We start from the raw sequence: 48,654 nt of genomic DNA on the forward strand, positions 1-48,654 counted from the left end.
ACAGCGCGAGCCGAAGATCCACTCAGGAGCGCACTTTGCTACTGAGTTAGCTGAGGCCGTGCCCGCGGAAAGCGAAGTATTCTGCCGAAGCGGTGCACTAGCACTCATAAAAAAATGAGTTACGTCGGATTTCATATCAACTCTGTCATTAAAAATCCAACAATGTTTTAGGAACTGGCGTGCTTTATTGAATTCTACATAGAAAAACAACCTTCCAATTCGGAAGGTTGTTAATTTTTTCATTATTTCTTTTCATCATCGGTTGTGCTTGATGTGTCATCATCTTGTTGGTCTTTTTCTTCAGCCTTTGATTGAATATTAACTCTTACATCATTCTTCTCTGTAGTCGAAGAATCAGAGTCAGTTTCAACTTCAGACTTAGGTTCATTACCATCCTGTTCAGATACAACCGGATCTGGCATTTTACCATCTTCAAAGAGTCCTTTGATCTGACCAGCATCAAGTGTTTCAACTTCTAATAATGTTTTAGCTATTAACTCAAGCTTATCTTGATTTTCAGTAAGGATTTGCTTCGCTCGTTCATAGCACTGATTAATGAAGTTTTGCATTTCCTGGTCAATCTCATATGCAATTCGATCACTATAGTTCTGCTCATTTTGCATATCTCTACCAAGAAATACTTGACCGCCAGAGCTACCAAATTGTATTGGTCCAATTTTTTCACTCATACCATATTCCGTAATCATTTTGCGAGCAATCCCTGTTGCACGTTGGAAATCGTTATGTGCACCAGTACTTACTTCACCAAAGATGATTTCTTCCGCAACTCGACCACCGAGTAACCCTGTGATCTTATCAAATAGCTCTGGTTTTGTCATGAAGTAACGATCTTCTTTTGGAAGCATTACAGCATAACCACCAGCTTGCCCTCTTGGTACAATCGTTACCTTATGCACCATATCGGCATCATCTAACACCATTCCAATAATGGTGTGACCACTTTCGTGATAAGCAACAATATTTCTTTCTTTTTTCGAAATGACCCTGCTCTTCTTCGCAGGACCTGCGATGACGCGGTCAATCGCTTCATCCACATCTACCATTTCAATTTTTGTTTTATTTCCACGAGCTGCAACTAACGCCGCTTCGTTTAGTAAATTCTCAAGATCGGCACCAGAAAATCCTGGTGTACGCATTGCAATTGTTTTTAATTCAACATCATCAGCCAACGGCTTGTTTCTAGCATGTACTTTAAGTACGTCTTCACGACCACGTAAGTCTGGACGATCAACCGTAATTTGACGATCAAAACGACCTGGACGTAATAAAGCTGGGTCTAAGATATCTGGTCTGTTTGTAGCAGCGATGATAATAATACCTTCGTTCTCACCAAAACCATCCATCTCAACTAGTAATTGGTTTAGTGTTTGTTCACGTTCATCGTGTCCACCACCAACACCAGCACCACGCTGTCTACCAACAGCATCGATCTCATCAATAAAGATGATACAAGGCGCGTTTTTCTTCGCATTTTCGAACAAGTCACGCACACGTGACGCACCGACACCGACAAACATCTCTACGAAGTCAGAACCACTGATCGAGAAGAATGGTACGCCTGCTTCACCTGCTACCGCTCTTGCAAGTAACGTTTTACCTGTACCAGGAGGCCCTACTAAAAGCACCCCTTTAGGAATTTTCGCACCGATTGCAGCGAATTTACGTGGATCTTTTAAGAAGTCTACGACCTCAACAAGCTCTTGTTTTTCTTCATCTGCACCAGCAACATCTTTGAATCGTACTTTCTTTTTCTCTTCACTGTACATTTTTGCCTTACTCTTCCCAAAGTTCATTACACGACTACCGCCGCCTTGGGCTTGATTGAGAAGGAAAAAGAATAAGATGAATATGATAACAAACGGAATCATAGTCGTTAAGAACGTTACCCATCCGCTTGGTTGTTCCTCTTCTAGAACTTCAACACCTGCTTGATTTTTAGCTATTTCTGTAACCTCATTTAAGATGTCTGCATTAGGTATATTCGTTATAAACGTTTTTTCGTCTGATAACTCACCCGTAATTCTGTAGACACCATTAGATGGGCGCATTACCATTTCAGTAATAGTACCACTTTCAAGCTCGTTCATAAATTCTTGTAATTTCAGTTCTTCTTGTTGATTATTCGAGTTGTTAAATACTCCAACTACTCCAATTACTACTAGGAATATTAGGAAGTAAAATATTACGTTCCGAAATATTCGATTCATTGCCTACCTCCTCCCAAGCGAGAAAACTATAGTAAATAGTACCATATTAAAAAGGACCATTACAACTAATTGCATTTGCCTTTTTAAGATATACTTTCATTCTACGACTAATCGCTAAAAAATATTAGTTTGAATTAAACTCCGCCATATACTTGTGGTTTTAAAACGCCTATATAAGGCAAGTTACGATACTTTTCTTGATAATCTAAACCATATCCAACAACAAATTCATTTGGTACGTTAAACCCAACGACATCAGCTTTTATGTCAACCGTCCGTCCTTCAGGCTTGTCTAGTAATGTGACAATTTTTATGGAGTTCGCTTTACGGTACTTAAATAAGTCAACCAAATAACTGAGAGTTAAACCACTATCAATAATATCCTCAATTATTAATAGATCTCTTCCTTCTACTTTTGTATCTAAGTCTTTGACAATTTTTACTTCTCCGGAAGAACGCATTTCTCCTCCATAACTAGACACATCCATAAAATCCATTTCCAAATGAATTTCCGTATGGCGAAGGACATCTGCCATAAAAGGTAAAGCTCCTTTAAGCACGCCTATTGCCAATGGGAATTTGCCTTCGTATTCTTTTGTCAATTGAGCCCCTATTTCCTTACACTTTTCCTCAATTTCTTCCGTTGATATTAAAACTTTTTCGATGTCGTTACGCATTACCTATATCCTCCTACATGTTGCCTTTAATATAATGTAATTGAAGAAAGCTATGAGATTTAACGTTCCCACTCATTGTTCCCTTTTTCAGACCTATCAACCATACAATGTTACCTTGATGATCCGTAACCACTGGCCAAGTATCCCTTAAATGCAATGATATTTTTTCATCAATAAAAATGTCTTTCAATTTCTTACTCCCGTTCAATCCCCTTATTTTCATCCTGTCCCCTTGTTGCCGACTTCTTATGTAGAGCGGAAATTCAAATTCATCAGCCGGACAAGTCATCCTATATTTAGAATCTCTCTCAGGATGCTCGGTAATGGTAGCTGTTAATTTTGATCCATCAGACAACGTTATACTACCGGGAACTTCTAAGCGAATAACAGAATCTACGGGCTTATGGTCTTGAAAATGAAACCTAATCGTTTCATAAACCTTACTCATTTTCAATCCCATAGGTAATTCAAATGTGACATTCGGCTTCTTACTATGTATAACATCAAAAAAATGATCTTCATGGACATAGGATAGTCCATTAGGTAGCGTATGGTATAGATAGTTCAATATTAGATGAAAGGTACGTCTTTGTAAAGCATATGGATAATTTAAAAAATCATTCACTGGAAATGTAACTTCTCTTGTTGTTTGATTAAAATCAATGACCTTATCCATGAGGACTAAAGCTTGATCATGTAAATAGCTATCATCTTGATCCATGGATTCACTTAACCTTTGGACATTTTTATGTAAACTTGGATTTTGCTTTCGAAGTAAGGGTAAGATGTGGATTCTAAAGTAATTACGTGTATAAACATCTTCCTCATTTGATGGATCAATCCTGGGGTCAATTTGATGCGCCTCACAATAAGATTCAATATGCTCTCTCGAAAGACACATAAATGGACGAACAATATAACCTTTAGCAAACTTTCTTTTCTTAGGAATTCCTTTCAATGCAGATGGGTTGGTTCCTCGGACAATCCGCATTAAGATCGTTTCTACCTGATCATCCCCATGGTGCCCTAGTGCTAAGTAATCCGCTTGATAACGCAACATGCATGCTTGAAAAAATTGATATCTTAGCTCTCTTGCTGCAAGTTGTGTACCCTTTTTTTCTACCTCTTTATACATTTTAACGTTAAGTGTTGTGGTAAGGCACTCTACATCCCACTGTTTGCAGATCTGTTGCACATATGCCACATCCTGTTTCGACTCTTCCCCTCTTAATCCATGATCTACTGTTAAGGCGATTAATCGAAAACTCCACGTTTTTCTAATGGAACACAAATAGTGAAGAAGCGCCAACGAATCTGGTCCACCTGACACACCCACCAGCACTGTTGCTTGTTTATGAAATAAATGATGTTTTTTAATAAATGCATGCACTTCTTCTTGCATCATCTGTGCGTCCACTCCAATGGCTCTCATTATTTAGAAGCAAGTATATCCTATCATCTTATCTAGGAAAAGAAAATAATAGACACACTATTGCCCATATTTTCTCATCCTAGTATCAAATATAGAAAATAAAATAGGAACACAACGACAATAATCGCTAATGATTCAAGGGTTGGGTGTTCTTGTCTAGGTTGTTTTTTTGAATTAGTGTTAGGTTTGGGGGTATTGCCTCTAACTGTTCTCGATGTCTGCACATTAGGCCTTCTCGCAGTATTTTGAGAAGTATTTGTGTCCTTTCTTTGCATTAATATCATAGAAAGGTCCTGTCTCATCTGATCACTTGACATGTACTTTCCGGTTAGCGCTTTATAAATACATGACTCATAAGGCTTTAATGGTGCTGTATTTCGCAACTTTCTCATGAGCGTTTTTTCTGGAGAAGATCCTCTTTCAAACCGTTTAGGATGATAAAAATGCAACATAACCATCGCCAAGGAGAATAAGTCATAACTAGGTTCCGCTTTTCTTGATCCCATTTGCCAGTATCCACGATCAAAAAACTCTGTGTATTCCTTAATTGACCTTCCGATCTGTGTTGTTCCTCCAACATCAATCCATTTTAACCGGCGTGGTGCATGCGTAACAATCAGATTGTCTGTTTTTAAATCTCCAAAGACCCATCCTTGTTTATGCAGATTCGATAGATCTTCTAGCAACTGAAGCATTAAAATCCCTAACCATTCCTGCCCATGGCGACGCACAAAAGTAGATAATTCCTCACCTTTTAAGTATTCCATTACATAAAAGGAGTACGTCCTACCGCGAGGGTCTATCCAATCATCTACATCTAACAAAGAAGGTCCAAGGCGATTCCCCTGGACCTTTTTGAATGTCTTTAATACATTTACTTCCATTGTAACGGAGGACCCTTTGTCGCTGATTTTTAATGCAGCTTTTTTACCGTTACTTTCACATAAATACACTGAACCGATGGCACCCTGACCTAATTGCTTTAAAATGACATAACGATTATGATGCCACTTCCCGTTAATCACATCTCCAGGCCTTACATTAATACCCTGCTTCTTCGATGTTGGATTCATCTCTTCTCAAAAAGCTCCTTTTTAGGCTTTTCTTACCAAACTGATACATCGCTTCTTTTAAGGCTGGACCAGTTGGTGTAATTCCTCCACTTGTTAACTTAGGAAATACGGATGAAATAGACTCTAGCCTTGGGGACCAGTCAAACACTTTATCAATATCTTTCTTTTTCCCTGGGAATGAATAAATAGCAAATCTATTGCGACCAATTCTCGCATTCATACTAACTGATAAATCTATTAACGATTCTTGAACAGTTGGTAATTTATTGTGCATACTAGCACTTGTGTCAACTAAAACAAGTACTTCCAAATCACAAGTTTCTCCAAGATCCTCTACCACTTCCATCACTTCTCCGCGTTGCTCTGGCGGAAGTTCCTCTAAACTTTCCTTAGGACCTAAAATCTGTTTTAATTCTTGGTTCACTACACCTTGCAACGTCTGTGTCATCGCTTGTTTTGTTACAGTTTGAACCGTCTGTGATAATGCTTGCTTAAATACAATCTGACTGACACCTCCGCCAGACATAGCGATATCTTCCACTTCTTGCAAACCTGTAGGATCTTCACTCTGATCATCTTCCAATATACCGATTACATTTACCGTAATTCCTTGTTGAGAAGCTAAAGCGGCTACTGCCGAAGGATCTTCTCCCTTATTTGAACAACCGTCCGTAATCAATAGAATTTGTTTTAACGTACCCTTTTTCATATTGTATAACTCCTCCTCCATGAACCAATTGGCACCTAGCTCCAACTATTATTGTTGAAACTTAGATGTTGTTATCACCATTTTCGCCAATAAAGGAGTAAGATATACCTTTAATTCTATTTAATAGATAAGTTAATTTGCTTCACTATGATAGGTTGGTATTGCCGCCCATTTTGGATTATTTTTCTCTATTTTTGCTACTAAAACAGTCATGTCATCTTCTATTTCACCTGACATTGTCCTTACTACTTCTTCTAATAAGAGATCTGCCACCTCTTGTGGATCTTCTGTTTCCATCTCTTTTATCTTTCTTTTCAACCACATATCGACATTCTCCACATTCTTCGGTCCTTCAAAAATACCATCACTCATCATGATTAATAAATCCCCGGCCTTAAGTTGATCACTAACGACCTCTACATCAAATTCCTGGATAATTCCAATAGGTAGATTACTAGCCTCTATCTTATGAATTTTATTACCTCTTTTAATAAAACTTGGTGTAGAACCAATTTTCAAGAACCTTACGTCTGCATTATGCAGATCGATCATCGCTAAATCTAAAGTAGAAAATATCTCATCACTAGTTCGTAGTGACAATATCGAGTTAATTGATTTTATTGCGACTTGCTCTTGGATACCTGATTGTAGAATTTGCTGTAACAGTCTTAATGTTTCCGTACTCTCTTCATGCGCTCGTTCTCCATTGCCCATTCCATCACTAATTGCCATCGCATATTTACCCGCACCTAGTTCAATGGTCGAATAGCTATCTCCTGAAATAAATCCTCCTCCTCTGGCAGCATGTGAAACCCCTGTTTCAATGACATACTTTTTGGCAGAGCCAAAGGAAAAATAACAATATCCATTAGGGATTGGAGAAACTTCTTCTTCTTTAACGACTACCGTCTCCTTTAAAATATCGGATAGCATTGGTGCAATGAGCTTTTGCCCTTCTCCATGATAGTTATAGAAGGAAAGATTCATTTCAATATCAACATTTCCTTTTTCTAAGCTATAGATATCTAATTTCTCAATTTCGATTCCCATGTGCTTTAATGCTGCAACAATTTCTACTTCTTGTTGTTCATGGTTCTCTCTTTCCTTTAAGATTTCTTTAGCGAAATTATCCATAACTTCTGAGACACCTAAAAGCTGATCCGCAACAAAGCGCCTGCTTTCACTCACTTGTTTTTTTAGTTTCTGATTTGCTTCATAATGCGATAATTCTTGTCTCATTGTATCGAGAACTTTCTTCGATTTTACACAATGGTTTTCAAAGTTATTTTGCAATACTTTATTCGGTTGTTGGCCATCTTCTAATTCACCTTTCAAATTCGTCATCAAATCATAGGTTTTATCAAATTGCTGTGCCCAGCAATACTCCTTTTTAAAACATGTCTGGCATGTTTTCTCTGTAACATTACTTAGGAAATAGTCCGTTTCCTTATTACTTTCTTCTTCCAACGCATTTTTTTGCTCAAGTGTAAAACTTTTAGACAGTGCATGAAAGACATTGGAAAACTGTTCTACTCTACTCGCTGTTACATCACGCACTTTCTGTAGATACTGCTCCTGTTCCTTCGAATGCTCAGATGTACCTGGAATATATCTTGAGATTTTTCTAATCCAACTTTCTGGCGTGCAAAAGAAGATAATAATCGCTATTGCAGATTCGATCATCGATGGAAGTAATGCTTGTACACCTTCACCATAAATGCCAATTAACATCGTACCTACAAGCAAACCTAACCCGACGCCTACCTTTTTTCCATCCTTTAGTAAGCCACCCAATAGACCAGAAAAAGCTAGTAAACTCATTTGATAGAGACTAGCAACATTAGCTAAACTTAGAATTAACCCAGCTACTACACCTACTGTCGAACCAATAGCAGCACCCCCGACGTAAGAAAGCCACAACACAAGATATCTAGATGCGATCTGTTCAATAGACGCTCCTTGTATCTGCCAACCGATCATTCCTGTCAATACAGAAGCGATTAAGATGATTAAACATACAATTTCTTCATTTTTTAATGTTGGTTTATATCTTTTTGGTGATAATAGTGGAATACTCTGCATAAAGATTAATACTAGAACAGAACTTAGTACTGCTTCGACTCCTGCTAACATCCATTCATAGGATGTTAACTGTTCAAATAGCAGATAATGTAATACACGTGCTAACACACTTGAACCAAACACGAGCATTGGTATAACTTTTTGTTGGTATTCAACATGCTTAAAGAAAGAAGCTAAAATAATAAATGCGATCATTGCCACTCCGACATAGACACCATGTTGCCACCCTAAGGTTAGCCCACCTGCTACTGTCGCCATCATCAGTTTAAAAGACTTGTCTTTTCTTAGAAACCAAACAGAAGCGAGAAAAGAAAGGGCAAAAGGCGATAAGGAGGACAATACAATTGCTCGTCCTAACAAAAAGCCCACAATAAATAATAACCAGCCTTTTTCAAGGAAGAATAGTTTCGCCTTCTCCCCCATCCTCCGCTTCCATGTATCGATACTTTTATTCGTAACAACTACTTGTTTGGATTCGTTACCCGCAGCTGAATCCATCATTCTACACCACTCCTTCTTGACGTACATTTAAACACACTTCTTTTTATTATTTTGTCAAAACATCAGAAGTGCCGTTCAAAAATGTTCGACTAGTTTCTAGACGTCTGCACTCTTTTCAACATAATAAGCAATCCTTAGCCCTGTTTTCTTGTCGATGGGTAGATTCGAGGATATAAACGAAAATGTACGAAAAGTATTGATAGTAGCATGTAGCATGCGATTTTTGCGGTCTATTTTTTTTGACGAAAGTTAGCAACAGAAAAAGCGTCTTAATTAATATTCTTGTCATTTAATATGCTATTTTAATAGAGGAATTGAAGAAAAGGAGTAATATAAGGAAGGTTGTTTCTTAATGATCATTACCTTTTAAAGTTCACACTTGATATAAAATGCGACGTAACATACGCATTCAGTCCATGAATCGTTAGCAACGCGAATTTGATCGGACATTTTTTCCGTTATTCTTCTATTACCCCTGTATATTAGCCCTAATGCGGACATTTTTTCCGCTATTTCTCAGATATCTGAGTAAAACCACGGAAAAATCATCAAATAAAGGAAAAAGTGTCCGCGTGGTAAGTCAAAATGATGTTATTAGTTATAATAGAGGAAAAAATGTCCGCTTAAATGGCGTTTTATACGAAATTAGAAACGGGTACTACACACTCTCTACAAATTTAGCAATAAACAACGTACTTAATAAGATAGTTTAAAGTAAAAAATCACGCAGGATGATCTGCGTGATTTCTTACGATTTAACCGCCTGGCAAACCGTTATGTAATAGTCATGATGATGCGGGACAAAGTCTTGTTTTGTAACATCCATCTGGCAGTCCCTTTGTGTCCCATGTTCCATTTTATACCCTTCTGCTTTTATAGAGCCTACGTTGTCATTTATTAAATTATCGAAGTCATCCACCTTTACTAGTACAAGACCGGTTAATTCTTCTTCTTGAATGGAAAACTGAGATAGGCTAAGGTCAGTATGATGCATAAACAGGTGGCAATACTCGCAATCAATAAAATCTTTTCCAACTAATTTCTCTTTTACAATACCAAATTTCAACAATTCATCTAATGTGACATCAATCCCTAATTCTTCCTTTACCTCTCGAACACCATCTGAAATCGTTTCACCAGATAACAGATGCCCCGCAGCCGATATATCTAACTTACTTGGGAATGTATCCTTATTGGGATGCCTTATTTGAAACAGTAAATAAGTTTGATTATTTTGTTCCATCACTACCCAACAATGAAACGTTTGATGCCACAACCCTTTCTGATGCACTTCTTTACGAGAAGCTGACCCTAAAGGATTAAAATGTTCATCGAATATATCTAACAGTTCGCTCAAAACGTATTCCCCTTTCTAATAGAAAAATCGATAGTATTGTTGACACATGCTTTTCGCTATTGTATTATATCACTTGTGACTCGTGCACATGGCGGCGTAGCTCAGCTGGCGAGAGCGTACGGTTCATACCCGTGAGGTCGGGGGTTCGATCCCCTCTGCCGCTATTATCTAAAATAACCTACCAATCTCTAAGATTGGTAGGTTATTTTTTTACCTATAGAATCCTATCTTTTAATGAAACAACCCTTCATTCCTTAGCCATAATAACCCGAGCGTTAATGTAATCATCACACACAGGCAAACCGAATCTCGATGTTTCCAATACAATTGTCGAAAGGATGATCTTGTTGCACCCGATTGATATCCCCTTACCTCCATTACATTCGCCATCTCTTCTGCGCGGTTAAGCGAGCTAACAAAAAGCGGTAAGAATATAGGAACCAACGTTTTCATTTGCTTTAATAAAGAGCCTTCTCCAAATTCAGTTCCTCTAGCACGTTGGGCATCCATGACCTTTTGCGTTTCATCAAGCAAATTCGGTATAAACCGAAGTGAGATGGAAAGCATGAGAGCTATTTCATCTACCGGAACCTTCATCTTTCTTAATGGTTTTAATAATGCATTTATGCCATCTGTTAAATCAATTGGTTTTGTTGTAAGTGTTACAACAGTTGAAACAAAAATGATCATTACAAATCGACAAAATATATAAAAACCATTTATTAATCCATATTCGGATATCACAATAGGTCCCCATTCGAAGTAAATCTTTCCACCAGCAGTAAATAATATCTGAAGAAACACCGTGAATAAAATTAAATAAAGTAACGGGCGTACACCTCTTAAGTAGATGCGAATAGGCACTTGAGAATATCGCATGGCAATAAACGTGAAGGCCCATAACAATACATATGTCTGCCAATTATTTGCCAAAAATAGAACAAATATAAAATACACTGCCGCTACGATCTTCGCCCGCGGATCCAATTGGTGTACCCATGACTCTCCAGGAAAGTAACGACCTAATATTAATTTATTCATACAAGTCCCACCTCCATTAATGCATCAGCTAGTTCATCTGTTGTTAAGCATACAGAGGGAAGGGTAACACCAGTTTCTCGTTCAATCATCAATTGCATACGTCTTGCTTCAGGGACGTCTAATCCCCATTTTTCTACTACATTTTGATTAGCAAATAAATTTCTGACACGATCGTGCACAACGATTTTTCCTTTATTCATCACAATAACGTCTTCTGCATATGTTGCAACATCTTCCATATCGTGCGTTACTAGCACAGTAGTTAATTGGTTATCATTGTGCCAGGAAGTTATTAACGACATGATCTCAGATTTACCTTTAGGATCTAAGCCTGCACCCGGTTCATCTAATACAAGTACTTCCGGTCTCATCGCTAAAATTCCGGCGATTGCAACCCGACGCTTTTGTCCACCTGATAAGGAAAAAGGTGATTTGTACCTAATACCAGGATCCAATCCAACTTGTTCTAACGCATGCAACGCAATTTCTTTTGCTTCTTTTAACGGCACTCCAAAATTAAGCGGTCCAAAACAAATATCCTGTTCAATGGTTTCAGCAAACAGTTGTGATTCTGGAAATTGAAATACCATACCTACTTGTTTACGAACCTTTTTAAAAGCCTTTTTACTTTTTTCAGACTCGATGACAGAATCTCCAACTGTTATTTTTCCTTCTCTAGGAAGGAGTAACCCGTTCATTGCTTTTAATAAGCTCGACTTTCCAGAACCTGTATGACCAATCACCGCTGTAAATGATCCTGTTTCTAGTAATAAATCAACTGATTCTAGCACTCTAGGGCTTCGAATAGGGCCTAACTGATAATCTGCAGTAACTTTGTCAAACTTTATTTCCATAACCACTGCACCAACTCTTTTTCTGTCATGTACGTAGAAGGAACACTTGCTCCTTTGCTACTTAGTTTTCTTCTTAATCGCTCCGCAAATGGTGGTTCTAGGTTCGTATGTTGTTGGAATACATGTCTAGGGGAGGCAATCTCTTTAACTTTACCCGCCTCAAGAAGTAACATTCGATCTGCTGTTGCAGCTTCATCCATATCATGCGTAATTGAAATAATGGTTAATTGCTCTTTTTCTTTTAACTGATGTAGTGTATTTAATAAACTTCGTCTACTTTTGGGGTCCAACATAACAAAGGCCTCATCCATTACAATTACAGATGGTTTTAAGGCAAGAATTCCTGCAATCGCTACGCGTTGCTTCTGTCCTCCAGATAACCTTGATGGATCGTATAAACGCATGTCTGTCATCCCTACTAATTCTAATGCTTTCTCAACTCTAACCTGCATTTCCTCATAGGGCATATTTATATTTTCTAACCCAAAGGCAACATCATCTTGCACTGTAGAACCTATAAATTGATTATCTGGATTTTGAAATACAATACCGATCTGCTTTCTAACTTCCCATTTCGATGTTTCATTCAGTTCAATCCCATTGATGTGAATACTTCCCAACAGTGAAGAATATAGACCTACAAGTAGTTGTGCTAAGGTGGACTTTCCAGACCCATTGCTTCCAACAATAGCTAACCATTCACCCTTTTGAACCGAGAATGAGACATCAGAGAGGACTTTATCTTCTAGTCGTTGATCATATTGAAATGTTAGGTTATTTACTTCTATTATAGGCTGTAACATCTAGCTGCTCCCCCCTTATCTTACAATTATTCCTTATTAGATCTTAACTTCATAGATGGTAGAAATACCGTCTTAATACCACAAGCTTTTGACATTACTGTATTTGAGCGGACATTTATTCCGCTATTTTAGTAATTTCTACGTATTTTAGCCTGTTGGTGGACATTTGTTCCGTTATTTCATAAAAAACGTAAGAGAAATGCTTCAAAATAAAGGAATAGCGGAAAATTTGTCCGCGAGAAGCATCAAAGTGATCATTTTAGTTAAAATAAGGGAATAAATGTCCGCTTACAAAGGCTTTTACCGATAGTTCCTGACTGTTAATTAAGTCGCACGCTATAGATTTTTCAACGTTACAAGAAATCAACAATATTTGCCCTAGATAAACAATAATGAAACAAGCAACATCGTTACTAGCGATCCATTCACTAACACTAGGTTCTTTACCGCAACGACAAACGTTTCAGATTTCACTTGTTTTTTGTTAAATAATCGGATATGACGATAGACAGGAATTCCTACAAAGAGCATGAGTAACATCACTGTTGGCAGTATATTTAATACTACAGCCACAATAACCGCTAAGAAGGAAGCAACATATAATCCGTCAAATAGCCATACCGCATATTTTTTACCAATATAGAACGGCAAGGTGTAGCGGTGGTTTGCAATATCATCTTCCAAGTCACATATATTATTTGCTAGCATTAGGTTAGCTATTGTAAAAACACATGGTAAAGATATTAAAATGATTTCCAGTATTAATAAAATGTTTGCATTAAATTGAATCAACGCTCCATCCCAGACAAATTGCGCAATACCTTGATCATACGCGTTGACATACACCACTAAAAAGATAATACCGAATCCCATTGTGACGCCTGAAAATACTTCACCAAGTGGCATACGTGATAATGGAATAGGACCGAATGTGTAAAAAATACCGATAGCAAAACAAACCATTCCTATTACTAAAACGAGTAAGTCTGTCCTTACCACTAACCATAAACCTAAACTAGTCGCAATTACTAATAAACTCAGGATTGTAATAATGACAACTCTCTCAGGTATAGCCTTCTCTCCAATAATGTTCCTATTTTTCTTGTATTCTACATTCAACGCTTTTCGATAATCCATATAATTATTAATTGCTGTTGTTGTTAAATCAAAAAGAAGCATTGCACTAAAGAATATCATTGTATTGATTGGGTCAAATAGATCATATCTGTATATGACAAATAATAAACCAATTAGAAATGGGAACACACTGGCAATCTTCGTTTGAATTTCAACCAATTTAAAGAATGTACCTAGTGACATAGCGAATCACCCCTTTTATTTCTTTAATGATGATATTTCAAATTCATCATTCGTTATTGTAAAGACTTGTTCTAAACCTGAAGTTAAATAAACTTCTTTATCATTACTAACAAAAACAGCTTCCACTCCATCAAACTCTTCTATATAAGCCATGCCTTCTTTTATACCTTTCGAAAAAACAGAGGTAGAAAGTGCATCACCATCTATCGACTTTTCGCTAATAATCGAAATCCCTGCAATATCATTCATAATTGGATATCCGTCTTTAGAATTGAGTATATGATGATATTTCACTCCGTCCTGCTCGAGATACCTTTCATAGATACCAGAAGTAACAATCGACTTGTTCGTTACTTTTACTGTACCGACTGTTTCACCTCTAGCAGAGAACGGGTTCTGAATACCAACTGTCCAAGCTTTACCTTCAGGATGATCACCCATCACGAAGATATTACCACCCAAATCAATAATCGCTGTTTCTACTTCATTTTCTTCTAATACCTGGACAATCTCATCTGCAATGAATCCTTTCGCAATGGCACCCAAATCCAATTTCATGCCTTCCCTTTTCAAGAATACAGATTGTTCTTCTTCATTTAATTCGATGTTCTTGTAGTCTACTAAAGGTAATACTTTATCAATTTCTGTTTGTTCTGGTTTCCGCGCATCTGGAAATCCAATGTGCCATAGAGATGTAAGCGGACCAATCGAAATATCAAATGTTCCCTCTGCCTTCGCACTATATGTCTTTCCTTTATCAATTAACGTAAATAAATCCTCGGATACAGAGACAGGTTCTACACCAGCATTTTGATTAATTTTATCGACCTCAGAAGCCGCTTCTTCTTCCGAAGTGATCTGGTCTGCTAAAGCATGCATTCTGTCAAATGCAAGATCCAACACATCTTCCTTGTCTTCATCATAAACCTTAATCGTTACAACCGTTCCCATTAAAAAAGCAGTCTCTTTATAAGGGTTATTCGTAAGCTTTGTCGTCTGTTCCGCAGCTTGACCACATCCTGTCATAATAATTAAGGTTAATATACACGTATATAAAATCCATCGTTTTATCATCATCCTCATACCTTTCATGAACTATTTTTCTAAGTTTCTTGGTTTCTGTTATTTTTATTAGTCATTTATTAATCATAAACATTATAAATCTATTGTGAATATATTCACATATTATCATTGCACCAATTTCCTGTCTATACGTTTTAAGTCCTGTATATATACTTGAACAATCAAAATGTTTAAAAAATCCCACTAAACTAAGCAGTGGCAAGGATTGCTGATATGTGAATAGATGGTGAACATTTTCAACAATTTGGTTTTGTTACTAAATCGTGAACACTTACTATATTTTTTTGTATAGAATCTCTGGTAAGCATAGACAGTGTTTGTGAATCGCTGTACAATATAGTCGATTGCTCAACCATTCACATTTGGTGGATGAATAAAAGGGAGTGAATGAAAATGGCTGATAAAAACATTGTTATTATTGGAGCCGGTTATGCTGGGGTTCATGCAGCTAAAAAACTCGCAAAAAAATACAAGAAGGACTCGTCAGTATCCATTACGTTAATTGATCGTCATTCTTATCATACGATGATGACAGAATTACATGAAGTAGCTGCGCATCGTGTTGAACCAGATGCGATTCAGTTTGATTTACGTCGCTTGTTTAACCGGACAAAAGTTAATTTAGTTACAGATAATGTAACGCATGTAGACCACAACAAGAAGATCGTTACAACTGAACACGGGGAATTCGACTACGATTATTTAATTTTAGGTATGGGTGGCGAACCAAATGATTTTGGCACACCTGGTGTAGGAGAACACGCATTCACACTTTGGTCATGGGAAGATGCAGTTAAACTACGTGAGCATATTGAAAAAACAGTTCGTAGTGCAGCACAAATACATGATGAAGCAAAACGTCGCGCAATGCTTACTTTCACGGTATGTGGATCAGGATTTACAGGAATTGAGATGGTTGGCGAGTTATTAGAGTGGAAAAACCGCTTAGCTAAGGATAACAAACTTGATGCAGAAGATATCACCTTATACGTTGTGGAAGCTGCACCAACCATATTAAATATGTTAAACCGTAAAGATGCAGATAAAGCGGAGAGATACATGGTGAAAAAGGGTATTAAGATTCTTAAAAATTCACCAATCGTTGAGGTGAAAGCTGGATCTATTATTCTCAAATCTGGTGAAGAGATCCCTACCCATACTTTAATTTGGACTGCAGGGGTAAAAGCTAACTCAGATACAAAAGATTATGGCATGTCTGCAGGTCGTGCCGGGCGCCTAAAAGTAAATGAATATATGGAATCAGAAGATCACAAAGATGTGTATGTAATTGGTGACTTAGCGTATTACGAAGAAGAACCTGGAAAACCAACACCTCAAATAGTTGAAGCTGCTGAACAGACTGGTATGACTGCTGCAAAAAGTATTATTGCAGAAATATCTGGTGGGGATAAAGAAGCTTACAAAGGTAAATATCACGGAGTCATGGTTTCAATTGGTGCTAGATACGGGGTTGCTGATTTAAGTGGGATCCATCTAAGTGGCTGGTTCGCAATCTTGATGAAACACATGGTTAACTTGTATTATTTCTTCGGTATCAGAAGTGGCTATTATATGTTCCAATATGTAATGCATGAATTTTTCCATACAAAAGACAAACGTAATATTTTCCGTAACTTTACGACACGTTATGGGAACATACTTTGGAGCTTACCTTTACGTATATTCGTTGGTGGTTTCTGGTTAGTAGAAGCAGGGACAAAAATTTGGGGTAAATCAACATGGGATGAAGCAACATCTAGTTGGAGTAATATACCTAAATTATTTAATGGCCTTGGCGAAGATTCTTGGTTAGTTGGATCAACTGTAAGAATGCCTTTTGAATGGTTACAAACAACAACTAGTGGCGCAAGTGAAGCTGCTGAAGCAACAGAATGGGCAACACCTGTCTTAAGTAAAATGCCCGGGATTTTTCAGTGGTTCATGGAAATCGTTTTACCTACTCCAGAAATGGCAGTATTCATGCAAAAAGTTATGGTGTTCGTAGAATTAGGTATTGGTCTAGCAATCTTAGGTGGTTTATTCACATGGTTAGCAAGTGCAGCAAGTGCTGGATTCCTTGTTATGTTTACCCTCTCTGCAATGCTTGGTTGGGATAAACTTTGGGCATTACCTGCATCAATTGCCTTGATGAACGGTTCGGGAAGAAGCGTTGGTTTAGATTATTGGGTAGTACCTTTCTTACAACAAAAGGTTGGAGACTGGTGGTATGGCAAAGAACGTTCTATCTATCAGGATGGCACATCATCAAAGCAGGCAGCAAAAAGAAGAAAAGCTAGCTAATGATTCATTGGAGGAATGGCAGAAGGAGCAAAACCTTTTGCCACCCTCTACTATATTTTCTTTTAAATTATAATCTAGAACTCCATAGTTCATGTGTCAAGTGATGATAATGGATGCTTAAATTTGATACTTTTTAAACATGTAAGATAGTAAAGGGGAGAAAAGAAATGAATGCTTACTTTCATATGATTAAGCGCTGGGACGCTATTATCATCATCGCTCTTGTACTTCTTTCCTTTTTGCCCTTAGCTATTTTTAGCTATCAACAAACAAAAGTAGATCAAACAAATGCTAATTTAGTAGCAGTGATCACTGTTGATAATGAAGAGATAGAACGAATTACGCTTACTGGAAATACAGAATCACATACCTTTGATATTACAGCATCAGATGGAGATACAAATACAATTGAGATTAAGAACAATCAAATTCGAATTAAAGCAGCTACATGTCCTGATCAAGTTTGTGTAAGAACAGGTTTTATAGCAAAAGCCGGTGAAACGATTGTTTGTTTGCCGCATAAACTAGTCATTGAAATTCAAACGGAATCTGGGGAGACAGATGATATTATCATAAGCTCATAAAGAAACCACATTACAAAGATAGGTAGTTGATGGCCATGACAAAAAACCAGCGTCTTGTTTATATTGCTTTACTAGCTTCACAGGCTGTCATTATTAGTCTTATAGAAAGGGCTATACCTTTCCCTTTTGCTATTGCACCTGGCGCAAAATTAGGCTTAGCAAACATTATTACATGTATGGCCTTATACACCCTTTCTACGAAAGATGCGGCAAAAGTTGTTGCGATAAGAATTGTTCTATCTACTCTTTTAGGTGGAACCATTTCATCCTTTATGTATAGTGCTTCTGGCGCCATTTTAAGCTTTATAGGTATGTGGGCAGTAAAGAAATTAGGTCCTAATCGGGTAAGCCTAATCGGTGTATCTACTGCCGGAGCCATTCTGCATAATGTTGGTCAATTGATGATCGCTAGTTGGATTGCACAAACATGGACGGTTCTACTTTACCTACCTGTTTTATCATTTATCGGGATCTTGTCCGGTATCGCAATTGGAATCTTTGCCAACTATCTATTAAATCATGTGGAGAAACTGCACTACTACAGAGATTTAAGAGAATTGAAAAGGAATATATAAATAAGGACAAATAATAGATGGAAAGAGGGTTTTGGTTATGCGTGTACATCAAATGTGGAATGCCTATCCTGCGTTAAAAACGGACTTATCACAAGTACTTGAATTAATTGAAAAACATATCCGTGTTCGTGATAAAACTGTTGAAACGACAATTAGAAACTTAGTTCATTCAGGAGGAAAATTACTTCGACCTGCTTATTCCCTATTATGTTCTGAAATTGGCCCAAATAATAATAAAGAAAAATCCATTGCAGTAGCTGCTGCTTTAGAAACATTACACATGGCCACACTCGTACACGATGATGTTATTGATGAAGCAGAAACTCGCCATGGGAATAAAACTATTCATACAAATAACGGAAATAAATTTGCGATTTATGCCGGGGACTATCTATTCTGTGTTTGTTTTACAATCCTTTCCCGTCATGCCAATTCACTAGCTCATCTAGAATTTAATGCACGCGGAATGGAAAAAATCCTTAGCGGAGAATTAGATCAGTTGAATTCTCGCTACCAATCTACTGTTTCCGTTAAAAATTACTTATCACGCGTGTCAGGAAAAACTGCACAACTGTTTGCTGTAAGCTGCTATTCTGGTGCGATCACAAGTGATGCATCACGCAGACAAGCAATGCTAGCATGGAATATGGGACATTATATGGGAATGGCATTTCAAATTATTGATGATATCTTAGACTATCAGGGTACTAGTGACACCCTTGGAAAGCCTGTAATGGCCGATATTCGCCAAGGAATCTATAATTTGCCTATCATATATGCCATGCAGGAGAACCAAGAAGCTTTTAAACCGTTACTATCAAAAGGTGATACATTAACAGATGAAGACTTAGAAAAGCTAATGGACCTGATTAACCGCTATCAAGGTGTAGAAAAAGCACGTCATCTAGCTAAAAGATATACCCATAAAGCAATAGCTCAAATTAAAAAAATGCCAAAAGGTGATTATAGAGAAAAACTGTTGGAAATAACAACTACGCTACTTAACCGTAACGTTTAAGACAGAAAAGAAAAGCTGATACCCTTCGTGAGGTATCAGCTTTTTATTTAAAAATTGTGGCATTCCTTATTCAATTCTATTAGATAGACAGCAAGTTATCCTTTTTTAGCACCTCGACCTCCACGTTTAGATTCTGTATGTTTTCTTAACGTTGCTAAACGGTCCTCAGAGTCCTTTAAAAAACGATTCATCTTCGCTTCAAATGTCTCTGTACGGTCTTGGTTACCTTTTGAATGTGTATTACTTTTTCGGCGATTTGAACTAGGTTTTGGATTATCTTTTGCTTTCTTAATCGATAATCCTATCTTACCATCTTTTTCAACATTAATTACTTTAACCGTTACCTGGTCACCAACAGTTAAATATTCATTAATATCTTTGACATAGTTATCAGCAACTTCACTAATATGAACTAATCCTGTTGAACCTCCTGGCAATTCAACAAATGCTCCAAATTTAGTGATCCCTGTTACCTTACCTTGTAACTTGCTGCCTACTTCGATTGACATAAAAAAAATGCTCCTCCTTAAGATTTTGAAAAAAAATTTCTTACTTATATAGTATATATAAGTATTAAAAAGCGTGTCAATATGACGCCTTTTCTTCAGGAATTTTAAAAATTATTTCTCCTTCTTCTGAAAAGAAATAGTTTGTTTTAGCAATTTGAAGTACGTAATCTTCATCATTTAATAGTTCAATTTCCTGCTCAAGTTCTTTTTCCTCATCTTTAAGGGAAGCCAGTTGTTGTTCTAGTTGCTCATGCGCTTCTTTCTTTTCTGTATAGAGGTCTCTTTGATTCATATGGTAAGTAATCATGCTACCTAAAGCAATGATTACAACAATAGTAAACAGTGCAAGGCGCCGGTATAAACGCTTCTTTTTTTTCACTTGTCTTTCCACATACGCATCATATTGCTTCATATAAGTTGAGTCTATTTTTGCGATTTTTCTTTCCTTGCGTGTCACCGACCGACTACCCCCTTTTGCTACGAATAAATTTCCACCATTTGCTTATAGTATTCTTTATTTTACTATAAATTCCTGCTAAATTAGCAAAGAATTTTTTTACATTTTGAGGGGTTAAACGCCATACTACCTTACCAATTAACGATAAAGGATAGTAGACAATCTTTAATAGTAAAATTAATATCCACAGAATGATTCCCCATATCCAGATGATCAATGCAATCAGAATAGAAATAAGACCTTTTATTGGACGAATAATGACAGCTTGTACAAGGCGATACATAAAATTATAGATGGCAACACTTGTCCTAATCATTTGCTCTAGCAATCTCTTATACAAGCTTTCTAGCAAACTTTTGTACAACGCAAAGCCACAGATTAATGCAAGTAGAATATATAGCCTTAATTCACCTTTATTCACTAAGTATAAAGCATAAAAGAGGATCAAGGTTTGCAATAACCAGAAGCTAATTTCAATCATGTAAGAGAAGATTGGGCTCTTCTTCCAAGTTTTTTCAAACCTACGAAAGGTTTGTATGGCAGCACCTAAATAAACCCCTCCTACAATCATCGTTATAATCGTAAGGAATTGGGTTGTCAACGTCATTTGAATAGCTTGCTAAAGAAACCTTTAGCTTTCTCCCCATGTTCTTCATCCAAATAAGAAAGCTCATAAATTTTCCCTTTGATCGCAACATTCCCTTGTTCAACATCAAGGTTTTTCATTTGTAGGTTTTCACCACGAATAATTAAGTAGCCCATTTCTGTCTTTAAAAGAAATTCTTCATTATCAAAGCTATCTACTTCTTTCACTCCAGTGATCTCTAAGTTCCGTCTATTGTTCATTCTTATATTGTGGTCCACCTGCGGACTAGCAGCGGGGTTTCTCTCATAATAATTCATTATCCAGCCCTCCCTTTATCGTTACCAATTTATGTGGGGAGGGACAAGTTTAGAACAAATAGTTATGAAAAGTGTCTCCATTAAGCGTAAAAATTTTTTTGATTTTACGTAATCGATAGAATTGTGACGTACCTTTTTCACCCGCTCCTATGGTGACTTCGACCAGAAAATAGTAAAATTCTCCTTTAGATGCCTGTTTAAGATCCTCCAACATTAGGTCGGGCATCTTAACCGACTTTTAATTCTCTTTTCAGGTTCTCAGGCTTTAGTTCGGGCATCATAACCGACTTTGGATTCCCTTTTCAAGTTCTCAGGCTTTAGTTCGGGAACCATTACTGACTTTTAATTCCTTTTTCGAGTCCTCAGGCTTTAGTTCGGGAACCATTACTGACTTTCTAATTGAATAATTAGTTACTGCAACAGTGTACACAATCTGAATATATATTCTACTTCACTGCTTCTTCTTTCTTCACACTATACAAAGTTGCTGCTTCGTCTTTTCTTACGGTTTCTCTTAGTGATTCTACTTGAATGGTAATTAGTTTTTGACCAAATTGTATTGTGAGCTCGTCACCCACAGCAACATTTGTCGAAGCTTTAGCTTGGTTACCATTAATCGTAATTCTTCCTTGATCCGCAACCTCTTTTGCAAGTGTACGTCTTTTTATCAATCTGGATATTTTTAAAAATTTATCTAGTCTCATCCAAATACTCCCTCTCTCACATTAATCTATTCTATTTGTTTTGCTTGATTCCAATATTGATCTAATTCGTCTAATGTAAGTTCCGTGAAACTTAATCCCTGTTCTTTCACTTTATTTTCGATAAAGTGAAATCTAGTTTTAAATTTTTGATTGGTGCGCATTACTGCTATTTCCGGGTTGATATCATAATATCTTAATAAATTTACTACGGCAAATAGCACATCTCCGAATTCAGATTCAAGTTCTTTCTCATCACCAGTTATAATTGCTTCTTTGACTTCATTTAGTTCTTCGGTAATTTTCTCCCAAATCGGTTCAGGTTGATCCCAATCAAAGCCAACCTTAGCTGCTTTTTTTTGTAATTCTTCTGCAAAAAGTAGTTGAGGAAGGTCTGCCGGAATAGCATCTAATAGAGAGGAAGGTGAATCCCCTTTCTCTTTCTGCTTAATTTGATTCCAATTTGAGACCACTTCATCTGCATCACTTACTTCTATATTGCCAAAAACATGCGGATGCCTGCGAATCATTTTTTCTGTTATTGTTTTTATTACATCATCTATGGTAAAAAATCCTTCGTCCTCACCAATTTGACTATGTAACATCACTTGTAATAGGACATCTCCCATTTCTTCAACAATACCTTCATCGTCTTCATTATTCACCGCTTCTATAAATTCATATGCTTCCTCGATTAAATATTTTCGCAATGATTCATGTGTTTGCTTTTGATCCCACGGGCATCCATTCGGACCACGTAATGTTGCGATTACTTCTCGAAGACGGGTAAATGTATGATTCAATTGCTCATCGGTAACCGGTGGTACATACACACTAGTTAAATTGCTTAGCTTCATGGACTGATCTAATTCAACTAAAGGAACCGTTTGTATCAATTCCTGCTCACTACCAGCCGCTACCACAATAGTTACGGGATATTCAGGAGGTAAATCTTCTAATAGAGTGAGTTTTACTTCCGATGCTACGAAGGCATCATATACCTGACAAAAAACCATATGTTGTTTATATGCAAGCTGACTTCTTTCGAAAGAGGTACCATCGATAAATTGAAATCCCTCGATTGGATCTATTTTTAGAGATGTAAATAAGCTATCTAAATAGCTTTGTCCACCAATTACTTCTACCTGTACGTCCTGTTGATCTAATAATAATTGCACTGTCTTTTCTGCAAGCATAGGGTGACCTGGAACTGCATAAATAAGATTCTTCGTTTCCTTCGCTTGTTGAACTAATTCATGAACAATCTGTTGATATACATCGCCAAACTGATCATTGCTTTCATAGACAGTATCGTAAGCAACAAAACTTACATCTTCCGTCTTTAAAGATTCAATAACTGGATGGTCGATTGTCCTAACGTGTATATCGCCTTTATATGTAATTAACTTCCGATATATACCTAAAGGTAATTGGTTGATATCTCCTGCTCCTAGACCAATCACTTCAATTTTTGCATTCAATTTTTATTCCTCCTTTGCATTACTTCTATTAATAATTCGCCAAAAGGTAATGCTTGCATTTCTTCATGATTAAACCCATTCTTTATCACTAAAACAAAAAGATACATGCCTGCACCCGATATGGAAACAACCAATACATAAACCAAATATTCTATGCGTGATGCGATGTCAAACCAATTGAACACGAACTGGTTCATAACAAACAGAAAAATAATTAAGGTAATGATAGCTGTCCCAAAAGACTTCCATGGGATATAAAACAAGGATGAATCCGGTATGATTTTCTTTAGTTGATACAAATTTAATAGCATAACAATTGAGACACTTACAACTGTTGCAATGGCACTTCCTTCAATTCCATAAGAAGGAACGAGTACTGCATTTAATACAGCTTTCATTACTAAACCAAATACTATAAATAAGGCAGTCCGATACATAAAACCGATTCCTTGAAGTATTGTCGCGGTTGTTATCGCAAGTGAACTAACTAGGATTGCCACCGATAAAATTCGAAGGCTCATTGTTCCTAGGTCATTTCGAAACAAGAGTACATTTACATGTGGAAATATAGCAATTAAACCAACTGTTGCAGCGGTTGCTAAATAAAAACTTAGCTTAAGAGCACTCTGGATATGTACAATGAATTGTTCCGGATTTTGTTCCAGTCTCTGCTTTGTAATGGAAGGGATTAATGCTAAGGCTAATGATGATCCTAATACTGCTCCTAATTGAATAAGTGGTTGTCCTCTATCAAATACACCTTTCCACTCTTTTGCTTCCCGTATATCTAACCCGTACTCTACTAAATTTGGAACTAATGTAAAAGCATCGGAGAACTGTAGGAACAATAAAAGCATGTGATTTATACTAATACATACCCCATAAACAAAGATGACTCGGATTAAGAAATTCCATTGAAAAGATGCTGTATCTTTTCCAATGGGCTTTTTTTTGAACCATAAAAATAGTAGTACAGTACTAGTGATCGTTGCACCAATAATTGATCCTAATGCTGCTATGGATCCGATATCATATAAGTTCCTGCCTTTTTCCACTAAAAAAACTGCTGCGATTAAAATGATACTGACTCTTATCACCTGTTCCACAACCTGTGAAACAGCAGTTGGCCCCATATCATTATGGCCTTGAAATACACCTCTAAAAAATGATGTCAAAGGAATAACTAAAAATATATAGGAAGTGACGCGTAGTGGTTCAGCTAGATAACTGTCGCCCATTATTGATGCGATTAAGTTACTTCCTGTGTATAAAGATAGAAACAGTATCGCGCACACTATATATAATAAACCAAATATAGGTAGATAAAACGAAGAATAGGAAAGATTTTTCCCCTCTGCCTTCTGTTCAGCGACCAACTTAGATATCGCTGTTGGGAATCCATATAAAGACAACATCATAGCTATTCCTAAAATGGGATAAAGTTGTTGATAAATATAAAAACCGAGATCCCCTGTAATGTTTTGGAGTGGGATTCGGTAACCTGCACTAAGTATCTTACTTAATAAGCCAGCTAATGTTAATAATAATGCACCTTTGTATAGCTGTTTTGTAGATTGATTTTCCATGATGTAACGCCTTTCTTTGCTTATTCTTATCTTTTGAATTATACCATACTTTGGAAAACGTACATCAATGGTGACAACTTACATAGTCGAAATAAAGTACGCAGTTATTTTCGAAACGCGTTTGTTAAAATTAGATTAACACGTTAGAAAGAGCATCATTCGAACGCGTCAGAGAGTGAACCCTGATTTAAAGCGTTAGAAAGAGCACCATTCGAACGCGTCAGGGAGTGAACCCTGATTTAAAGCGTTAGAAAGAGAGACATTCGAACGCGTCAGAGAGTGAATCCTAATTTAACGCGTTAGAAAGAGACACTTTCGAACGCGTCAGAGAGTGAATCCTAATTTAACGCGTTAGAAAGCAGAGCTTCCGTAATAGCTAAGTTAACTACGTCGCGCTCTATACATACTATGCAATGGTTTCAACCCACTAAAAAAGCTGACTAGAATGATTTTTGCCTTCTAGTCAGCTTTTCTTCAAAACTACTCCATTTGTCGGGCTAAGAAACTTGCTGCTGTTTCAACAGATTTCTGTTCGACTGTCCCAATACTTGTCTCTTTAGACATGATCATAACACATCCAATTGGATCGCCATTTGCAATAATCGGGCTTAACGCATAGGATGCTATTTTTTCTTCATTATTTTCAATAACTTCGATCATTGACTCTTCCGTCTCCGTGATTACGCCGCGATCTTCCATTGCTTTCTCAATCTGCTTACCAATATTTTTTCCTAAATACTCTTTTTTGGACTCGCCAGATACTGCAATGAATTCATCGCGGTCACAGATTAGCACTGGTGATCCTAGTGAATCAAATAATGCATCTGCATATTCCTTCGCAAAATCACCTAATTCACTGATAGGTGAGTATTTTTTCAAAATGACCTCACCTTCACGGTCAACAAATATTTCTAAAGGATCACCTTCACGAATTCGTAATGTTCTTCTAATTTCTTTTGGGATAACCACTCTACCTAAATCATCAATTCGACGTACTATTCCTGTTGCTTTCATAAATTGTATAGCCTCTCTTTCTTTGATGATTATTCTGCTGTTACTTCCACTGGTTTTATGTACAAGTAGAAATAACCAGTTGTGGGTATTAGTATGGGTCAGACTGTAAGATCTATACATTTAATCATAATTTTTTCTGCAGTTCCTAAACTCTTTTCATATCTTTTAGAGATTGAATGAATTGCTCGGCATGGTCATAGCGCTCTGGATACGTTTTTTTATCCCAATTAAATACAACCTTCAATTTTTTTCCTTCTGTTCCTAGCTGAATCATCCGACCATATTGATTGGAGAATTCAAATAGCTTTGCGCCATCTAATTGTTGACTTGCCTGATCGTCAACCAGTATCTCCATTTTTTGTTTTCTCTCAGAAATGGATTCTACCTTTTCTCTTTTAGCATAAAGCTTTAAAGTTGAAACATGGAATAAATTATCTACCTCTATTGGATAATCCCCAAACCTGTCAATAATCTCTTCCCTTAAGTCATGAATATCCTCTTGGCTATCGATAGCTTGGAACCTTTTATACATGTCTATTTTCTGCTTTCCATCTTCTATATACGTATCAGGTATATATGCATCTAAATCCAGGTTCAATTCGACTTCGAAAGGCTTAATTTCCTCAATATTTTTCCCTTCTTTTCTGGCATTTATCGCATCTGTTAACATTTGAGAGTACATATCAAATCCGACAGAATCAATAAACCCATGTTGTTGGGCACCTAATAAGTTCCCAGCACCTCGAATGGATAAATCCCTCATCGCTATTTTAAATCCTGACCCCAACTCGGTGAACTCTTTGATTGCTTGTAGACGTTTTTCTGCTACTTCCGTAAGCACTTTGTCTTTTTGATAAGTAAAGTATGCGTAGGCAACACGATTTGACCTACCTACACGCCCTCTTAATTGATAAAGCTGACTTAATCCCATCCGGTCTGCATCATATACAATTAGCGTATTCACATTCGGAATGTCAACACCCGTTTCAATAATGGTTGTACTTACTAAAACATCAAATTCACCTTCTAAGAACGAAAACATAACATTCTCAAGTTCTGATTCATTCATCTGTCCATGAGCAAATGCAACACGAGCATCATCCACTAGTGCAGAAATTTCTTGGGCCATTCTTTCAATATTGTTTACCCTGTTGTATAGGAAAAATACTTGTCCACCACGAGCCATTTCTCTTTCAATTGCTTCTCTTAGAAAAACTGGGTTGTACTCTAGCACATACGTTTGTATTGGAAATCTATTTTCCGGCGGTGTTTCAATGACAGATAGATCTCGTACCCCTAGCATAGACATATGCAATGTTCTTGGAATAGGCGTAGCTGTTAAGGTTAATACATCTACATTTGTTTTTAATTGCTTGATTTTCTCTTTATGTTTTACACCAAATCGTTGTTCTTCATCAACAATGAGCAAGCCGATATTTTTGAATTTTACATCCTTCGATAATATACGATGCGTACCTATCACTACATCAATTAACCCTTTTCCTATGTTTGCTATTGTCTCATTCTGTTGTTTTCTCGTACGAAAACGGCTAAGTAAACCAACATTAATAGGATAATCATGAAATCTCTCTATTATCGTTTCATAGTGCTGTTGTGCAAGTATGGTTGTCGGTACTAATATAGCAACTTGCTTGCCGTCTGCAATTGCTTTGAAAGCAGCACGAATGGCCACTTCCGTTTTTCCATACCCAACATCGCCACAAAGTAATCGATCCATTGGGCGAATTTGTTGCATATCTTGCTTAATTTCTTCAATACATCTTAATTGATCTTCTGTTTCTTGGTACGGGAAGGCATCTTCGAATTCACGTTGCATTGTCGTATCCTCAGAAAAAGCATATCCTTTGGTTGCTTCTCTTTCTGCATAAAGTTCAATTAAATCATCGGCAATATCTTCAACAGTTGATTGAACTTTACTTTTTACCTTCTTCCATTCACTTCCGCCCAATTTATATAACTTTGGCTCTTTCCCTTCAGACCCAACATACTTTTGTACTAATTCAATTTGATCAATTGGAACAAATAACTTATCGTCACCAGAATATTTAAGTAGCATGAAATCTTTATGTAAGCCATTAACTTCTAAGGTTTCAATACCTAAATACCTACCAATACCATGATTTGCGTGAACGACGTAATCTCCGACTTTTAGTTCCTGATAGTTTTTAATTCGTTCTGCATTGGAGATCTTTTGTTTCCTTTTTGGCCTTGCTGTTTTCTTTTTAAAAAGTTCATTTTCCGTTATGATTGCTAATTTATGCATCGGTAATTCAAAACCGCTACTTATATTGCCAACTACAATGGTTGGTGTTTTCGTTGGCAGATGGGTATCATTTGTTGCTACGATTGCTTCCATATCATAGTCTTCTAAAACTGCTTGAATTTTGTCCGCACGCTTATGATCCGGGGCAAAAATAATAACTGAGTAGTCACTTTTCCCCCATCTGGTGACTTCATTTTGCAGTAGATTCATTTGACCATGGAATTGTTGCATGGACCTACATGACATATTGACGATATTTTGTGGGTTCGTATTCGGAATATGACGTAAAAAAACCGATAAATATAACCTCGGTTGCTTCATATTTGCCCATACATCATGCCAATCATAAGAGATAGACAAGTCCCTTACCATATGATTGGCCGCTAAAACACTGCTATACCATTCAGCTTCTTCTTCATCTAACCGCATAGCTGTTTCTTGAATTCTACTCATTTCATCCAATATGATTAAACCATCATCCGGAAGATAGTCTAATAAACTAGCAGGCTGTTCGTAGAAGTAAAACCCATACTTGTACATTTCCTGGAACCGCTCTTGTTGCTTTAATCGCTCTAGATCATGACCAACTACTTCTGCAAGCGTTTCTTTATCTGATTGCTTCTTCAGTTTTTTTAACGATGCCGCTAACTCATTCTCTAATCTTTGAGCTCCTCGAAGCATATCACTTTGTGTTAAAAGCAACTCTGTTGCGGGGTCTATCGTGACCTGATTTACTTTTTCTAGTGATCGTTGTGTCTCCGAATCATAATATCGAATAGAATCAATTTCATTATCAAATAGTTCGATTCGAATTGGATAGTCTTCTGTAATTGGATAGACGTCAATAATCCCACCACGAACAGAAAACTCGCCTGGGCTGGCTGTCATTTCCACTCTTTCATATCCCATATCTATGAAAGAGGATAAATATTTTTCTATCGGAATCTCTTCACCAATCTTAAATTCTAGCTGATACATTTTCCAGTAGGTAGCAGGAGGTAACATCCGTTTTAATGCAGCAACAGGCGCTACTAAAATACCTGACTTTTGATCTAACCATTTGGTTAATGCATCAATTCTCTGACTTCTTAATTCTGGACTTGCAATTGCTATTTCAGAGGCAACAAGCTCATTCACTGGATATAAGTGTACGTTTCCTTCGTCTGATACCTCAACTAAATCTTCATATAATTGTTGGGCCTGCATTAACTGATGCGTAACCAACAGAACTGGTTTCTTGGTCGACTCATTAATTAATGATGCAAGTATGCTTCTAGCTGAACCTGATAAACCGGCTACAAGTTGCTCATTCAATCCGGATGATACACCACTAATGACGGAGTAAATATCATCTTGAGCTTTTAAAAATTCTTTAATCCCTTGCATAGTGCCTCCCCCTATAGTAAGAAACTCGACCTCATCTTCCAAAAATATCGATGTTTCTAATCCTATCTATTGCCTAATTTATAACATATAACGTACAAAAACGCTTTGGTTACATGACCAAAGCTTTTTTGTGATTTCCTACTATTACTGTATAAAGAAATCTAACTCGTGATAATGTGGATTTCGGTCTAATGATTCTTGGCAATCTTCACAAATAGTCTTTATCTGTATATCACCATTGTTTTGATATTGGATCATTTGTTTTCTATCCTCACTCGACAGATTATTCCACCCTAAAGCCTGTGTATCAACCGTATGATGATCTAATTGGCCTACTAGATTATCACAATGACTGCATTTATAAACAATTGCCACCCTAAAAAACCTCCTATGGACAAATCTTTCTATTAGTTTGTACCGAAAGGAAATTTTTTATACGCTATTCACTTGCAACTGACCTATGTAAAGGCATTCATAATAATATCGTTTAAACTAGTATATGTTTACTGGTTATATTCATTCATTACTTCTTGGAAAGGCTTATTCATCCATGCCTCACAAGCCTTAATAGACCGATCGATACTGTTTTCTATCTCTTCCGTATCTTCATCACTAAACTTTCCTAATACATAATCCGTAACCGATATAGGTGCTTGTGGACGTCCGATACCAACTCGGATTCGTTTAAATTCTTTTGTACCTAATTGATCAATGATTGACCTAATTCCATTATGGCCACCATGTCCACCTTTTTGCCTTAAGCGTATTTTACCAGGAGGCAAGTCTAAATCATCATAAATAACGACAATATCTTCTATCGCAATATCATAAAAATCAATTAGAGGTTGTAATGATTCCCCTGATAAATTCATAAAGGTTTGTGGCTCTAATAATAACACTTTCTCTGTACCGATCGCTTCTATTGCATAAATGCCATTAAATTTTTTCTTATTCAATTTCCATTTATATCGCTTTGCCATTTCATCAATAACCATAAATCCAATATTATGTCTTGTTTTCGCATACTTTCTACCTGGGTTACCTAACCCTACAATACACTTCATATTTTTCCGACTTCCTTTACATATATACTTACCTGTTATTGTACCTTAGTTCCTAACCAAAAATAAAGTACACAGAATTTATCTGAGTTAGTATGGCTTTTTTGCAGGAAACTAGCAGACGGAAAATGTTGTAACTGCTAAAGGATTTAACTTACTTAATGATTCTGGCGGCTATGAGAGCCCTTATTTGCGTGAAATCTTAGAATATATGGTTTTAACGGCTACCACAGCCCTTATTTACCCTGATTTCAATGGTTTCGTTGGCATTTTCTAAAATAACGTACTGTATAGCCGCTCAGGTTCAAAATTGGCCTAAAACAGAAAAATAAGGTCCCTCACAGCCGCTTGCATTGTTTTCACAACATCTCTCAGTGTTACGACCCAGTTTATTTATACTGCGTCATAAAATATAGTGTAGAGCCCAAAAAAAGATGCCACCTAGAGTTAGGTAACTCTTAGCGACATCTTATGTTTATAGATTACTCTGCTTTTTGCTCTTCTTCATTTTCCTTTTGTACTTCTTCTGCTTGTTCCTCTTCTTCGCCTTCTTCATCTTCGGTAGTACCGCGATCAGGCGCTAAGATCGTAACAATGGTTGTTTCTTCATCTTCTAAGATCTCATATTTACTACCTGACTTAAGATCTGAAACGGTAATACTATCTCCAACATCTAATTTAGAAATGTCCACTTTGATTTCCTCTGGAATATCACCAGGCTTAGCTCTAACAGATAACTCGTGTAATGGTTGTTGTAAGACACCACCATCATTTACACCAGGCGACTCGCCATCAAGGTGAATCGTTACTTGAACATCCATCTCTTGTGACATATTTACAACATAGAAATCAGCATGTACGAGTTCGTCTCTTAGAGGTTCTGTTTGATATTCATGAAGCATGACATCTACAGATTCGCCACCAACTTCTAAAGAAATAATAGCATTTTTCCCTTCATCGCGAACCGTCTTAAGTAAATCAATACTATTTACTGATATTGTTTTTACCTTTTTGTTATTTCCATACACTACTGCTGGTATGTTACCTGCTTGTCTAATCTTTTTTGTGTTAGAACGCTTTAAGTCTGATCTTTCATCGGCTTTAAGTTTAATAGCCACTTTTATCAACCTCCATAGGATATAAACGTAATAGTTACTATTTTTCCCTATTTATGGAGCGTCTAAACATAAACATTAGTCAAATAAAATACTTACCGATTGCATTTCATGTACACGTATAATAGCCTCACTGATTAATGGTGCTACAGATAGAGGAATAATCTTATCTATTTGCTTCTCTTCTGTTAGTGGAATACTATTTGTTACAACAAGTTCTTTTATTTTTGAGTTTTGAATTCTTTCAATTGCTGGACCAGATAGCACAGGATGCGTACAGCAAGCATATACTTCCTTCGCACCATTCTCTACTAATGCATTAGCACCTAACGTAATGGTTCCTGCGGTGTCGATAATATCATCAATTAGAATAGCCGTCTTTCCTTCAATGTTCCCGACGATGTTCATCACCTCTGAGACGTTCGGGCGAGGTCTGCGTTTATCAATAATAGCAATTGGAGCTTTTAGGCGATCTGCCAATTGGCGTGCTCTTGTTACTCCACCATGATCTGGTGATACGACGACTATATCTTCTAAGCCTTTTTCACGCCAGTATTCAGATAGGATTGGTACGCCTACTAATTGGTCGACTGGAATATTGAAAAAGCCTTGAATCTGTGGAGCATGCAAGTCTAAAGAAATAACACGTGTTGCTCCTGCTGCTTGTATTAAATCTGAAACTAGCTTAGCTGTAATTGGCTCACGTGCTCTTGCCTTTCTATCCTGGCGAGCATATCCATAGTAAGGCATGACAATATTAATTGATTTAGCTGAAGCTCGTTTAAGCGCATCAATCATAATCAGAAGCTCCATCATATGTTGATTGACAGGAGCTGATGTCGATTGTACGACATATACATCACAACCTCTAATACTCTCTTCGATGTTAATTTGGATCTCTCCATCACTAAAAGAGGTAACGGAACACTTCCCTAGTTCTGTTCCAATTTGTTCTGCAATTTCTTCAGCGAGTTTGGGATTGGAATTTAATGTGAAAACCTTCAAAGATGAATCTTTATATGCCGTAGACATCGAAATGACCTCCATTAATCTTTTTTGTTTTGATTCTTTATCCTTTTAACATAATCTTCTTTATTTTCTTGTCTAGCTCTTGCAATGGAAAGGGCATCACTTGGCACATCCTTATTTATAGTTGAACCAGCTGCTACATAAGCTCCTTTTCCTACCGTAACAGGAGCAATTAAATTAGAATTACATCCAATAAACGCATCGTCTTCTATTTTTGTTAAGTATTTTTTCTCACCATCGTAATTAACCGTAATTGTTCCACATCCGATATTAACACTTTTTCCTACTTCGGCATCTCCTATGTAACTTAAATGAGATACTTTACTATTTTGGTCTAATTTAGCTTTTTTAATTTCAACAAAATTTCCTATCTTCACTTCATCACCGATATTAGCTTCCGGACGAATATGAGCATATGGACCAATTTGAACACGATCACCAATCTTACTATCCTTTGCAACACTTTGACGAATCATCGTATTTGTTCCTACTTCACAATTGCTGATTTCCGTGTGTGGTCCAATAATGGAGTCCGTTCCTATTTTTGTCTCCCCAGTAATCACACATCCGGGGTGGATCACAACATCTTGATCAATCGATACATCTGGACCAATATACGTATGATCCGGATCAATAATCGATACACCGTTTCTCATATGCTTCTCATTGATGCGCTTCTTCATTAGTTTTTCCGCTTGAGCTAATGCAACGCGGTCATTAACTCCTAACGTCTCATCAAAGTCTGGTGTTTGGTAAGCGCTAATTTTTTCATTTGCATTTTTCAAAATCTCAATAACATCTGGCAAGTAATACTCACCTTGTGCATTATCATTTGAGACTTCTTTAAGTGACTGAAATAATAGCTCGTTGTCAAAACAGTATGTTCCTGTATTTATTTCTTTCACGGCAAGTTCTGCATCTGATGCATCTTTGTGCTCTACAATACGTTCTACATTTCCCTCATTATTTCGAAGTACTCTTCCGTAACCAGATGGATCAGGTGCATGAGCAGTTAATACAGTAACTTTTGCTTTTTCTTTCTCATGATGATGAAGCAATTCTATTAAAGTAGCACTCTTTAGTAATGGCGTGTCTCCACAAACCACAATAGTCGTCCCATGTTTATCCTTTAAAATATCTTCCGCTTGCATAACGGCATGCCCCGTACCTAACTGCTCTTTTTGAATGACATATTCAGAATCAGTTCCCAACTGTTCTTGGACTTTTTCTGCTCCAAAGCCAACAACGGTAACAATATTTTTAAATTGCAATTCTTTTAATTGATCCACCACATGTTGCACCATTGGACGGCCCATCACGGGATGAAGTACTTTATATAATTTTGATTTCATTCTAGTCCCTTGCCCAGCAGCAAGTACAACCGCATATCTGTTATCCATAAGTAACCTCCGTTCAAATATAAAAGCTTTAAAGCATGGAATTTGTGTATAATACTATCTTAGCCTATAATAGCATCTTGTAATTTTTTATTTAAATCATTTCATATACATAACTTGGTCCTCTATCCATAAGGACCAAAAGTTTGAATTATGTAGTGTTAATTTTATATTTATCCATGTACGAATATATCCTAAACACAAGCGTATTTCAACAAAGAGCTCGGAACAAAGATAAAGTTAACTAAATAATTATCTATTTAAGGTTTCATTACAGTTTGTTTTGGGAAATAATAACTATATTACCTTTATTTGTTTAGTACATAAAAAAGAAGCCTAACCATGGAAGATTAGACCCCTGCTGTTATAACATTGCTCTGAATTACGAAGCACCTGCTTCTTCATATTCTACTTCCATTTCGCCTGCACGATGATACTCTTCTAACACAGCGTCCTGAATTTTTGAACGAGTGCCAGAATTGATCGGATGTGCAATGTCTCTAAATTCCCCATCTGGGGTCCTTTTTGAAGGCATAGCGACAAACAAACCATTATTGCCATCAATTACACGTATATCATGGACAACAAACTCCTGATCTAACGTAATAGAAGCAATTGCTCTCATTCTGCCCTCGGTATTAACGCGGCGTAATCTTACATCTGTTACTTCCATTATGCTCACCACCTTTTCCCATTTAGAACTTATTACCATAAATTCAACAAAATAATGAGAATTCCTGCCTATTTTTAAAAAAAAATTAAAAATTTTGAGTATATCAGTTGAAAAATTATAAAAAATGAGATATTTAGGGCTTTTTGAGCTAAAATTATTTATTTATTTATAAAATTACCTTTGCGAACTTCTATATGATTATTCCGATTATCGACATTTGTAATTTGTACGAGAGATGTGTACTCATCCACCACTCGATCCTCGTACTCATCCTCAGCTTCTGCTAATACACCAATTGCAGTAACTTTAGCATTAAATTCTTCTAATAAATTTTTCATACCATTAATGGTACCACCGGCTTTCATGAAGTCATCAATAATACATACCTTCGCGCCTTCTTGTAAGCTTCGTTTTGATAATACCATTGTTTGAATCTTTCTAGATGAACCTGAGACGTAATTAATACTTACTGTCGATCCTTCTGTTACTTTAGGATCCCTTCGAACAATGACAACAGGTACGTGAAGGAAAGAAGCAACTGCATAAGCTAGTGGAATACCTTTGGTAGCTACAGTAACCACTACATCAATTTCTACACCCGAAAACTCTGCAGCAAAAATACGTCCAATATCCCTAACAATACTTGGATCACCTAGAATATCACTCATAAATAAATAGCCACCAGGCAATAACCTACTTGGATCTTCTAATCGTTCACATAACTCACTAATAAACGACTCGCTATTCTTTCTAGAGTATTGTGGAATATATTTCACTCCACCTGCAGCACCTGAAATGGACTCTAAATACCCTATACCCTCTTGTTTGAACATTTTATTTACAATTGCTAAATCTTCACTTACAGATGATTTAGCCGCATCGTATTTGTTAGAGAAAAATGGTAAAGAGACTAATTCCATCGGGTGTTCCACTAAATAATTTGTCATTGCTACTAATCGTTCACTTCTTTTCATTCCTACACCCCAAAAACCGAATATTTTTCATTAAATATACCATTTTATACGTGTTTATTCAAGTGTTTGGTGATATCCTAACATCCTAACAACATACACTTCTTCACAAAATCCTCGTAAGCTATTATAAATGCGACATGCACGGCTTTCCTGTTTTACTAATGAGAATACAGTTGGGCCACTTCCACTCATTAATACTGCATCTGCCCCGGATAACTCCATTAGCTTTTTTATTTGTCTAACTTCTGGATATTTCGGAAGCGTAACATCCTCTAAAACATTGCCAATATTTTTGCACATTTCATCAAAATCACCTGCTTTAACAGCAGCAATCATACCCTCTGTATCCGGATGCTTTACTTTATCTAATTTCAAATGTTGGTACACGCTTTGCGTAGATACACCGATTCGCGGCTTTGCCAGCACGACCCAACACGAAGGGGGTGCAGGTAATTCCGTTATATTCTCTCCTCTGCCTCTCGCAACTGCAGTACTATTATAAACACAAAAGGAAACATCAGAGCCTATCTTAGCACCAAGTGTTGCCAATTCTTCAATGGATATACCTAATGACCAGAGTTTATTGAGTCCTCTTAAAGTAGCAGCCGCATCACTACTACCACCAGCTAGTCCAGCCGCTACAGGGATTACCTTTTCAATTTTGATGATAACTCCTTGTTTAATTCCATATGTATCTTTGATCAACTTCGCAGCTCGATACGCAAGATTTCTATCATCATTTGGTACAAAACGATTTTCCGACTCAATTTTGATTGTATTCTGATCTATTGCAATGAGCTCTATTCGGTCAGCTAAATCAACGGTAGTCATTACCATTTCTATCTCATGGTAATGATCAGGCCGCTTGTATAAAACGTCTAAAGATAAATTTATTTTCGCTGGTGCTTTTTCTAGTACGTACATGATATGTTCACCTACTCTAATGTTATGCTTTATTTGTTAGACTATCATAAAAAAATAAAAGCGCAACCACAGTCATCGTTCTTTCACAATTTGAATTACCTGCTCTCTTTATTCCTTTAGTTTTTATAAGGATGTAAAATGCATTTAATATACTACCTAGGTTCCACTTATCCTTTATTCTATACTTTCCTAACATGTAAAAAAAAAGACAAACCCTAATTAGGATTTGTCTGCTCTCATTTGTTCTTCGGCCATTTGAACCGCACGCTTAACCATATTCCCAGCATCGCGTGCTCTAATTCCACCCCAGCCTTCATGTTGAACCGTGTCGTAAAACCCTAACTCTTTCGCTATTTCTTCTTTCAATTGGTGTGACATAATCCCTCGACGCCTACCCATGAAGCAAACAGCTCCCTTCAGAATTTTAGCCTCTTACGACATTTTTATCATTTGTGGCATCTTTCCCTTTTACTCTAAATAACATCTAGAAAGTAAGTAAATATTTAGAATGAATGGATATCATTGTATTTTAACGCAAAATAAAAAAGCAGCAAACAAAGTTTACTGCTCCCCAAGAACTACTGTGCTCATATCTTCAATGAAGTTTAATTCCACTGTTTCTGTCAAAACATCCGCATAGCTATATGAAACTCGTTCAAAAGCATTTTCTTGTTGGTCTAACTCAACAATGAATACAGAAGGATACGTTTCTGCTAACGTTCCATAACGCTCAACTGTCTTTCTTCTTCCACCATTGGCTCTTAGCTTTAGGCGTTTGCCAATCTGACCATCAAGACCTTGTTTGATTTCAACTAATGTTTTTGCCAATACACTCCACCTCACTATATTCACTATACCATATGCTTGTATCATAGTCAACAAAATATAATATTATAACAGTATAGCAATTTTAATGTCAACAGATAACATCAAATGTTAATCATTAATCCTTATTTTCTCAAATCTTAATAATTTTATGTACAATTTAGCAAACAATTATTTCCTACTTATTGGAAAATAAAAAAACCCGTACTTCAACCTCACATTGATTGTACGGATTCTCTCGTCTATTTTACTATTCTATATAGGGCATACCTGTTCGCAATAAACCCTTTGTCTCTACACCTCCAAGACCCTTATCTCCTGTCAGCGTATTTCTTAGTGCATCATATACACCCACTTTATCCATAAATGGTGTGTAAGCGATCTTAGCGGCGATATAAACAGGGTCTAAAGCGTGTATATTAATTCGAGATGGAGAGCTTGCAAAATTTGCACCTGCCCGTATGAGTGACTCAAAATGGGATTGGCAAGCGCCAGCGAAGATAACTAATTGATCCAGATTTGGAACTACCTTTCTTGCTTCTCTCACTGTTTCTACGAAATATTTAGAATGGCGATAGGCACGAATATCACTCTTATCACCTTTTGTTCTAGAAAATGCATCATGACCTGTGATAACAATAATGTCAGGTTGTATTTTTCTAACTAATGACTCTATCTCAGTAGCCATTTCTTTTTCATTCAGATGCACACCATGTACCTGTAAACCAATTCGTTGATATAGGTCGATACACTTTTTCAAGTATAAACGATCCCCATCTAAATGAAGTACACGTGCAGGAATTTGAAAATAATTAGATGGCTGCTGATAACCAGAAGTTGATTCATACTCTCTTCGTTCTTTCATCAATTGATAATCTTGACGAAATAACCGGAATGAATAATCCTCTTTCTCCTTTAACTTTTTACGTCTATTCTCTAAGTCTCTTTCTGGTACTTTTACTAAATCGTCGATCGTTGCATCCGCTTCTAAACGGATGTCCTCTCCATGCAATAATACAGTATCATCTTGAATATTAATTACACGAAATAATATATCATGATTATAAGAAGAGCGAGTCACTAATTCTCCCTTTGAAACATTCATTTTCTCACCTCACACATAGACCCATTCATTGTATTAGAATCTTTCATGATTATCGTTATAAAATAGCCTATGATGAGAAATGAAACTTGTTCCTTAATGCGCAGAATAAAATGAATTAGCCAGGTCTGCAAACTCCTCCATATTTAGGGATTCTCCTCTTCTTGTACCATCAATACCTGCTTTGTTTAATTGCTCCTCCACTTGCTCTTTTGTCCATGTTGAGAAGTGCCTAGCTAAATTATTTCGTAATGTCTTCCTTCTTTGACCAAAACATGCCTGTACTAAATCGAAGAAAAAAGATTCATCTTCTACTTCTACAGGTGGCTTATCTCTAATATCCAATTGTAATACAGAAGAATCTACATTTGGTTGTGGCATAAATACTGTCTTAGGCACATTCATTGCTACACGAGCTTCTGTATAATATTGAACGGCAATAGATAAAGACCCATAACTCTTTGTATTAGGTTTTGCAGCCATTCGATCCGCTACCTCTTTTTGGATCATAACCGTAATACTCGATACTGGTAATCGATCCATAAGCAGCTTCATTAATATAGGAGTCGTAATATAATACGGCAAATTAGCAACAATTTTTACTTCTTTTTGTTCTTGGAAGTAAGTGTCCATAACATGCTTGATATCTGCTTTTAATATGTCTTGGTTAACTATTTCAATATTGTCATATGTTTGCAATGTCTCTTTCAATATTGGAATTAATCTTTGGTCTATCTCAAATGCAACCACCCTGTTAGCGTGAATTGCCAGTTGTTCTGTTAATGCACCCATTCCCGGTCCAATTTCAATTGCACCTACTTCTTTCGTTACACCAGCAACATCCATGATCTTCTCTAAAATGTTCACATCAATTAAGAAGTTCTGACCTAAACTTTTTTTAAAGGAAAAACCATATTTATTTAAAATTTCCTTTGTTCTTTTTGGAGTTGCTATAGCCTTTTGGTTACTCATCGTTTTCCCCCCGTATTATACGCTCCATCGTATCTACAAATAGATCTTTTGAAATATGAAACATATTTAACCTTTTAAGTAGTTGTTTACCGTTTGTATAACCTATTCGTAATTCCAATCCTAGTTTGCTTCTTCGTTCCTTGGCATGTGGTCCTCCTAATAAGCCAAAAGCAAGTAAGTCTTCTTTTGTGATATAACTATTAAAACCATCACTAACTTCATATACATTTGCTAGTGCTTGTTGGATAGCTTCTAAAGAAGCATGCTCAATACCGATCCCCTTATCGTGCTTTGCTCTTGCTTCTGCTTTCGTTAAAAACGCATGCTTGCAACCAGGCACAGCATTGGAGACGATATGTCTTATCCGTTCTCCAGGATAATCTGGATCCGTAAAAATAATAATACCCCTTACGTCTTTAGCATGCTTGATTTGATTAATAATATCATCATTTATAGCAGAACCATTCGTTTCAATTGTATCTGCTTGTACAGCTTGCTTTATTTTTGATGAATCATCTTTACCTTCTACCACAATTACTTCTTTTATGAACAATCTGTTATCCTCCAAATTTTCTCTCATTATCTACCCATGATCGCATGTAATACTTATAATATCAGAATTTATTCAGTCAAACATACACACATTATGGACTGTTTTCATATAAATATCTATACATATAAAGAAGCCCTTACCATTGGTAAGAGCTTTGTATTAATCAAGTATCTTAACTTTTACTGTTTTTCTACCATAGCTTGATGCTTGTGCCAACGTTGGTAAGTGAATATCAATTCGATTACCTTTAATGGCACCACCTGTATCTCTTGCTATAGCATATCCATAGCCTTCCACCCATACTCTTGTTCCAAGTGGGATTACGTTAGGGTCAACAGCAACTACTTTTTCATTCGGGTTTGCTTTTAGGTTATATCCTGTTGCTGTAAAACCTCTTCCGCTACAACTAGCACAGTCCCAGTTATATGCAGTCGCATGCATAGTTAGTGTTTTCACTGCTTCGCCATCGCCACTACGGGAAACTGTTACTTGTGGTGTAGGCTTTGGAGCGGCTTTTGTGCCAACTGCAACAACACGTTGTTCACTTTCTTTGACAACTTCTTCTTTTACTAGTTCGCGTGATACTTCTTCACCGTTTTCTATAATTACTTCGTAGTGCTTTTCAACCATACCTTCTTGACCAGCAGCTACTACTTTTTCTTTGCCTTTATCAAGTGATTGATCATTCTTTTTAACAACAGAATAGTCAATTGTTTCTTCTACAACATCGGTGACTTTTTCAACACGCGTAATTTCAATTGTTGATTCTTTAGAAAGTCTTTTGGATTTTTCAGGCTCTAAGCGATCTAATTCTTCCAGCTTTATGTCATTTTTAGCTAATAGATCACCTACAGTGCCTCCTGTAGTCCAAACTTTACTTTCTTCACCGGCATCTAGAATGGTCACTTGGTATGCTTTGTTAATCGTAATGGATAGACCGTCTTCTATCGCATCCTCTTCCGCTGCAGACAATTGATCATATTGACTTGTTTCTAACTCTTTTTCTACTAAGAACTCGCCAACAGTATCTGCTGTGGTGTAGTACGGTTCGTTCACTCCATCCACTGTTACTATTACCTGCTTTGCCTTTTCGTAATTTATTTTCATTTCTGATTGTATTAGGTCGTCTTTGGCATGTGAAAGATAATCATGATCTTCCACTTCGATGTTTAGCTCTTGTAATAATGCATCTACGGTGTCTGCATGTGTGCGAACAGTTGTAACTTCCCCATCATCATTAACTGTCACTTCTGCTTTCGTAACTTGATAGGTTAATAGTCCGACAAATGCTAGTAAAGCCACTACGGAAACAATAGGTATAACCAACTTTTTCTGTAGTGCCGGCAACAGCTTTGAAAAACGTTTCATGCTTGTTTTCCTCCTTTATACCCGCCGTTGTATTATATAAACACCATTTTCACCTGTCAAATGAAGTTCAATACATAAACTACCCCTAAAAAGCTTGTTACACCAATGCTTAACCTGTAATTTTATGCTTATTATTTCAATTATATTAAAATTACATTACATACTTTCTAAGATAAAATGTATCGTCATTTATGCGGGGTAATGTTAAATAAACGCATGGCATTTTCTGTAGTCGCATTACATACTTCCTCATAACTAATTTCCTTTAATTCTGCAATTTTTTCTGCAACTAGAGAGACATATGCCGGTTCATTTCTTTTCCCACGGTTTGGATGAGGTGCAAGAAAAGGACAGTCTGTTTCGATTAATAATCGATCTAATGGAACAACTTTCGCAACATCTTTTGGCAGTTTCGCATTCTTAAAGGTTACAGGTCCGCCAAGCGATATATAAAAATTCATATCGAGACAATCTTGTACATAAGCATCCGAGTCATTGTAGCAGTGCATAATGCCTCCAACCTCTTCCGCTTTTTCTTCTTTTAATATTTGAATAATATCTTCTGTTGCTTCCCGATTATGAATAATGATAGGTAATTTAACTTTTTTAGCTAATTCGATTTGCTTACGAAACACTTCCTTTTGTACATCTTTCGGTGACTTATCCCAGTGATAATCTAAACCCATCTCACCAATAGCAACAACCTTTGGATGTGCGGCTAATTCCTCTATCCATGCTAGTTCTTTTTCGGTCATATCAATTGCATCAACAGGATGCCAGCCAACAGCTGCGTAAAAGTTCTCATTTTCTTCTGCAAGTTTAATTGCCTTTGGAATTGTTTCATGATCAAATCCTACGACAACCATAAATTTAACGCCTGCTTCTTCTGCACGCGCAATGACTTCATCACGGTCTTCATCGAATTGGCTTACATTTAAGTGTACATGTGTATCAAAAAGCATAAAGTAACCCTCCAACTATTCATTATTGAATCTTTATTTATTATCCCTTAAACATCTCAGTTGATAAACGTCGTAACTAAACCACCCGCTCCTCGAGTGAAATTGGCTCCCTTTCCGCGGGCACGGCCTCAGCTAACTCAGAAGAAAGTTCGCTTCTGAGTGGATCTTCAGCTCGTGCTGTTCCCGCAGGATAAGGAAGGCTTCAGAGAATCTACATCGCACGAAGGAAATGCGGTCTTCATTTCCGAGGAGTGTCGCCAATTTCACTCGATCCGCTAGTAACTGCTTCAATATAATGAAACAAGTATTTATCTAATAGTGTAATTACACGCTCCACATTTCATTCAAACAATGTTTTTATGCTTCAAGATGTCTACTAAAAAGTTGCATAATGGAGTCTAAAAGAATCATTAACCAGAAAGTAGAACATAGTGGAGGCTGAGGCCGTGCCCGCGGAAAGCGAAGTATTCTGCCGGAACGGCGTTATATTGATAACCTCAATGATTTATGCATACGACGGAGTTTATATAAATTGTTACATAACAACATTCTTTTAAAAAAGCAAAACGCTTATGACCTTGTTAGATCGATAAGCGTTTCTTATTTATTTACTTCACTTTAGAGCCGTTTGGTAAGTCTTGTTCCACTGTTGCTAAAGAGAGCTTGCCTGTTTCATCTTCACCAGATAAGATCATCCCTTGAGAAAGTTCTCCGCGGAGCTTGACTGGTTTTAAGTTGGTTACACAAATCACTTTCTTACCTGTTAATTCTTCAGGTTGATAGTAATTTGCGATCCCTGACACAACTTGTCGTTTTTCTGTACCCAAATCCAATTGGATTCTTAGTAACTTGTCAGCATTCTTCATTTTCTCTGCTCTGATTACCTCAGCTACACGAAGATCTAACCTCATAAAATCATCAAATGTTATTTCATCACTCTGCTCATTTTCTTTTTCTTCTGTTTTTGGAGCAGGCTTTTTCATCATTTCTTTAATGTTCTTTACTTCTTCCTCTACATCTAACCTTGGGAAAATAGGATCCTGTTTTGTTACTTTTGAATCTTCAAATCCTGCCCCAAACTGATTTAAACTTTCCCATACTTTATACTGCTCATCCACTACACCGATTTGGTTGAAGATCTTATCAGGTGTCTGGGTTAAGAATGGTCTTAATAAAATTGCAGTTCTTCTTAATGCATCAACTAAGTGGGCCATTACGTTACCTAGGCGTTCCTTCTGTGCTTCATCCTTAGCTAATACCCATGGTTTTGTTTCATCAATATATTTATTTGTTCTGCTAATATATTGCCATATTGTCGTTAATGCTACTGAGAATCCCATTTGATCTAAAGCTTCTTCCACTTTAGAAACGGTTTCTTTTCCTAATTGCTCGATTTGTTTGTCGAATTCATCTTCTGAAGCTTTAAATGCTGGAACAGTACCATCAAAATATTTTTCGATCATCGCTACTGTACGATTTAATAAGTTACCTAAGTCATTAGCTAGGTCATAGTTAGTTCTTTCGACAAATCCTTCAGGTGTAAATACGCCATCAGAACCAAATGGAACTTCTCTTAACAAATAATAACGTAAGGCATCTAAACCATAACGGTTGGTTAAATCAATCGGATTCACTACATTTCCTTTTGATTTTGACATCTTACCGTCCTTCATTAGAATCCAACCATGCGCGAAAACTTTTTTCGGCAATGGAATATCTAATGCCATAAGCATAATCGGCCAATAAATTGTGTGGAAACGTACAATTTCTTTACTCATTAAGTGTACGTCAGCTGGCCAGTACTTCTGATACTTTTCATCTTGGTCTGTTCCATATCCAAGCGCTGTTATGTAGTTTGATAATGCATCAATCCAAACATAGATCACATGTTTTGGATCTCCAGGTACTTTCACTCCCCAATCAAAGGTAGTACGAGAAACAGCAAGGTCTTCCAAACCAGGTTTAATGAAATTATTAATCATTTCATTTTTCCTGCTTTCCGGTTGGATAAACTCCGGATTCTCTTCATAATAAGCGAGTAAGCGATCCACATATTTGCTCATCTTAAAGAAATAGGACTCTTCCTTTACGTTCTCTACTGGACCGCCACAGTCAGGGCATTTTCCATTTTCCAGCTGTCTTTCCGTAAAGAATGATTCGCATGAAGTACAATAACTACCTTCATATTCATCTAAATAGATATCTCCTTGCTCTAGCAATTGAGCAAAAATTTGTTCGACAACTTTTTTGTGTCGATCCTCTGTAGTACGGATAAAATCATCATAGGATATATCTAACTTCTCCCATAGATCTTTAATACCACTTACAATCTCATCGACATAGGCTTGCGGTGTCACACCACTTTCATCCGCTTTTTTTTGAATTTTTAGACCATGTTCATCTGTCCCAGTTAAATACATGACATCAAAGCCTCGTAATCGTTTATACCTAGCCATTACATCGCCTGCAACCGTGCTATAAGCATGACCAATATGCAAATTCCCACTAGGATAATAAATGGGTGTCGTTAAATAAAATGTCTTTTTTTCCTTTGACATTAATTGTACCTCCTCTTTATGTAACGTGCTTTTTATCAATTGCTTCTATCTCAACCCTACTAGGTGTAAGAAATAAAATTATCTTTTGACACTCTCACATTTGAGTCTGTTTTCATTGTAGCGATTTTTTTATTATTTTTCCATATATTAAGCTAATGTAACAACAAATATGTAGGTATTGCAACCAATCACGAGCTAGACCGTTCATTAGATGAAATCTAGTAACCTTCCTATTATTCCATTTTTCAATAAAAATATCACATTGGTAAAAAATAAAATATTTTGTCGAAAAATATTAATAACGATAAATGTACTATTCTTTTCTTAATTATAGGAAAATAGTGCATAAAAACCTTCATAAAAGGCATCTGTTAAAGATATTTTTTCCTAAATATAAGAAATTTTATCAATTTCCAATTGACACTAATGGCAATCACTGGTAAACTATTAATAAAGTTGTCGAATATTGACGAATTTTTCAATAAGGGGGAATTGGTTAAATGAAATCAACCGGTATTGTTCGTAAAGTAGATGAATTAGGTCGTGTTGTTATACCAATAGAGTTACGTAGAACACTTGGAATTAATGAGAAAGATGCTTTAGAAATTTATGTTGATGATGACCGAATTGTGCTGAAGAAATATAAGCCAAATATGACTTGTCAAATCACTGGAGAAGTTTCAGACGATAATCTATCACTTGCAGATGGTAAGTTAGTATTAAGTCGTGATGGGGCTCATACTTTATTAGATGAGATTCAAAAACAATTAAACAAATAATCGACAATGGCCCCTCCCAATCAAATGGGAAAGGGGTTTTTTTATGTTTATTTTTACATTGACTTTATTCAACATGATATGCCTGATATATATACCTTTTTTGTTGTTTGCGTTCTTCCGCCACTTTCTTAATGGCATCCTTGCTCCTAAGCTGTTCTACCTCCATATAGTGTTCCACATGTTGTTTGATAGATATATTATCCCACCATTGTTCCTGCTCAGTCGGATCAGCATTATTTCCTTCTACTACAAGACAAAACTCGCCTTTCAGGTTAGTTTCATTTGCCCATGCTAATACTTCTTCTAGCGATCCTCTAATATATTCTTCAAAACGTTTCGACAATTCTCTTGCAACTGAAATAGAACGATCCCCAAATTGTTCATAAAGAGCTTGTAATGTTTCAACTAACCTGTGTGGTGATTCATAAAAAAGGATTGTTGCTTGCATTGGTCGTAATTTATCCAATGCTTCTATTTTTTCTTTTTTCTTCCTCGGTAGAAACCCATAAAAATAAAACTCTGTTGTCGGTAAACCTGACCCTACTAAAGCACATAAAGCAGCATTTGCGCCTGGTAGCACAACTACCGTAATGTCACCGTCAATCGCAGCTTTTATAATATCAAATCCCGGGTCAGAAATTCCAGGCATTCCAGCATCACTTACTAAAGCAATGTCTTTCCCCTCATAAAGGAGGTCCATTAACTTAGACTCCCGCATTTGTTTATTATGTTCGTGATAGCTTATTAACGGCGTATCAATAGTAAAGTGATTTAATAGCTTCTTCGTATTTCTTGTATCTTCAGCTGCAATTAATTCTACTTCCTTTAATGTATTCATAGCTCGTATGGTGATGTCTTCTAGATTACCTATTGGAGTTGGTACAATATATAATGTTCCTGTGGTTGTTTGTGTTTGGAAACTACTTTGTGTTTTCACTTGCCATTCTTCCCTTCTCTAGATAGGAATTAATCAAGATCTCTTTTTCTATTTTCTTACGTTTTTTCATTCGATACTCAAAACGCATTGCTTCTTGTTTTGTTGAAAACGATCGTGTGAATACGAGCTGTAACGGACCTCTTCCCCTGGTATATTTTGCAGCTTTCCCTGCATTATGTAGTTGTAATCGTCGATCAAGGTCGTTCGTATATCCAGTGTAGATCGACCCATCCTTGCATCTCAGCATATATACAAGATGACTACTCGACTTTTCCATACAAAATACCTTCTAATTCTTTTGAATAGTTATCTTTGTCATCAAAAGCATAAAGTGGAGGAAGTATCTTCAAATCAGGGTTTCCATCTCTTACGCCTTCAATTAATAGTGTATTTGCTTCCTTACCTGCTTTCGGATAAACAAGTCGCATACGTTTTGGTTCAATCTTATACTTTTTAAATAAGGTAATTATCTCCACTAATCGACTAGGTCGATGAACCATAGATACTTTCCCACCCGATTTTGCTAACTTACTACAAGCAATTACGACATCTTCTAAGGTGCAAAGGATTTCATGTCTAGCAATCGTAAAATAATCACTTTTGTTTTGTTCTCGTTTATTAGGTGTTTTAAAGTAAGGTGGATTTACCGTAACAAGATCAAATTTATCATTACCATATTTTCCTGGCATATCTTTTAGATCGCCATGAATCATCGTTAATTGATTGTTTAATTCATTAATCTCTACATTCCTAATCGCCATATCATAAAGACGATCTTGTATCTCAACCCCTGTAATTGGAACAATCGTTCTTCTACTTAGAAGTAACGGCACAATCCCATTTCCCGTACATAAATCAATGATTTTCCCTCTTTTTAGTGGTGCGTGGGCAAAATCTGCTAGTAAAACTGCATCTAAGGAAAAAGCAAAAACAGAAGGACTTTGAATAATACGCATGTTCTCTTCTGCTAATAAATAATCCAGTCGTTCATCCTCTTTTAACTGTACCATGCTGTATAACCTCTTTTTTCTTTTCTATATTCACTATGCTATTGTACACAACTTGTCACTACATTAACAAAACCTTTTACTTTGTCGTTTCTCAATATAATGTCGCAATTTCTATAGACTCTGCAGTAACTTCCTTACGGTATTTATGGGATGAGTGCTAGAACGCCGCTGCGGAAAAACACTCGCTTTCCGTGGGGAACGCTTCAGCTTCCTCGCTCGCAGAAAGCGCTCACTGCGGGATCTTCAGACTGTTCCTTTCCCACAGGAGTCTCGAGTTTTTCCTCCGCTATGTACAGTTTTCTTTTCGAGATAGAATGTCCATTTAAGTTTTTCGTAAGTTATTCTCACTCCGCTTAGAATACTATATCTTAGCGTAGGCAGAATACGAAGACTCCTGCGGGAACAGCGCGAGCCGAAGATCCACTCAGGAGCGCACTTTGCTACTGAGTTAGCTGA

Annotated in this window: 46 protein-coding genes and 1 tRNA gene; 6 read left to right on the forward strand and 41 right to left on the reverse strand. The window is 36.7% G+C overall.

Annotated features, from left to right (window positions below):
* From NYQ66_RS00660 to NYQ66_RS00695, 8 genes are all read right to left on the reverse strand, one after another.
* Nucleotides 1–243: hypothetical protein (locus NYQ66_RS00660; protein WP_259865762.1), on the reverse strand; the 243-nt coding region annotated here is incomplete at its 3' end.
* Nucleotides 243–2,228 (reverse strand): ATP-dependent zinc metalloprotease FtsH, encoded by a 1,986-nt coding sequence (ftsH, locus tag NYQ66_RS00665; RefSeq protein WP_259865763.1) that lies wholly within the window; start codon nt 2,226–2,228, stop codon nt 243–245. The genes NYQ66_RS00660 and ftsH, both read right to left, overlap by 1 nt.
* A gap of 134 nt (nt 2,229–2,362) precedes the next feature.
* Complete coding sequence (hpt, locus tag NYQ66_RS00670) at nt 2,363–2,905, reverse strand: hypoxanthine phosphoribosyltransferase (RefSeq protein ID WP_259865766.1); 543 nt, start codon at nt 2,903–2,905, stop codon at nt 2,363–2,365.
* A 13-nt stretch (nt 2,906–2,918) separates the two neighbouring features.
* A complete protein-coding gene (gene tilS / locus NYQ66_RS00675; RefSeq protein WP_259865768.1) occupies nt 2,919–4,310 on the reverse strand; it encodes a tRNA lysidine(34) synthetase TilS in 1,392 nt (463 codons plus the stop codon).
* A gap of 101 nt (nt 4,311–4,411) precedes the next feature.
* Nucleotides 4,412–5,410, reverse strand: coding sequence for a serine/threonine protein kinase (locus tag NYQ66_RS00680; protein ID WP_259865770.1), 999 nt, complete (start codon nt 5,408–5,410; stop codon nt 4,412–4,414).
* The gene (locus NYQ66_RS00685) at nt 5,379–6,119 is read right to left on the reverse strand and encodes a vWA domain-containing protein (protein WP_259865772.1); all 741 of its coding nucleotides are present in this window, start codon (nt 6,117–6,119) and stop codon (nt 5,379–5,381) included. Before NYQ66_RS00685 ends, NYQ66_RS00680 begins: the two co-directional genes overlap by 32 nt.
* 132 nt (nt 6,120–6,251) lie before the next feature.
* On the reverse strand, nt 6,252–8,702 hold the full coding sequence (gene spoIIE, locus NYQ66_RS00690) for a stage II sporulation protein E (protein WP_259865774.1): 2,451 nt from the start codon (nt 8,700–8,702) through the stop codon (nt 6,252–6,254).
* Between the two features lie 748 nt (nt 8,703–9,450).
* Nucleotides 9,451–10,059 (reverse strand): NUDIX hydrolase, encoded by a 609-nt coding sequence (locus tag NYQ66_RS00695; protein WP_259865776.1) that lies wholly within the window; start codon nt 10,057–10,059, stop codon nt 9,451–9,453.
* Between the two features lie 90 nt (nt 10,060–10,149).
* Here NYQ66_RS00695 and NYQ66_RS00700 point away from each other — a divergent pair.
* Nucleotides 10,150–10,223 (forward strand) — tRNA-Met (locus tag NYQ66_RS00700).
* A 67-nt stretch (nt 10,224–10,290) separates the two neighbouring features.
* On the opposite strand, the gene NYQ66_RS00705 is transcribed toward NYQ66_RS00700, so the two are convergent.
* The 5 genes from NYQ66_RS00705 to NYQ66_RS00725 form a co-directional block, all read right to left on the reverse strand.
* Nucleotides 10,291–11,100, reverse strand: coding sequence for an energy-coupling factor transporter transmembrane component T family protein (locus NYQ66_RS00705; protein ID WP_259865778.1), 810 nt, complete (start codon nt 11,098–11,100; stop codon nt 10,291–10,293).
* The gene (locus NYQ66_RS00710; protein ID WP_259865780.1) at nt 11,097–11,954 is read right to left on the reverse strand and encodes an energy-coupling factor transporter ATPase; all 858 of its coding nucleotides are present in this window, start codon (nt 11,952–11,954) and stop codon (nt 11,097–11,099) included. The genes NYQ66_RS00705 and NYQ66_RS00710 overlap by 4 nt, the downstream gene beginning before the upstream one ends.
* Nucleotides 11,945–12,757, reverse strand: a complete 813-nt coding sequence (locus NYQ66_RS00715) for an energy-coupling factor transporter ATPase (RefSeq protein WP_259865782.1) — start codon at nt 12,755–12,757, stop codon at nt 11,945–11,947. The genes NYQ66_RS00710 and NYQ66_RS00715 overlap by 10 nt, the downstream gene beginning before the upstream one ends.
* A gap of 378 nt (nt 12,758–13,135) precedes the next feature.
* Nucleotides 13,136–14,077, reverse strand: a complete 942-nt coding sequence (gene menA / locus NYQ66_RS00720) for a 1,4-dihydroxy-2-naphthoate polyprenyltransferase (RefSeq protein ID WP_259865783.1) — start codon at nt 14,075–14,077, stop codon at nt 13,136–13,138.
* Between the two features lie 15 nt (nt 14,078–14,092).
* Nucleotides 14,093–15,148, reverse strand: a complete 1,056-nt coding sequence (locus NYQ66_RS00725; protein ID WP_259865852.1) for an FAD:protein FMN transferase — start codon at nt 15,146–15,148, stop codon at nt 14,093–14,095.
* Between the two features lie 405 nt (nt 15,149–15,553).
* On the opposite strand from NYQ66_RS00725, the gene NYQ66_RS00730 reads away from it, so the two are divergent.
* From NYQ66_RS00730 to NYQ66_RS00745, 4 genes are all read left to right on the forward strand, one after another.
* Entirely contained in the window at nt 15,554–17,461 is a 1,908-nt protein-coding gene (locus NYQ66_RS00730) for an FAD-dependent oxidoreductase (RefSeq protein WP_259865785.1), read from the forward strand.
* 167 nt (nt 17,462–17,628) lie between these two features.
* The gene (locus NYQ66_RS00735) at nt 17,629–18,045 is read left to right on the forward strand and encodes a NusG domain II-containing protein (protein WP_259865787.1); all 417 of its coding nucleotides are present in this window, start codon (nt 17,629–17,631) and stop codon (nt 18,043–18,045) included.
* A gap of 35 nt (nt 18,046–18,080) precedes the next feature.
* A complete protein-coding gene (locus tag NYQ66_RS00740) occupies nt 18,081–18,620 on the forward strand; it encodes a Gx transporter family protein (RefSeq protein ID WP_259865790.1) in 540 nt (179 codons plus the stop codon).
* Nucleotides 18,621–18,657: 37 nt separating this feature from the next.
* The gene (locus tag NYQ66_RS00745; RefSeq protein ID WP_259865792.1) at nt 18,658–19,638 is read left to right on the forward strand and encodes a polyprenyl synthetase family protein; all 981 of its coding nucleotides are present in this window, start codon (nt 18,658–18,660) and stop codon (nt 19,636–19,638) included.
* Between the two features lie 95 nt (nt 19,639–19,733).
* Here NYQ66_RS00745 and NYQ66_RS00750 read toward each other — a convergent pair whose 3' ends face one another.
* From NYQ66_RS00750 to metG, 25 genes are all read right to left on the reverse strand, one after another.
* The gene (locus NYQ66_RS00750) at nt 19,734–20,147 is read right to left on the reverse strand and encodes a S1 domain-containing RNA-binding protein (protein ID WP_259865794.1); all 414 of its coding nucleotides are present in this window, start codon (nt 20,145–20,147) and stop codon (nt 19,734–19,736) included.
* A 76-nt stretch (nt 20,148–20,223) separates the two neighbouring features.
* Nucleotides 20,224–20,559 carry an FtsB family cell division protein gene (locus tag NYQ66_RS00755; RefSeq protein ID WP_407652033.1) on the reverse strand — a complete coding sequence of 112 codons (336 nt, stop codon included), beginning with the start codon at nt 20,557–20,559 and terminating at the stop codon, nt 20,224–20,226.
* Between the two features lie 52 nt (nt 20,560–20,611).
* Complete coding sequence (gene yabQ, locus NYQ66_RS00760) at nt 20,612–21,211, reverse strand: spore cortex biosynthesis protein YabQ (RefSeq protein ID WP_259865797.1); 600 nt, start codon at nt 21,209–21,211, stop codon at nt 20,612–20,614.
* The gene (gene yabP / locus NYQ66_RS00765) at nt 21,208–21,507 is read right to left on the reverse strand and encodes a sporulation protein YabP (protein WP_259865799.1); all 300 of its coding nucleotides are present in this window, start codon (nt 21,505–21,507) and stop codon (nt 21,208–21,210) included. The genes yabQ and yabP overlap by 4 nt, the downstream gene beginning before the upstream one ends.
* Before the next feature lie 446 nt (nt 21,508–21,953).
* Nucleotides 21,954–22,211, reverse strand: coding sequence for an RNA-binding S4 domain-containing protein (locus tag NYQ66_RS00770; protein WP_259865801.1), 258 nt, complete (start codon nt 22,209–22,211; stop codon nt 21,954–21,956).
* Between the two features lie 26 nt (nt 22,212–22,237).
* Nucleotides 22,238–23,689 (reverse strand): bifunctional methyltransferase/pyrophosphohydrolase YabN, encoded by a 1,452-nt coding sequence (yabN, locus tag NYQ66_RS00775; RefSeq protein ID WP_259865803.1) that lies wholly within the window; start codon nt 23,687–23,689, stop codon nt 22,238–22,240.
* Nucleotides 23,686–25,275 carry a putative polysaccharide biosynthesis protein gene (locus tag NYQ66_RS00780; RefSeq protein WP_259865805.1) on the reverse strand — a complete coding sequence of 530 codons (1,590 nt, stop codon included), beginning with the start codon at nt 25,273–25,275 and terminating at the stop codon, nt 23,686–23,688. Before NYQ66_RS00780 ends, yabN begins: the two co-directional genes overlap by 4 nt.
* A gap of 480 nt (nt 25,276–25,755) precedes the next feature.
* Nucleotides 25,756–26,289 carry a stage V sporulation protein T gene (gene spoVT / locus NYQ66_RS00785; RefSeq protein ID WP_259865807.1) on the reverse strand — a complete coding sequence of 178 codons (534 nt, stop codon included), beginning with the start codon at nt 26,287–26,289 and terminating at the stop codon, nt 25,756–25,758.
* Nucleotides 26,290–26,434: 145 nt separating this feature from the next.
* On the reverse strand, nt 26,435–29,959 hold the full coding sequence (gene mfd, locus NYQ66_RS00790) for a transcription-repair coupling factor (RefSeq protein ID WP_259865808.1): 3,525 nt from the start codon (nt 29,957–29,959) through the stop codon (nt 26,435–26,437).
* Between the two features lie 144 nt (nt 29,960–30,103).
* Nucleotides 30,104–30,334 (reverse strand): anti-sigma-F factor Fin family protein, encoded by a 231-nt coding sequence (locus tag NYQ66_RS00795; RefSeq protein WP_259865810.1) that lies wholly within the window; start codon nt 30,332–30,334, stop codon nt 30,104–30,106.
* A gap of 128 nt (nt 30,335–30,462) precedes the next feature.
* Nucleotides 30,463–31,023, reverse strand: coding sequence for an aminoacyl-tRNA hydrolase (gene pth / locus NYQ66_RS00800; protein WP_259865812.1), 561 nt, complete (start codon nt 31,021–31,023; stop codon nt 30,463–30,465).
* Between the two features lie 479 nt (nt 31,024–31,502).
* The gene (locus NYQ66_RS00805) at nt 31,503–32,138 is read right to left on the reverse strand and encodes a 50S ribosomal protein L25/general stress protein Ctc (protein WP_259865814.1); all 636 of its coding nucleotides are present in this window, start codon (nt 32,136–32,138) and stop codon (nt 31,503–31,505) included.
* A gap of 75 nt (nt 32,139–32,213) precedes the next feature.
* A complete protein-coding gene (locus tag NYQ66_RS00810; protein WP_259865816.1) occupies nt 32,214–33,167 on the reverse strand; it encodes a ribose-phosphate diphosphokinase in 954 nt (317 codons plus the stop codon).
* A 14-nt stretch (nt 33,168–33,181) separates the two neighbouring features.
* Nucleotides 33,182–34,564, reverse strand: coding sequence for a bifunctional UDP-N-acetylglucosamine diphosphorylase/glucosamine-1-phosphate N-acetyltransferase GlmU (glmU, locus tag NYQ66_RS00815; RefSeq protein WP_259865818.1), 1,383 nt, complete (start codon nt 34,562–34,564; stop codon nt 33,182–33,184).
* Between the two features lie 379 nt (nt 34,565–34,943).
* Nucleotides 34,944–35,234, reverse strand: a complete 291-nt coding sequence (spoVG, locus tag NYQ66_RS00820; protein ID WP_259865820.1) for a septation regulator SpoVG — start codon at nt 35,232–35,234, stop codon at nt 34,944–34,946.
* Between the two features lie 158 nt (nt 35,235–35,392).
* Nucleotides 35,393–36,208: a pur operon repressor gene (purR, locus tag NYQ66_RS00825; RefSeq protein ID WP_259865822.1), complete on the reverse strand. Its 816-nt coding sequence runs from the start codon at nt 36,206–36,208 to the stop codon at nt 35,393–35,395.
* Nucleotides 36,209–36,262: 54 nt separating this feature from the next.
* The gene (gene ispE / locus NYQ66_RS00830) at nt 36,263–37,132 is read right to left on the reverse strand and encodes a 4-(cytidine 5'-diphospho)-2-C-methyl-D-erythritol kinase (protein ID WP_259865824.1); all 870 of its coding nucleotides are present in this window, start codon (nt 37,130–37,132) and stop codon (nt 36,263–36,265) included.
* Nucleotides 37,133–37,351: 219 nt separating this feature from the next.
* Nucleotides 37,352–37,531 carry an alpha/beta-type small acid-soluble spore protein gene (locus NYQ66_RS00835; RefSeq protein ID WP_259865827.1) on the reverse strand — a complete coding sequence of 60 codons (180 nt, stop codon included), beginning with the start codon at nt 37,529–37,531 and terminating at the stop codon, nt 37,352–37,354.
* Nucleotides 37,532–37,693: 162 nt separating this feature from the next.
* Nucleotides 37,694–37,960, reverse strand: coding sequence for a biofilm formation stimulator Veg (gene veg, locus NYQ66_RS00840; RefSeq protein WP_259865829.1), 267 nt, complete (start codon nt 37,958–37,960; stop codon nt 37,694–37,696).
* 247 nt (nt 37,961–38,207) lie between these two features.
* Nucleotides 38,208–39,062 carry a sporulation peptidase YabG gene (gene yabG, locus NYQ66_RS00845; RefSeq protein WP_259865831.1) on the reverse strand — a complete coding sequence of 285 codons (855 nt, stop codon included), beginning with the start codon at nt 39,060–39,062 and terminating at the stop codon, nt 38,208–38,210.
* Nucleotides 39,063–39,155: 93 nt separating this feature from the next.
* Nucleotides 39,156–40,031: a 16S rRNA (adenine(1518)-N(6)/adenine(1519)-N(6))-dimethyltransferase RsmA gene (rsmA, locus tag NYQ66_RS00850; RefSeq protein ID WP_259865832.1), complete on the reverse strand. Its 876-nt coding sequence runs from the start codon at nt 40,029–40,031 to the stop codon at nt 39,156–39,158.
* The gene (gene rnmV / locus NYQ66_RS00855) at nt 40,024–40,584 is read right to left on the reverse strand and encodes a ribonuclease M5 (protein WP_259865834.1); all 561 of its coding nucleotides are present in this window, start codon (nt 40,582–40,584) and stop codon (nt 40,024–40,026) included. Before rnmV ends, rsmA begins: the two co-directional genes overlap by 8 nt.
* Nucleotides 40,585–40,743: 159 nt before the next feature.
* A complete protein-coding gene (locus NYQ66_RS00860; protein WP_259865837.1) occupies nt 40,744–41,952 on the reverse strand; it encodes a G5 and 3D domain-containing protein in 1,209 nt (402 codons plus the stop codon).
* Between the two features lie 185 nt (nt 41,953–42,137).
* The gene (locus tag NYQ66_RS00865) at nt 42,138–42,914 is read right to left on the reverse strand and encodes a TatD family hydrolase (RefSeq protein ID WP_259865840.1); all 777 of its coding nucleotides are present in this window, start codon (nt 42,912–42,914) and stop codon (nt 42,138–42,140) included.
* Between the two features lie 608 nt (nt 42,915–43,522).
* The gene (gene metG / locus NYQ66_RS00870; protein ID WP_259865842.1) at nt 43,523–45,472 is read right to left on the reverse strand and encodes a methionine--tRNA ligase; all 1,950 of its coding nucleotides are present in this window, start codon (nt 45,470–45,472) and stop codon (nt 43,523–43,525) included.
* A 500-nt stretch (nt 45,473–45,972) separates the two neighbouring features.
* Here metG and NYQ66_RS00875 point away from each other — a divergent pair, with 500 nt between their 5' ends.
* A complete protein-coding gene (locus NYQ66_RS00875; protein WP_259865844.1) occupies nt 45,973–46,251 on the forward strand; it encodes an AbrB/MazE/SpoVT family DNA-binding domain-containing protein in 279 nt (92 codons plus the stop codon).
* Between the two features lie 64 nt (nt 46,252–46,315).
* On the opposite strand, the gene rsmI is transcribed toward NYQ66_RS00875, so the two are convergent.
* From rsmI to NYQ66_RS00890, 3 genes are read right to left on the reverse strand one after another with little or no spacing between them, the layout of a single operon-like run.
* Nucleotides 46,316–47,188 carry a 16S rRNA (cytidine(1402)-2'-O)-methyltransferase gene (gene rsmI / locus NYQ66_RS00880; RefSeq protein ID WP_259865846.1) on the reverse strand — a complete coding sequence of 291 codons (873 nt, stop codon included), beginning with the start codon at nt 47,186–47,188 and terminating at the stop codon, nt 46,316–46,318.
* Entirely contained in the window at nt 47,172–47,465 is a 294-nt protein-coding gene (locus tag NYQ66_RS00885; protein WP_259865848.1) for a GIY-YIG nuclease family protein, read from the reverse strand. Before NYQ66_RS00885 ends, rsmI begins: the two co-directional genes overlap by 17 nt.
* Nucleotides 47,449–48,198 (reverse strand): tRNA1(Val) (adenine(37)-N6)-methyltransferase, encoded by a 750-nt coding sequence (locus tag NYQ66_RS00890; protein ID WP_259865850.1) that lies wholly within the window; start codon nt 48,196–48,198, stop codon nt 47,449–47,451. Before NYQ66_RS00890 ends, NYQ66_RS00885 begins: the two co-directional genes overlap by 17 nt.
* Nucleotides 48,199–48,654: the final 456 nt, after the last annotated feature.

This window comes from Aquibacillus koreensis (genome assembly GCF_025154055.1).
Classification (GTDB): domain Bacteria; phylum Bacillota; class Bacilli; order Bacillales; family Amphibacillaceae; genus Aquibacillus_C; species Aquibacillus_C koreensis.

Coding starts and splice junctions, on each gene's coding strand:
- NYQ66_RS00835 (WP_259865827.1), bottom strand. CDS start 37,531: ATGGGTAGGCGTCGAGGGATTATGTCACACCAATTGAAAGAAGAAATA.
- NYQ66_RS00740 (WP_259865790.1), top strand. CDS start 18,081: ATGACAAAAAACCAGCGTCTTGTTTATATTGCTTTACTAGCTTCACAG.
- NYQ66_RS00705 (WP_259865778.1), bottom strand. CDS start 11,100: ATGAATAAATTAATATTAGGTCGTTACTTTCCTGGAGAGTCATGGGTA.
- metG (WP_259865842.1), bottom strand. CDS start 45,472: ATGTCAAAGGAAAAAAAGACATTTTATTTAACGACACCCATTTATTAT.
- spoVT (WP_259865807.1), bottom strand. CDS start 26,289: ATGAAAGCAACAGGAATAGTACGTCGAATTGATGATTTAGGTAGAGTG.
- NYQ66_RS00865 (WP_259865840.1), bottom strand. CDS start 42,914: ATGCTTTTTGATACACATGTACACTTAAATGTAAGCCAATTCGATGAA.
- ispE (WP_259865824.1), bottom strand. CDS start 37,132: ATGTACGTACTAGAAAAAGCACCAGCGAAAATAAATTTATCTTTAGAC.
- glmU (WP_259865818.1), bottom strand. CDS start 34,564: ATGGATAACAGATATGCGGTTGTACTTGCTGCTGGGCAAGGGACTAGA.
- NYQ66_RS00890 (WP_259865850.1), bottom strand. CDS start 48,198: ATGGTACAGTTAAAAGAGGATGAACGACTGGATTATTTATTAGCAGAA.
- NYQ66_RS00715 (WP_259865782.1), bottom strand. CDS start 12,757: ATGTTACAGCCTATAATAGAAGTAAATAACCTAACATTTCAATATGAT.
- spoIIE (WP_259865774.1), bottom strand. CDS start 8,702: ATGATGGATTCAGCTGCGGGTAACGAATCCAAACAAGTAGTTGTTACG.
- spoVG (WP_259865820.1), bottom strand. CDS start 35,234: ATGGAAGTAACAGATGTAAGATTACGCCGCGTTAATACCGAGGGCAGA.
- NYQ66_RS00770 (WP_259865801.1), bottom strand. CDS start 22,211: ATGAGACTAGATAAATTTTTAAAAATATCCAGATTGATAAAAAGACGT.
- menA (WP_259865783.1), bottom strand. CDS start 14,077: ATGTCACTAGGTACATTCTTTAAATTGGTTGAAATTCAAACGAAGATT.
- NYQ66_RS00680 (WP_259865770.1), bottom strand. CDS start 5,410: ATGAATCCAACATCGAAGAAGCAGGGTATTAATGTAAGGCCTGGAGAT.
- NYQ66_RS00685 (WP_259865772.1), bottom strand. CDS start 6,119: ATGAAAAAGGGTACGTTAAAACAAATTCTATTGATTACGGACGGTTGT.
- pth (WP_259865812.1), bottom strand. CDS start 31,023: ATGAAGTGTATTGTAGGGTTAGGTAACCCAGGTAGAAAGTATGCGAAA.
- NYQ66_RS00710 (WP_259865780.1), bottom strand. CDS start 11,954: ATGGAAATAAAGTTTGACAAAGTTACTGCAGATTATCAGTTAGGCCCT.
- NYQ66_RS00780 (WP_259865805.1), bottom strand. CDS start 25,275: ATGGAAAATCAATCTACAAAACAGCTATACAAAGGTGCATTATTATTA.
- yabG (WP_259865831.1), bottom strand. CDS start 39,062: ATGAATGTTTCAAAGGGAGAATTAGTGACTCGCTCTTCTTATAATCAT.
- NYQ66_RS00745 (WP_259865792.1), top strand. CDS start 18,658: ATGCGTGTACATCAAATGTGGAATGCCTATCCTGCGTTAAAAACGGAC.
- yabP (WP_259865799.1), bottom strand. CDS start 21,507: ATGAATTATTATGAGAGAAACCCCGCTGCTAGTCCGCAGGTGGACCAC.
- NYQ66_RS00750 (WP_259865794.1), bottom strand. CDS start 20,147: ATGTCAATCGAAGTAGGCAGCAAGTTACAAGGTAAGGTAACAGGGATC.
- rsmA (WP_259865832.1), bottom strand. CDS start 40,031: ATGAGTAACCAAAAGGCTATAGCAACTCCAAAAAGAACAAAGGAAATT.
- yabQ (WP_259865797.1), bottom strand. CDS start 21,211: ATGACGTTGACAACCCAATTCCTTACGATTATAACGATGATTGTAGGA.
- NYQ66_RS00755 (WP_407652033.1), bottom strand. CDS start 20,559: ATGAAGCAATATGATGCGTATGTGGAAAGACAAGTGAAAAAAAAGAAG.
- NYQ66_RS00810 (WP_259865816.1), bottom strand. CDS start 33,167: ATGTCTACGGCATATAAAGATTCATCTTTGAAGGTTTTCACATTAAAT.
- NYQ66_RS00735 (WP_259865787.1), top strand. CDS start 17,629: ATGAATGCTTACTTTCATATGATTAAGCGCTGGGACGCTATTATCATC.
- NYQ66_RS00875 (WP_259865844.1), top strand. CDS start 45,973: ATGAAATCAACCGGTATTGTTCGTAAAGTAGATGAATTAGGTCGTGTT.
- mfd (WP_259865808.1), bottom strand. CDS start 29,959: ATGCAAGGGATTAAAGAATTTTTAAAAGCTCAAGATGATATTTACTCC.
- NYQ66_RS00885 (WP_259865848.1), bottom strand. CDS start 47,465: ATGGAAAAGTCGAGTAGTCATCTTGTATATATGCTGAGATGCAAGGAT.
- NYQ66_RS00860 (WP_259865837.1), bottom strand. CDS start 41,952: ATGAAACGTTTTTCAAAGCTGTTGCCGGCACTACAGAAAAAGTTGGTT.
- hpt (WP_259865766.1), bottom strand. CDS start 2,905: ATGCGTAACGACATCGAAAAAGTTTTAATATCAACGGAAGAAATTGAG.
- NYQ66_RS00730 (WP_259865785.1), top strand. CDS start 15,554: ATGGCTGATAAAAACATTGTTATTATTGGAGCCGGTTATGCTGGGGTT.
- tilS (WP_259865768.1), bottom strand. CDS start 4,310: ATGATGCAAGAAGAAGTGCATGCATTTATTAAAAAACATCATTTATTT.
- purR (WP_259865822.1), bottom strand. CDS start 36,208: ATGAAAAGAAGTGAACGATTAGTAGCAATGACAAATTATTTAGTGGAA.
- ftsH (WP_259865763.1), bottom strand. CDS start 2,228: ATGAATCGAATATTTCGGAACGTAATATTTTACTTCCTAATATTCCTA.